Raw genomic sequence first — 57,671 nt, 5'->3', positions numbered from 1 at the left:
TGGTTATATGGGTCTTACCAAATAACGTCACGATGTCTGACTGCCAAGGTAGCTCATTTAGTAGAGTGTTATAAAGGGCAGTTGCATCGTCGATAATTATGCCTAGATCATTCACCTTACCATTATAGGGTAGTAAGTTATCCGTGGGTGCAGGGGCAAAGAGGTCAGTCATAATTCAGTCGTTGTAAATCCTTATTTACTGCTTTGGTAGTGCTCGTTGATGATTTGAGCGCATATTTCAGGCGCTTCCATTGGCAATAGATGACCATAATCTGACAGCGAAATAAGACTGCTATCTGGGACAAATTTTTTCCATTGCTTTCGTACTTTGTCATTGATGAACAGGGTAGGCTTGCCTGTAATCAAGGTGTATGGACAGCTTAGTTTTTTGAGCGCAGCATCGATATGAGGAGCGCCAAAATAATTGGCCAGCTCTTGTTCTGGTGCAAACATAAGCGTATAGCTACCATCTGCATTCTTGCTCAGGCTTTGTTCAGCAAACACTTGCAAATGCTCATCGCTGATACGCTTATAAGCACGCTGCGCACGTAGGCTCTCGTAATAACTATGAATACTTGGCCAAGTAGATTGCTTGGTTAACGTGCTTTTGAAAGGCTCGCGGCTCAGTAGGACAGAGCGTGGCAAAAGGTTATAAAAGGTGGCTTGGTGTTTGGTAAATGTGACAGGCTCAATCAGGTACAACTGCGAAAAAAGCTCTGGACGTTTGGCAGCTGCCATCGCTGTGGCCGTAGCCCCTTGCGAATGACCAATACCTATGACAGGCTTATCTTGGGTCTTTTCTAAAAACTCAATCAGCATATCAGCATCTTGCTCGCGCGTCAGACGACGGCTTTGCGGCTTATCATACCAGTAGCCACGTAGGGCAAGTGAGCTGATATCAAACTCAGTGGCTAGCTTGCTCAATAGTGGTGTGTAGGTACCGACGGTAAAACTATTACCACTATAAAAATGTGCTGGGGCGCGGGGAGTAGAGCTTGAATCTAGCGGCTGATTAAACTGGCTAAGGTCATAGTAACGTGCTTGTTTTCCGCCAAGAGTAATACGGTTTGTGAATGCTTCCATAAAATAAACACTTCCTTGTGACTTATTTTGAGTGATTTTTTTTGCAGTTTGTCTTCTTATGATTGAGCTGACTTAATGAATCTTAGTTATCTTCACCTAAGAAGCCACCGCTTTGACGTTGCCACAGTCGAGCGTAGACACCATTCAATGCCAACAGTTCATCATGACTACCTTGCTCAATAATACGGCCTTGATGCATAACGACCAGTCTATCCAGTGCGGCAATAGTAGACAAGCGATGGGCAATAGCAATAACGGTCTTGCCGGTCATGATGTCATTTAAGCTTTCGGTAATAGCATATTCAATCTCAGAATCTAACGCACTGGTGGCTTCATCTAAAAGTAAAATCGGCGCATTTTTTAGCATAACACGTGAGATAGCAATACGCTGACGTTGACCGCCAGATAGTTTGACTCCGCGTTCACCCACTTGGGTATCAAGTCCTGTATTGCCTTTATCATCATACAAATCTTTGATGAAATCCCATGCCTGAGCTTGTTTGGCAGCGATCATAATCTCTTCGTCAGTAGCATCCGGACGACCATAGGCGATGTTTTCACGCACAGTACGATGTAGCAGCGACGTATCTTGAGTCACCATACCAATTTGTTGACGCAATGATTCTTGCGTAACCGCATCAATAGCCTGACCATCAATCAGGATTTTACCGCTATCAACATCAAAGAAGCGCAATAGCAAATTAACTAAGGTCGATTTACCAGCACCTGAACGCCCAACCAAACCAATCTTTTCACCTGGCTTAATATCTAAGTGGAAGTTGTCTAATAATTTGATATATGAGTTAGGAGCGCGTTTAGCGATGTTGGTACCATCAATAGGCTCGCCAGCTTGGCCATTATCTTCTTCGTCATTCTCATAACTGAAGTCAACATGGTCGAACACGATACGCCCGTCCGTGACGGCTAGCGCTGGTGCGTCAGGTTTATCAATAATCGTCTGCGGTGCTGATAATGTACGCATACCGTCTTGAACTGTACCGATACTCTCAAACAAACTGGCTGTCTGCCACATAATCCAACGCGTCAAACCATTTAGACGCAACGCCATAGCAGTCGCAGCAGCAATGGCGCCAACACCAACTGCGCCTTGTTGCCACAAGTACAATCCAATACCCGCGGTACTACTGACCAAGATCACACTGATAAGATGGGTCGATACTTCTAAATAGCTGACCCAGCGCATCTGCGCATGTACCGTACCTAAGAATTGTCCCATGGCATTTTTGGCATAGCCTAGCTCACGACGAGAATGGCTAAATAGCTTAACGGTCATGATATTGGCATAAGCATCAGTGATTCGTCCTGTCATCAAGGCACGGGCATCCGCTTGCACAATCGCTGTTTGTTTAAGCTTAGGGATAAAGTACCAAATGGTAATGGCAACCAAGACCAGCCAAATGACAAATGGAATGAGTAGTAAGCTGTCTAAATTAAACAAAATCACCCCTGAGGTGATAAAGTAGACAGAGACATACATAAACATATCGGTGACGGTCATTACGGTATCGCGTACTGCTAGGGCTGTCTGCATTACCTTAGCTGAGACACGACCCGAAAACTCATCCTGATAAAACTGCATGGATTGCCCAAGCATTCGCTGATGAAACCGCCAGCGCATCTGCATAGGAAACACGCCTTGCAAGGTCTGAAAATGGATAAATGATGACAAGGCGATCCACAATGGGCTCACTATCATGACAGCGAGCATGATGAGTAGCATATCGCCTTTTTCTACCCATAAGTTTTGCGGCGTATAAACGCCCAACCAATCGACGATATTACCTATCCAAGCAAACAGCATGGCCTCGTAGATACCGATACCAGCGGACAAAATCATAAAGATTAGTAGCCAGCCGCGTAGGCCATTGGTACATGCCCACAAAAACTTCAGCATGCCATCGCGAGGTGATGGCAATGGCATAGGTGTATCTGGAAAGGCGGGTAGGCGGTTTTCGAAAAAGCGAAATAGAGCATTCATAGGCAGTAATAAAACATCAATAGCAGTACGTCAAGATGAACGAGAGGACTCGTTATCTAGAATCTTTACTTTTGTGATTGGGATTAGGTGCTATTTTAGCAAAATTACTAATCATACCTGCATGCTAATTGTAATTTGCTTAAGAATAGCTATGTTTTGAAAGCTTCAGTTATAACCATAATAAATAGATTGCTGTAGAAAACATATTTTGTTACATTCTACACCTAAATTTATTCATGGTTTAAATATTGCTTTTATAACTATGATTTTATTGCAAAAATCAGCTGATTAGCAGGGATTTTATGTAATGGTTTTTATAAATATACGAACAATAATAACTCAACATTGAAGTTCAAAAGGTAGCAGTGAATGATGTATTTAATAATAGCGGTGCTATGTAGCGTCGCCGTCTCAGTACTTTTGAAAATATTGCGCCAGAAAAATATAGATATTCGTCAGACCATCGTGGCAGGCTATCCTGTGGCTTTTTTACTGACTTGGGTATTACTAAAACCTGATGTAGGTGCCATACATGCGCTTGATAGCGCTTGGGCAATCATCATTGCGCTTGGAGTACTATTACCTGCTGTATTTATCATTCTGGGACGGGCTATTGAAGCGGTGGGAATGGTAGCAACCGACGCGTCTCAGCGCTTATCACTCATTATTCCTATCGTAGCGGCTTTTTTGCTATTCGGTGAGGTACTGACTGGTACACGTATACTTGGACTGGCGTTAGGCTTTTTGGCATTAGGTGCGCTTGTCTATCGACCACAGCATAACGATATTACTCGGCAAGCAAAGCATACGCCTCTATGGTTATTTGGGGTATGGGCAGGCTACGGCATTATTGATATTTTGTTCAAACAAGTTGCCAAACAAGGAGCAGCTTTTCCGTTGACTCTACTGGTAAGTTTTGGCGTAGCAGGTGTATTGCTTTTAATCTATTTACTTGCCACGCGAGTACGTTGGCAAAAACAAGCACTTATGACAGGACTGCTGCTTGGCGCATTAAACATGGGCAATATTTATGCTTATGTACGGGCACATCAAGTGCTGCATGATTCTCCTAGTATTGTTTTCACTGGTATGAATGTCGGCGTTATTGCCGTAGCGACATTGATTGGCGTAGGTGTATTTAAAGAGCAGTTGAACCGTATTAATATAATAGGATTAGTATTGGCAGTCTGCTGTGTAGGGGTACTGTTTTTGGCGTAATGCGCATTGTCTAAAAGTATTGGTTTCATGATTTTTTGGCTATATTGTCACGTATCCTATATAGGCATACAAATCATCCTATGATAAGGTTATCTACAAATAACACGGCTTGTATGGAATAAAAAAGCTTAGTTTATGATATTTAATTTAACCAATAAAAATAGGATGCAGGCTCAATGGAATACGATAAGCAATTACAGCGTATAAAAAATAGTTCAGGTTTTATTGCTGCTCTTGATCAAAGTGGTGGCAGCACACCAAAAGCGTTAGAGACTTATGGTGTCAGCAGCGACGACTATGATAACGATGAGGCCATGTTTGATTTGGTTCATGAAATGCGTGCTCGTATTATGACGTGTGACTGTTTTGATAGTGAGCGTGTACTTGGTGCAATTTTATTTGAAGACACCATGGAGCGCGAAGTCAATGACAAGTCGACGGCCAACTACCTATGGGAAGATAAAAATATCGTACCATTTTTAAAGGTAGATAAAGGTCTGGCTGAGCAGATGAGCGGTGTACAAGTCATGAAGCCGATTCCGAATCTAGATCTATTATTAGATAAAGCAAAAAACTATCCCGTATTCGGTACTAAAATGCGCTCAGTCATTTATGAGCCAAACGTCGATGGTATCGAGCTTGTGGTACAGCAGCAGTTTGATGTGGCTAAGCAGATTATTTCAAAAGGTCTGATGCCTATCGTCGAGCCAGAGGTCAATATTGATAGCACTCAAAAGCATGAGTGCGAGCTACTGTTAAAAGCAGATATTTTGCGCAATCTAGAACGCTTAAGTGACGAACATCAAGTGATGCTTAAGCTGACTTTACCTGAAGAGGCTGGGTTTTATCAGGAGCTGATTGACCATCCTAAAGTGCTCAAAGTAGTGGCGCTGTCTGGTGGTTATAGTCGTAGCGATGCTTGTGCCAAGCTTAAACAAAACCCAGGTATGATTGCGAGCTTCTCGCGTGCCTTTACTGAAGGCTTGAGTAAACAGCAAAGCGATGAGGCATTTGCGGCAATGATTGATAGCTCAATCGAAGAAATCTATGAGGCGTCGAAAGTTTAACAGTTGCATTTTAACAAATAGAGTTTAAAAGCTATAATTTGGTGCTCACCAAAATCTCAGCAGGCAAAATATCTGTTGGGATTTTTTGTTTATTTGTATTGATTTAGTATCTGTTTCAATCTATTATTAGCGAAATTAAGTTCACTTCTATGTTGATTGACCGTTAACCTAAATGGATATGTATTGATGAATAAACGTTATCTAAGTTTGGCTTTGGCTTCTATGTTGGCACTTTATGGCTGCGGTGGTGGTAGTGATGGCGGTAATAAAAATAGTAGTGTTACGCCAGAGACACCAGTCATACCAACTACTAAACCAGATAAGGTTGAACCACAGGTTCCAGATGTCACTTTTTCTAACGAAATGGCAGCTGAAGATGACGAGGACGTCGATCAGTACATTCGCGCACCTGCTAGGTTCGATAACGAAACTGGGAAAATGTATAAGGTTTTGCCAATTTCTGGAACACATCTTGGAAACTTATATAACGCTGACAGTATTGAAACCACTAGGGTTTTTTATCTTGAAAGCGATAGCTATGTAACGGTCAACAAAGGCAATCTTGCTACCATGGCATCTTTTGAAGATTTGCTACAAGATAAAAACCCAAGTCTACCTGATATTTTCAACATGTTATCTGGCAATCTTGTAGACACCAGTAGTAATAGCTACAAACTCTATAAAGGTAAACGTGAAGCTGAATTTCTTCGCTATACATGTTCTCGAGCGTTAACGCTTGGTGAGCAAGAGCTATCAATGCAGTCTCAGGATTTATCAAATTTTATCAATCATTTAAACAACAATCCTTTGTGTAAAGAGGATACAGTAGTACTGGCAGCTAACTTACCTGAGGATAAAAGCAAAGCTCTAAAAGCTCTGGGTGTAACTATTGAACCCTATCTCACTCAAGAAATAGCGTGGGGGAAGACAATGGCATGGATTGGCGTGGCCTATAGTGATGACGTCCTTGGTACTACTAACTCAGTACAGCAAATTATTGATGAGCTATCTCGCAAAGGTATTCATCATATTGGTTTGCTCAGTGCGATGGGAGGCACTAACGACAAAGTTATGCTGAACTCTCTGACAGAAGTAGATGTTGTTTTGGGTAATTTAGATACTTCAGCAAACGAGACAGATTTTTCAGAACTGAAGACCAATTTAAATCAAAAATTGGATAGCTATAAGTTTGAAACGATGAACAGGGGTGGACAGAAAGTCTGTATGAGTTATAACAGCAACAAAATATTGACGTCAAGCTCCTATGAGGCTGAGACAAATATCAAAGGTGAAGTAACACAGTGCGAAGGTTCGGTATACCTCTATATAGATAAACCTGATACTCGCTACAATGAGGAAGTTTATTCTTATTCAGAGTTTTATGAGTACATAAAAGGGCTTAACAATGCCTTAGATAATTTTGGCAGTGACAAAGAGTTTTATATTGTCTCCAAGCTAGAATCTACAGGTATTGAGGAAATTCGAAAAATCGAGAAAAAATATCCACTGAATTGAGTATTCAATTTTTAAAGATATTGAGAGTTATTTTAAAAAAAGCTCGAACCTGATTATCAGGTTCGAGCTTTTTTGACGCGCTGCTATATAGTTTGCCTACAGCTCTTTATGCCACTGACGTCCTTCGCTAGTATGTTTATCACTTCAATCAAATGATTCATATCCGTTAAGTCGTCTATTTATTTTATGATGCAGCTTTTTGGTTAGTGGCATCTTTATTCAGCCCCGCCGCATAATCCCGCACGTTTTGAGTGATCTTCATTGAGCAAAATTTAGGGCCACACATCGAGCAAAAATGAGCAACTTTGTGCGCATCTTTTGGCAATGTTTCATCATGGAACTCACGTGCCGTATCTGGATCGAGTGCTAGATTGAACTGATCATCCCAGCGGAACTCAAAACGTGCTTTAGATAGTGCATTGTCACGAGCCTGCGCACCGGGGTGACCTTTGGCAAGGTCAGCGGCGTGCGCGGCAATCTTGTAAGTGATGATGCCGTCTTTGACGTCTTTTTTGTTTGGTAGACCCAAGTGCTCTTTTGGTGTGACATAGCAAAGCATCGCGGTGCCAAACCATCCAATCATCGCAGCTCCGATGGCGCTAGTGATGTGGTCATAACCTGGGGCGATGTCTGTGGTTAATGGCCCTAAAGTATAGAAAGGCGCGTCAGCACATAGCTCAAGCTGCAAGTCCATGTTTTCTTTGATTCGGTTCATCGCGACGTGTCCAGGGCCTTCGATCATCACCTGTACATCATGCTCCCATGCGACTTTGGTCAATTCACCAAGCGTACGTAGCTCACCGAACTGCGCTTCATCATTGGCATCTTGTAAGCAACCAGGACGTAGGCCATCACCTAGACTAAATGCTACATCGTACTGTTTCATAATCTCGCAGATATCTTCGAAATGCGTGTATAAAAAGCTTTCTTTGTGATGGGCTAGACACCACTGCGCCATGATAGAGCCGCCGCGTGAGACGATACCTGTCAAACGTTTTGCGGTAAGTGGCACATAGCGTAATAGTACGCCAGCGTGAATAGTAAAGTAATCCACGCCTTGCTCTGCTTGCTCAATCAACGTATCACGGAATATCTCCCATGTAAGATCTTCAGCGACGCCATCGACTTTTTCTAGTGCTTGATAAATCGGTACCGTACCAATCGGCACAGGAGAGTTACGGATTAGCCATTCACGGGTTTCATGAATATGATTACCCGTTGATAGATCCATAATGGTATCCGCACCCCAACGTGTTGCCCACGTCATTTTGGACACTTCTTCATCGATAGACGAACCCAGCGCTGAGTTACCGATATTGGCATTGATTTTCACCAAGAAATTGCGCCCGATGATCATCGGCTCAGACTCAGGGTGGTTGATGTTGTTTGGGATAATTGCACGTCCAGCCGCCACTTCATCACGAACAAATTCAGGGGTGATGATTTGAGGCGTATTGGCACCGAAGCTCTCACCATCGTGTTGACGCATATCGGTCAGTTCATGCTGCTTTTGCGTTTCACGTATGGCGATATATTCCATCTCAGGGGTGATGATGCCACGACGTGCGTAGTACATTTGCGTGACATTCTGTCCTGCTTTGGCGCGACGCGGTTTATCAATATGAGCAAATCTAAGGTTGGCAGTGCTGATATCGCGAGCACGTGCTTGTCCATATGAGCTAGATAGGCCGCTTAACTGCTCAGTATCATCGCGTTCTGCGATCCAGCTTTCACGCAACTTTGGCAATCCACGTGTGAGATCGATATCGACATTAGGGTCGGTATATACACCTGAAGTGTCATACACATAAAAGGGCGGATTATGCTCACCGTCTTTATCTCCAGTACCGCCAACAGGCGTATCAGCCAAGCTGATTTCACGCATCGGTACTTGGATGTCAGGTCTTGATCCTTCGATATAGACTTTTCTTGAGGCAGGTAAAATACGGTGCAAGTCGCGCGCATCTTCTTCGAAACGGGCATCACTTGCGGCACGGTGAGCAGGGGTTTTTAGCGCATCTGCTTTCTTATCTGCTTTGACGTTGGTTGTGTCAGCAGCATTTGAAGCAAGCGTTGAGTTGTCGGCTGGGTTATGCGTTTGGGCTTTCGGTGCAATTGAGGTGGTGTCTGCAGTAGTCATATGCTGTCCTAGCGTGTTGGTTTTTGAATAAAATCAACACCGCCAGTATCTGCGGGGGTAGGCATCCATCATCTAGACAAGTTTATATCATGAACCCACAACTTCGACCAAAAAATATCGTCGCGTATGGTGCTCATCAAATATTGGACGCAGCTTGATATCCTCTCTTCTTATCTGGCTATGCATTACGCATACTAAGACAGTAGTGACGATAAAAATGTATTTCTACGCGCCCTTTGTCATAAATAACAAAGTGCTTAAGACTTCCCTGCGTCGGTACTAACCGCATCAGGTTCGGCGGGTGATCTCTCAGCGAATGTATCAAGGCGACTACTTTAATAAAGCAAGTTTAGTAAAGTGAGCCAAAAATACACCGCACCCCGAGTCTGTCAGTGTTGTAAATCAGCCTTCATACTAACAAAATTCTGTACCAACGGCTAATAGTATTTGGATACAAATATTCTGTGTCAAACACAAGGTTTCATATTTTCGTGAATAATTTTTTGAGTGTTAATAAATGAAGATGCTTAGTATTACTAGGTTGTAGACAAATTATTCAAATATTATGTAAAGCGAATGAAGGATTCTAGAAGTTGTCATTAAACTGTCATAAAGATTTGGCAAGATAACACGCATATCACAAGCAATGCTTTTTTATACCGTTGTTAAACTTCAGGAGTCCTACATGCGTTATTCGTTATTAGCAGTGGCCGTCAGTTGTACATTAATGCTTACGGCGTGTAATAAGTCAACAGATACGGCGGAGCCAACTGCTGATACTAGCAGTAGCGCTGTGACAACAGCTGAAACAACCTCTCAGACAGCATCTTCTGCTACGTCAGATTTTAAATCTGCTGAAAATATCGCTATGAATATTACAGGTGCAGGTGCGTCGTTCCCGCAGCCTATCTATGCGAAATGGTCATATGACTACAATGCTGCGACCGGCGGCCAAGTCAATTATCAGTCGATTGGCTCGTCTGGTGGTATCAAACAAATCCAGTCAAAAACAGTAGATTTTGGTGCTTCTGATGCCCCAATGACGCCTGAAGAATTAGATGAAGCGGGTTTGATTCAGTTCCCAACAGTTATCGGTGGTGTTGTACCAATCGTCAACATCGACGGTGTTGAGCCTGGTGCACTGAAGCTAGACGGCACAACGTTGGCTGATATCTATTTGGGTAAGATTAGTAACTGGAATGACCCTGCGATTAAGGCGATGAACCCAGATTTGACCTTGCCAGATGCCGCAATCACAACAGTATTCCGCTCAGATGGTTCAGGTACGACCTTCAACTTCACTGACTATCTTGCCAAGGTTTCACCAGACTGGAAAGACACTGTTGGTGTTGATAAAACCGTCAAATGGCCGACTTCTGCTACTGGTGCAGGCGGTAAAGGTAACGAAGGCGTCTCAAGCTACGTAAACCGCATGAAAAACTCTATCGGCTATGTTGAGTATGCTTACGCTAAGCAAAATAAGATGTCACATACTGCGCTGAAAAACGCAGCTGGTAACATCGTACAGCCATCTGCTGAGACGTTTGCTGCGGCAGGTGATATCGACTGGTCACAACAAGAAGGCTTTTATAAAGTCATCACCAACTCTGAAACTGACCAAGCATGGCCTATCGCTGCTGCGACCTTTATCTTGGTACATAAGCAACCAGAAAATCCTCAGCAAGTCGCTGGCGTATTGAACTTCTTTGACTGGGCTTATACCCAAGGTGATGACAGCGCCATGGAACTAGACTACGTACCATTCTCTGACACGGCAGTGGCCTTGTTCAAAGAGAAGTGGAACGAAGTGAAAGGTAGTGATGGACAGCCTGTCTACAAGCCAGCTCAGTAATTTGTTTCTGCTAAATACTATTTAGCAACCGACAAGTTATCCTCTCGAATAACTATTCTCCGGTAGTTGTTTGAGGGGTTTTAACACAGCAAATTTGATGAATACATCTCGATAGATATGTTTACTCATACCGTTTAAGTTTGTTGTGTTAAGACCTGAGATACATCTTTCTAATATTTCGATTCATCCCATTCAATGCTGAGACACTTATGACAGACTTAAGGTCCCAACTGGCTAAACAAAAACGTTACGACGCTTTATTTGTGAACTCTACTAAAGCGTTTGCCATACTCGTCCTCCTATCTTTAGGGGGCATTTTGATGTCTCTAATTGTTGGAGCATGGCCGAGTATTCAAGAGTTTGGTTTGGGATTTTATACCAGCAATAACTGGGATACAGTCGCCAATGAATACGGGGCATTAGCGCCTATTTACGGCACCTTAGTCACGTCATTTATCGCCATTGTTATCGCGGTTCCAGTCAGTTTCGGTATTGCGATATTTTTAACCGAAATGTGCCCTAAGTTCCTAAAAAAACCACTTGGCATCGCCATTGAGTTGTTGGCTGGTATCCCATCTATCATTTATGGTATGTGGGGATTGTTCGTATTTGCGCCATTCTTTGGTGATCACATTCAGCCATGGTTCATTGAGCACGTCGGTCCTTTGCCTATTGTCGGTAAGCTGTTTGCAGGTGCCCCTATGGGGCTAGGTATGTTTACCGCATCTCTAGTGCTTGCCATTATGATCATACCGTTCATCGCTGCCACCATGCGTGATGTTTTCTCTGTCGTACCCGATTTACTGAAAGAGTCAGCATATGGTATGGGCGCGACGACTTGGGAAGTCATGTTCAAGATTATCCTGCCTTATACCAAAGCTGGTGTCGTTGGTGGTGTGATTTTGGGTCTTGGTCGTGCATTGGGTGAGACGATGGCAGTTACTTTCTTGATTGGTAATGCGTTTAATATCAGTCCAAGCCTATTCACGTCTGGTGTGACGATTACATCGGCCTTGGCCAATGAGTTTGCTGAAGCGTCAAGTGAGCTACATCTAGCGTCTTTACTACATCTAGGCTTAATCTTATTTGTCATCACCTTCATTGTGCTGTCTTTAGCAAAACTGATGCTCATGCGCATGGATCACAAAGCAGGTAACCGATAAGTCTGTTACCGATTTATTGAACCTTGATAGATATTGATAAAAGATATGGGAAATAAATATTATGCCTGCTAACAATGCGATCAATGCACCACTACCTACTAAGCCAAACGGCGCTACCCGCTACAATCAAAGCCTGTATAACAAGCGTCGTTTGACCAACAAGTTAGGTCTAGGCTTTGCCATGTCAGCGATGGTTTTTGGCTTATTTTGGTTATCATGGATTTTGGTGACTTTGTTTGTCGAAGGTTTCCAAGGCATGGTGCAGTTGCCAATCTTTACCGCTGATACGCCGCCACCGATGAGTGCGGGCGGCTTACGCAATGCTATCGTTGGTTCGGTCATGTTGGCGTTTTCAGGCTTGTTTATCGGTGCACCTATTGGTCTTATGACAGGTATATATTTATCTGAGTTTTCTAAAGGCAGTATGCTTGGCAAGGTAACCCGTTTTTTAAACGATATTTTGTTGTCAGCGCCATCGATTGTGATTGGTCTATTTATCTATGCACTGATGGTAAAAGGTCAAAGCTTTTCTGGTTGGGCAGGCGCGTTGGCATTGGCATTGATTGTTATTCCAGTGGTCGTACGTACGACAGAAAACATGCTGAACTTGGTACCTAATAGTCTACGCGAAGCAGCCTATGCGCTAGGTACTCCTAAATGGAAACTGGTCACTCAGGTTACTGTGAAAGCTGCGCGAGCGGGACTGACCACAGGTGTGCTATTGGCTTTTGCTCGAATCACTGGTGAGACAGCACCATTACTATTTACCGCACTTAACAATCAATACTTCAGTACAGATATGGGTCAGCCTATTGCTAACTTACCCAATACCATTTACCAGTTTGCGATGAGTCCTTATGACAACTGGCATACATTGGCTTGGGCGGCAGCACTACTTATCACCGCGTCTGTCCTAGTGTTGAATATTTTGGCAAGATTTATCGGTGGTAGAGGTCAGCCCAAATAAGGGCTGAGAGCAGACCAGACTGTAGTACGCTACACGCTAAGCATTTACTTAAACTTATATGAAATTAATTGAGCTAGGTTGAAATATTATGAATGATGTCCTAAGCAACGTCCGTACGAACACGACTGCTGACAACTTTAATACGGCAACAGGCAGCCTATTAAATAGACCCATGTCTACTAGCGCCCAAGCTCAGCAACCAAACACTGCTGATTTTAATAAGCAAACGATTCAAGATATTCCTAAGAATATGCCTGCTGCAAAAATGGAAGTTCGAGATCTAAACTTCTATTACGATGATTTTCAGGCATTAAAAAACATCAATATCGATATCGCGGATAAAAAAGTGACCGCTTTTATTGGTCCTTCAGGTTGTGGCAAGTCTACGCTACTACGTACTTTTAACCGCATGTACGATCTATATCCAGGTATGCGTGCAGAGGGCAATATCAATCTAGATGGCAAAAACATCTTAGGTAAAGACATCGATGTGAATTTACTGCGTGCACAAGTTGGCATGGTTTTTCAGAAGCCAACGCCGTTCCCGATGTCAATCTATGACAATGTCGCCTTTGGCGTACGACTGTACGAAAAACTAAGCAAAGACGAGCTGGATCATCGCGTCGAGTGGGCACTGAAAAAATCAGCGCTATGGCCAGAAGTGAAAGACAAGCTAAAAGCATCAGGACTGTCGTTATCAGGCGGTCAGCAGCAGCGTCTGTGTATCGCACGTAGTGTAGCTACCAAGCCTGAAGTACTGTTGCTTGATGAGCCGACATCAGCCCTAGATCCTATCTCGACGGGTGCTATCGAAGATTTGATCGAAGATCTGAAAAACGACTACACCATCGCTATCGTCACTCACAATATGCAGCAAGCAGCACGCGTATCTGACTATACGGTCTATATGTATCTAGGCGATATGATTGAGATGGGTGAGACCGATCAGATATTTACCAAACCTACCCAAACCGCGACAGAAGACTATATTACAGGTCGTTATGGCTAACATTGATTGAGATTGAAATCGGTACAAGCAGACAAAGCTGATTAGTATGTCATAGGCTGACCTTCTAACTTCATAGGCACACTGCGCTATTAAAATATAGATTCTAGGGAATACCTCTCATGCAAAGTGATAAGCATATCTCCAAAAGTTTTGACCAAGATCTTGATGAAGCCATTCGTTTATTTTTATATATGGGTGATAGCGCGGCTAACCAAGTGGCCAAAGCTATTCATGCTCTTATCGATAAAGATGAAACACTAGCGCAAGAAGTCATCGATATGGATTTCGATATCAATCGAATGGAAGTTGAACTCGACGAGCATATTTTGTTATTGGTCGCCAAGCGCCAGCCAGCTGCCAGTGATTTGCGCTTAGTCATGTCAATCAGTAAAGGTGTGGTTGATTTGGAACGTATCGGCGATGAAGCGGTAAAAATTGCGCGAATGGCCAGTAAAATAGCGGCAGAAGGCAAATCAGCATACGGCTATGCTGAAGTTCAGCATCTGAGTAATCAAGTTCGTCTGATGCTAAACAACTCGCTAGAAGCTTTTAGTCAATCGAATGCGGAGCAAGCGTTTGAAGTGATGCGTAATGATAGCGTGGTCAATACCGAATATCAGTCAGCCATTCGTGCCTTAATGACCTATATTATGGAAGACTCGCGCCATGTATCAAAAGTCATCAATATCATGTGGATATTACGATCGCTTGAGCGTATCGGTGACCATGCACAAAATGTCGCAGAGCTAGTCATTAACTATATCAGTGGGCAGGACGTGCGTCATTCAGACTATGCGATGGTCGAAAAAGCGGTGCAGGAAGCCAATGATCGCTTAGCTGCTCGTCAAGTTAGTACATTGTCAGCCAATGAGCTCGAAACATCAGATAGTGATGAAGGCTGATAAGAAAGGCTATGGTTTTTACCATATAATAAAAAACGCGCTATAGTAAGCGCGTTTTTTTATGATTATTAGATATTGCTATTAGGAGGTAAGTACATCCTAGCTTTCAGGTGTCCAACCTTGTGCGCGCTCATAGTCTTCATTGTCTAAGAACTTATCACGCTGCTCTGTTAAGAACTTTTTAGCAGCAGGATCCATCATGCTTAGATGATTCTCATTAATAAGCATCGTTTGATGCTCAAGCCATTCTTTCCACGCTTTTTCAGATACGGTCTCTTGCAGCTCTTGGCCTTTCTTATTAGGGAAGGGTGGATGCGGCATCTTTGGTAAATCTTGCTTATATTTACGGCAAAACACAGTATTTGCTTGAGGGTTAAAAGTCTCAGTCATAAGGCATTCCTTATTCATTATATTAAGTGGTTAAATCAAATATCATATGAGTCTATGATAACGGTCTTGGTAGATTTAGCAAAGGGTACTAATGTATATCGTCAAGCCTCTATCCATTTTTTATACAGTCTTTGGTAGTTGGTGTATGACAAATACTATCTACGTTTAACCTTTTTATTTAGATTTTCAAAGCTAGTGATATTTTGAAAATGACATTGGCCAAACCAGTAGAGGTCATAGGACAAATAAAAACACCCACATGGATAGCGGGTGTTAAATTTATATTAGCAGGTTAGCTTTTATTCAAAAGTACTGGTTAGGCAAAGGCTTTTAGGCGAGCACGGCCATTGACCACCGCTTGCTTGACTTGGTTTGGCGCAGTGCCACCCAAATGGTCACGAGCTGCTAATGAGCCTTCTAGCGTTAGATAGTCGAAGACATCCTCACCGATGGCATCGCTAAATTGCTGTAGCTGTGCTAATGACAAATCACTTAGATCAACGCCCTCTTTGATGCCTAAAGCAACAGCGTTACCAACTACTTCATGCGCGTCACGGAATGCCACGCCTTGACGTACTAGGTAATCTGCCAAGTCAGTCGCAGTCGCATAGCCTTTCATCGTCGCAGCACGCATGGCATCGACGTTTGGCGTGATGTTTGGTAGCATATCAGCAAAGGCAAGCAGCGAACCTGTCAACGTATCAACGCAATCAAACAAAGGCTCTTTGTCTTCTTGGTTGTCTTTGTTGTAGGCAAGTGGCTGGCTCTTCATTAGGCTAAGCAAAGTCATCAACTGACCAAAGACACGTGCCGCTTTACCACGTACCAACTCCGGTACGTCAGGGTTCTTCTTTTGCGGCATAATCGATGAGCCAGTACAGAAGCGGTCTGGTATCTGCACAAAATTAAACTGCGCTGACATCCAAAGAATAATCTCTTCGCTCATGCGTGACATATGCATCATCAGGATAGAAGCCGCTGAAGTAAACTCAATCGCAAAGTCACGGTCCGAAACAGCATCGAGTGAGTTTTGACAGATACCTTCAAAACCTAGTAGTTCGGCAGTGATGGTACGATCGATTGGGAAAGTCGTACCAGCAAGCGCTGCGCTACCAAGTGGCATCTGATTGATACGGCGACGTGCATCAACAAGACGCTCGGTATCGCGATACAACATCTCAAACCATGCCATCACGTGATGGCCAAAGCTAACAGGCTGTGCCGTTTGCAAATGAGTAAAGCCTGGCATGATAGTATCAGTATGCTTCTCAGCTAAATCAAGCAAGCCGCTTTGTAAGCGTACTAATAACTCAATAATATTATCAGTCTCTTCGCGCAACCATAGGCGAATATCTGTGGCTACCTGATCGTTACGGCTACGACCAGTATGTAGCTTTTTACCAACGGCACCTATAATATCAGTCAAACGCGACTCTACATTCATATGCACGTCTTCGAGAGCGATCGACCAGTTAAACTCACCTGCTTCAATCTCGCGCAATACTTGCTGCAAGCCGTCAACAATGGTGGCAACTTCATCGGCAGTTAAAATATCACATTCTTTTAGCATCGTTGCATGCGCAATCGAGCCTTGAATATCGTGACGAGCAAAGCGCTGGTCGAAGCCAACAGAGGCAGTAAAGGCAGCAACGAAGCTATCTGTCGCTTCACTGAAGCGCCCGCCCCACATTTGTTGGCCTTGGCTACTAGCAGGCGTAGTCTGCGTTGTGGTACTTGTTATAGGAGCATCTGTGCTAAAATCAGAGCCAGATGAACTTTTACTTGATTCAGGATTACTAGGTTTTGAAGAATTGGCGTTCATATCGGTACAAGACAAGTCAGCAGAATAAGAACTCGAGTATAGCAAATGATGAGGTTGCCTTACTAGCTACACGCTTAGAGTTTTTTATTCCTAAACTCATGGAGATCATGAGGCCTTGGCAGTGGCTGACATATATCTTTTTTTGGTCATTGTTCCTAACGGTAATGGAGCGCCATAGTCTAGCCACTTGGTCAGATTTCATGATTCAGTTTGTACGTAGCTTCACTCAAAACGCTCTGACAGTTATCCCATCACTTTATCTAGTTGACTACCTACGTCCTGCATTTAAAAATACCAGTATTCTTAACGTAAGTATGCGGATTGTACTGTTACTGATGTTTGCTGCTGCAGTTTCGATGGCGTTAGTCACATTATCTATGATTAATTTCGGTTGGCTAACATATGATAGTCGCACGTTTGTATTAAATATCGTGCTCAATACAGTATTGGCGGGTGGTTTTACTACTGTATTTTTATTATATTTTTTGCGTAGCTATCGTGAGCTTAATGCGCTTAAGTTGTCCTTTGAATATAAATTAACCGCACAAAATGATCTCATAAAAGCCCGTACGGCCCCGCACTTTTTCTTTAATACTATCAATACACTCGTATCACTGATTGAATCGAACCCGCCCAAAGCCGCTGATTTATTACAGCACGTTTCTGCATTGTTCCGCGCTAGTTTTAGTGGTACACGTGAGATTAGCTTTGAAGAAGAGATTGATCTTTGTGAGCATTATTTGGCAATCGAATCTAGTCGTTTAGCAGACAAGCTCGAAGTCAATTGGAAGTTACCTGAAGAAGATATCATGTATGACATGGTTATCACTGCGCTAACGCTACAAAGCGTGCTAGAGAAAATACTCCTCAATGTGGTAGAGCTGACCACAGAAACTATCTGTATTAATATTGAAGTCACGTGGGAACAACACCGAGTTAAAATCATGATTGATGTTGCGCTTCCCAAAAAGACACTAATTATCAATCATGACTTGCGTCAGCATATGAATTTCTATATTCAAGCTGATCGTTTGCGCGCCCATTTTGGACAAAGTGCTGATATCCAAAGCTCGGTAGCCAGTACGCAGATTATCACCATCATCGACTATCCTCTACAAGACGTCGGTTTATAACTTACTGTTCTTTATTAGCTTTCTCCATTCTTTTACCTTTCAAAAGCCTATATGGCATACTTATTGCATCACTATGTATAGACGTCATAATTTATGCTTGATAAATAATGATTACGAATAAGTAATATCATAACTACCGTGAAACACAATTACACCATATAAAATCTACCGATAGCAGGAGTATATTGTCCGCTATAAAAACTGGTAGCTTTCGTCAGAATTTTATTAAATAATTTAGATTTTATATTCTAAGTGATTGATAATGAGTGCTAATATAGCCGTAATATTATTACATAAAATATTAAGTATGTCCTTGGATGGGAGTTTGCATGCGTATCGTAGTTTGTGATGATGAGCCCCTAGCGCGTGAGCGCTTGGTGAGAATTGTACAGGAGTCAGGCCATGAGGTAGTTGCTCAGGCCACAACAGGTGCAGAAGCCATCGTCGCTGTAAAAACCCAGCAGCCAGATATTATATTATTAGATATTCGAATGCCTGAAATGGACGGCGTGCGCTGTGCTCAAGAACTTGCCAAACTTGAGCATCCACCAGCGATTATATTTGTGACGGCATACGACCATTATGCGATCGCAGCGTTAAAAGCCAATGCAATTGGCTATTTGTTGAAACCTGCAAACAAAGATGAGCTACTAGAGGCATTAAACAAAGCGAAGAATCTAAATGCTGCTCAACTAAACGAAATTCGCAAGCTTGAAGACCCGACAGCACGTCCGATACGTGAACATATCGCTGCTCGTACGCATCGCGGTGTTGAATTGATTAAGCTAAAAGATATCTACTATTTTGCAGCAGATCAAAAATACGTCAAAGTACGTCACAAAGATGGCATGGTATTGATTGATGAAACGCTAAAAGAGTTAGAGCAAGAATTTGATGATCGTCTGTTCCGAGTACATCGCAATGCCATCATCAACCTTAGTTATTTGGACTTTTTAGAAACTCTAGATGCAGGCCAGTATCAGATACGTTTTAAAGGTATTGATGAGACGCTAGCGGTCAGTCGTCGTCACTTACCTGCCTTACGTGATAAAATCCAAAGCATGTGATAGGCTGTCCTGATAGCGACCAATCATTCCATATCATCAAACCCTTATTTATGCTTAAATAGGGGTATTTTTTTGCGTCAGCATCTACTATTAATCATTTGAGTCGCCTATGCTTTGGCAAATTTACCCTATCGAGTAATATCGATATTATTCAGTATAAATACGAATAGTACTGACATAGGGACTATAGCCACTATAGTATTAGTATCGAACTTATTGAGGCCCTTTATGAGCAATTCGCAGCAACCTGTTTTGACTACTCTAAATATCGCTACACGTCAAAGTCCTTTAGCCCTATGGCAGGCTGAGCATATTCGTGATCGTTTATTGGCGTTGTATCCTGATCTGACGATTAATTTACTAAAAATTGTCACTAAGGGTGACAAGATTTTGGATACACCTTTGGCCAAAATCGGTGGCAAAGGATTGTTTGTAAAAGAGCTTGAGCAAGCGCTGTATGACAAACAAGCAGATATAGCAGTGCACTCGCTAAAAGATGTACCGATGCAGCTTCCCGAAGGCCTCACATTAGGCGTCTACTGTAAACGCGCCTCACCAACAGATGCCTTTGTATCAAACACTTATAATAGTATTGATGAGCTACCACAAGGTGCAGTCGTTGGGACATCAAGTTTACGTCGTCAATGCCAAATCAAAGCCTATCGTCCTGACCTGCAAATCAAAACGTTGCGCGGCAATGTCGGCACTCGTTTGGGCAAGCTAGATGCTGGTGAATACGATGCCATTATTCTGGCAACGAGCGGCTTGCAGCGTATTGAGCTAGACGAGAGAATACGCGGTGAGCTTGATATCGCAGCTTGCTTGCCTGCAGTTGGGCAAGGTGCCTTAGCAATCGAATGCCGTGAAGGCGATGAAGAAGTCCTTAAATTACTTGCACCACTCAATGATGACAAAGCCCGTATTCGACTTATCGCTGAGCGTGCTCTGAACCGTCATTTAGAGGGCGGCTGCCAAGTACCGATCGCCGCTTATGCAGTTCTGCAGACAGCTGAAGAAACCAGCGTTAATAATGATAACAATGGTGATAACGGCAATAACGACAGCGGGAATGTGCTATGGCTACGCGGTCGAGTGGGTCAGGCCGATGGTAGCGAATTGTTGAAGGCAGACAAACGAGCTACGTTGGTTGGGACACAAGCTGAGCAAGAATCCCAAGCCAACCAACTGGGTATCGATGTCGCAGAAATGCTACTTGCCGATGGTGCAGGCGCTATTTTGTCAGCGATCTATCAGCCTGAGTAGTAAAAGTACAGTCGCTATAGGTTGGATTAACCGTAAGATAGGCTGATCTAAGCATCAGCCATTTTTATATACTTAAGCCTTTTTCATTCGTTTTTGTCATGGTATATCGATGTCATCAATGCCAACTCAGTCTACATACGTAACTTCTCATAAGAATTATGCTAATGATAAGTCAAAAGTAATGCCGCAAATTGTCATTAATACTCGCCCAGTAGAGCGAGCAGCACCGTTGACGCAGCATTTGCAAGCGGCAGGATTGACAGTGGTTGAGATGCCAATGTTGACGCTACGACCACGTCCAACAACTGATCTAGATATTGCATTAATGCATCGGTGGCTGGCGGGGAAGTACAAAGCGCTTGTTATCGTCAGTCCAACTGCGGCGGCTTCAGGGCTAGTCGCTTGGCAGTCACTTGAAAATGAATTTAAAGAGTGCGAATACAAAACGACAGACAGTTATGCGCAGAGATTGTCAGAAGGTTTATCATTACCTAGTCCTCTGGTTGCGGTTGGTGAAGCAACAGCGGCAGAGTTCAGTCAGGTGCGTATAGATACAACAAACTATCAAATACTTCAGCCTGAGACGGCCAATAACGAAGGTATGCTAGCAATGCCTGAAATCGATAGCTTACAAGCAGGCGATAAATTGCTGATATGGCGCGGGCTTGGTGGACGTCGATTATTGGTTGATACATTACAGGCGCGCGGTGTACATATCGATAGTATTGCTTGGTACGAGCGTACAATGCCTATCGATGCAATAGCTGAGTATCAGCAGTGGCAACAAGATTTTCTTACTCATAGTACTACGTCAGATATTGCCCTACCAAAGCAGCCAAAGCCAATTGTCGTAATCAGCAGTGCGGCGGCTTTTGAGCATTGGTCAAATATCGTAAATGATGGCCAATCAAAGATAATAAACAAAGAGCAAAATTCTGATGCAGTGACTGATACAACACAGCGTCTATCGCTTACTCTAAAAGATTTTTCTTACGTTGTATTAGGGGAGCGTCTTGCCAATATGGTTGTCGCACAGCAGTTGAGCTACTGGCGAGTAGAGGATTTATCGCCAGATACGATTCTCTCAGCTATTAATTCCAAAATATAATACCTAAAACTTCTCATTTGCTTTAAACATGTTTATCTATACCAATAACGGTACTGCCTTATGTCAATGAATTCTGAGTCCTTATCTAAGGATCCTTCTACTGTTCAGCAGCGCCGGCAAGCAAATATTTTGCTGCTACGGATGCAATGGCTGGTTATCTTATTACTGATCGCTGCATTATTGTGGCTATATATTAGTCAGCAGCGCTTTCAGCATAGTGTCAACGATCGTTTGCAGAGCAATGAGCAAGTAATCAGTCGATTAAACGAAATGGACGATCGTCTATTTGCTATGAGTCAGCAGACGCTGCCAGAACCTAGAGTGAAAGCGAGTAGCCAGGCGCAGAATCAGTTGGACCTGTTGCGTATCCAAATCAAAGCTGCTGATAGACTGTTGGCGGATAGTAATGACAGTGCCGCGATTGAGTTATTGCGAGGTCTACATTGGCAGTTATCGCAAAGCAGTAATGAAATTGCACCTGCGCTAACCATCGTTATAAAGCAAAGTTTGATTAAAGATATTGAGCGTCTCCAGGCGCAAAGCTCGCAGCCAAGCCCGTGGCAAATACAAAATCTGGCGATTCAAAACATTCAGGAGTTTTTGCATAGTCATGAGCGTCTTGGCAGTTATGAAGGTACGGATTTACAGCGTCGAGAGCTGGTAGATGCAGCTACTGAAAATAAACAGCAACTCAAAGCAACCAATGTTGCTGATAATTCAGCGGCTAGTGATACAAATTTAACGCGTCGTCAGCTCACTATCCATGAAGTCATCATGACGTTGAATTTAGCAAGCCAAGCCAGCAATATGCGTAAGCAGGATCAACTTGTCAGCTATTTGACGCAAGCACGCAAACAGTTAAAAACGTTGGTGCCTAAGGCTTCAACTAGCGATAATAAAAAGTCAGCACAAGCTGGTGCGATTGGCATTGTACAAGCAGATAAAAAACCAATCGATGGTCAAAGTAATCTTGAGACAATGAAAGCACCGAGTGACATACCAGAAGTAATTGTATGGCTAAATCAGTTGATTGCTCATGCACCCAAACCAACGCCATTATTGACGACAGAAATTTTAGACAAGCCGCAACGCTAAAGAGAGTTAGTCACAAGAGTTAATACAGAAAATATAAAACGTAAGGTAAGCAATGACCCATTCTAATGAAAGCTCAACATCTATATCTGATGCAGCAAACGAACACCGCCCTGAATTACTAGCTCATTATCCTGTTATTCATCATCAGCCGATACAGTGGGGAGAGATGGATGCCTTCAATCACCTGAACAATGTGGTTTACTATCGTTACGCTGAGTCAGCGCGTATTAGTTATTTGCATGCGCTAGGTATGTTTGATGGCAGTATGGTCACTGTTTTAGCCCAGTCTAGCTGCCAGTATTTACGCCCAGTCACTTATCCTGATACATTATTATTAGGAGTTCGTTGTAAGCGTTTAGGCAATACAAGTATGGCGATGGAATATAGTTACTATAGTATCGCACAAGAGATTATAGTTGCTACAGCAGAGGCTGTGGTAGTGCGTCTGGATAGTGAGGGAAAAGGTAAATTGCCATGGACGGCAGCAGAGCGTCAACAGCTGCTAGCACTGGAAGCCAAGTTTGGTCATACGCCTAAGCTTTAGGTTGGTTCCTATGTGAGTCGATTGTTCATTTCTTGAAAAAAGTTATCTTGAATTAAAAGCTAAAAACAAAAAAAGGCACGCTAACATAATGTCAGCGTGCCTTTTCTATAACTCATTCTTCAACTAATCTCTTAAACAGTTTTTAGTCTTGTTGCGGCGCATGAACAAAATCAACCACATTTAGATCAAAACCTGACAATGCAAAAAACTTCATTGGCGATGATAATAAGCGCATATCACGGACACCTAAATGACGTAATATCTGTGCACCAACACCGATGCTACGATATGGCTGTTGCGTGATGGTTGATTGCGACTCGTTGTCCGCGGCTTTATCCAACGCATCTCCCAAATCAACTGGCTGATTGCTACCAATCCATACCAGCACACCGCGATCTGAAGCACTGATTTCTTCTAGTGCTGACTGTACGCTCCAGCCACTACGGCCAGTCATATCATTTTTAGCTGCAAACAAATCGCGTAATGGGTGGAAACCGTGTACACGTACAGTGCTGACGCCTTCGCTGACATCACCTTTTACCAAGGCTAAATGTGTTTCTTCAGCGCCAAACTCACGGAAGCGATGTAGCGTAAAAGTACCGTGTTCAGTTTCAAACGGATGTGACTCAATCTCTTCTACCGTTTGCTCATTCGCGATACGATAATTGATAAGGTCAGCAATCGTGCCTATCTTGATGTCATGCTCTTTTGCAAATATTTCAAGGTCGTCACGGCGCGCCATCGTACCATCTGCATTGATAATCTCTACAATCACCGCTGCAGGCTCTAGACCTGCTAAACGTGCTAAATCACAACCCGCTTCTGTATGGCCTGCACGGTGAAGAACACCACCGTTTTGGGCCATAATTGGAAAAATATGTCCAGGCTGAACGATGTCTTCAGGCTTTGCTGATGAAGATACCGCTGCCTGAATAGTACGTGCACGATCACCAGCAGAAATACCCGTAGTGACGCCTTCAGCCGCTTCAATTGAAACAGTAAAGTTGGTGCTAAACTTTGCCTCGTTACGATCTGACATTAGTGGCAGTGCCAATTGCTGGCAACGTGCTTGTGATAAGGTCAAACAAACAAGACCACGCGCGTGAGTAATCATAAAGTTAATATCTTCAGGGCGCACATGCGTCGCTGCCATGATGATATCACCTTCATTTTCGCGGTCTTCATCATCCATCAAGATGACCATTTTTCCAGCACGAATGTCTTCGATAATCTCAGGGATTGCATTTAAACTCATAGTAAATCTCAATATTTTATTACTTATAAATAGGTGTCATTTGGAATATAGGGCTCTATCTGCTTATTGTAGCAGTAGGTAATACAAAGCGCTGTTACGGTCAAGCAAAGCGCTACTACGGTCAAGTAAAGCGCTACTACGGTCAAGTAAAGCGCTACTACGGTCAAGTAAATCGCGCTATAAGCAATATCATTTGATATAAAAGTAACTTGCTTAATTGCTTGTATATATCATTATGAGGTTATTTTAACGCTTTTCAGCGTCACGTGCTGCGCCATCTTCCCACTATATCGTTCAGTATGTCAAAAATAGTCATAAATATTATCAATGAACATTAAAACTGACTCATAAATCTGTGCGTTATATTTTTATTAATCTATATCGCAGTTAATCATTGCTCGCTGCTTGGTTTTTTAACCAATCCATAAATTGCTTACTGTGCTGCTCACGTTGATTATCTGCAAACTCGTAGAAACTGGTACCAACCAAATTATCTGGTAAGTAGCTTTGAGGATAGTAATGGTTAGGATAATCGTGCGGATAAGCATAACCTTGACCGTAGCCTTGACTACGCATCAATTTGGTCACGCCATTGCGCAAGTGTAGCGGTACAGGTGAGGCATCTTTTTCAGCCAACGCCATCGCAGCATTGATTGCTTTATAAGTGCTATTACTCTTGGCACTGGTCGCTAGATACACCACAACTTGACCTAAAATAATACGCGCTTCTGGCATACCGATAGATTGCACACTACGTAATGCCGCATCAGCTAGGAGTAAGGCATTAGGATTGGCATTACCGATATCTTCACTGGCCAAAATCACCAATCGCCGCGCAATAAAATCAGCAGGTTCGCCGCCTACGAGCATACGTGCCATCCAATACAATGCCGCATCTGGATCTGAGCCACGGACGGACTTTATCATCGCTGAAATAATATCGTAATGCTGCTCACCATCTTTGTCATATCTTACCAAAGCAGTTTGTGCCACTCGGCTGACCAATTCATCATCGATAATCACTAGCGACTGCTTGGCATCAGTTGTTTGAATGGCTAACTCTAATAAATTTAGCGCTTTTCGAGCATCACCATGGGCCAGCTGGCTGATGGTATCTTTTGCTTGTAAATCGACGGTCAACTTTTTGAGTATATTGTCTTCCGAGAGTGCTCGTTGCAGCACGGTACTTATCTGCTCAGGTGTTAACGGCTCTAAACGATAAACTTGGCAACGTGATAGTAGAGCGTTGTTGACACTAAATGATGGGTTTTCAGTGGTAGCGCCAATTAAAGTAATATCACCAGACTCTACTGCGCCCAATAGTGCATCTTGCTGTGCTTTATTAAAGCGATGAATCTCATCGATGAAGACTACAGGTGACTCAAATGCCAGTGAGTCTTTATTATCTAAAACTTCACGTAACTGTTTGACACCAGTATTTAATGCGGAGAGCGCATGAAAAGGTCGATTAACGGCATCAGCTAACAACATCGCAATGGTTGTTTTGCCAATACCTGCTTCACCGTGCAGGATAATAGATGGCAGATGCCCTTGCTCTACCAAGCGTCGTAGCGGTGCACCAGTTGCCAGCAAGTGCTCTTGACCAATAATATCGGTAAGAGAAGTAGGGCGCATACGCTGAGCAAGTGGGGTATCGGCATGGAAGTTAGGTGACATAAGACTCTCTATCGAAAAATGAAAAAGCTATTTACTAGCTGCAAAGGTAGTAACGGCAAGGTCTTTATAGTTAAATTTAAATAACAGCATACTAGGCTAACTCCACCATTCTCATTGGATTTTAACACTCGTATACGTTTGGCATGATTTTCGCAGCAATTTTATAATAGCAATGAGTATTAGACATTAGCAGTAGAAGTAGGCTAGTTTATAAGGAGGGTACTTGTTATAAGTCATACGCGCTAGATTAACGCAAAAATATGTTAATGAAAGCTAACTAAGCGTATAGCTTGTGTCCCGAGCACTTTAGTTTTCATCATTTACCTATATTAACGGCTCTACTATTAACAGTTTTACCGTATCGATGGCAAAGGCTGGTCAATCACGACTGTTAACTATTAAATATTAAACACTAAAAATGGCTTATCAAGTATGAGGTATTGCATTAACGATGTCTGAACTGACTCTTAAACGCTTATTCAATCGCTACTTGCGTAGTGATACAGGCAAGCAGCAGTCACGTTATCTGACAGCTGGCGAGATAGCGTTGGCGCATTCAGTATTTGGTAATAGTATCAAACTCGACGAAGTGCAGTTAAAGACAGCATGGTGGGTACTAAAACATTATGCCGTTAGTCCTAATGGCAATATTTACTTTAATTCAGTCGATTGGATTACGGATTTTAGCGAAACTCCATTGAGCAAACAAAGCTGGCTTATACATGAGCTAACGCACGTATGGCAGTTACAGCAAGGCTTAAAAGTGGTACGCGGAGCGATAATCAACCGAAAATACGACTACGTGTTAGAAACAGGCAAATCATTTTTTAAGTATGGTATTGAGCAGCAGGCACGCATGGTTCAAGACTATTTTGTACGTCGTCATCGTGGTCAGAACTGCCAAGAGTGGGAAGCTTGTATTCCATTTTTGACAGAGCAGCCTATTAAGGCAAAAAATACTGATAATCCATCAATCATCTAATTTTAAAGAATAAGATTAAGCTTGGCTGTGATAAGCATAACCGAACTATAGAACAATTAAACTATATAGCAATTGAGATACAGGTCAGTCGGATAAATATTGGATAAGTAAGTTGAACGATTTAACAGTCAACTGTGTCGCTAAAAATCAAAGAATAATGAACCGCAATTGTAACTTACCCTTTTATAATTTTGCTTTACCAAAGGATATATACTCTCATGTTTAAATTTTTGTCAGTAAAGCCTAATGTTGATACTCGATATCCACCGACCTTGCTTGTAGCCGCACTGTCAGGAGTATTGTTTTTGACAGGTTGTCAGCAGTCTGAAACATTGCCTGTAGCTGATGACAGTCAAACCAGTGAAAAAACAAGCGTAGAAGACAGTCAGCCTATGCCAAAAAGTGACTCAGCTGCTGCGCGCATAAAACAATTTCAGCCGATATATGTCGCACAGGCGCAGAGTTTACAGAGACGATTACAAGCGGAATATGAGTCATTGCAAGCGGCAGATGCGTCAGACAGTGAGGAGCTTTTATTACTGAATACTAATAATAATGAAAATACAGATAGTAATAACGAAGTAGCGACCGATGATACCGCTCCCATTGCGAATACTACTGCTACCAGTTCTGCAGAAGTGGCGTCATCGAATATCGATATTGACGCGATAGACAGTGATCCAAATGTAAATGCAGAGGTAGATGTCAATACTAGCACTGAAGTTGGTGAGCGTGATTTAAAAGTTTTGAAACGCATCAGTCTTGAGCCGCGTAAACCTGTTATGTTGACCGAGGATCAAATCATAGAGCGCTATCAGCAAACCATGGATGCCTTGTATCAACCGGTGACTACACCGCTGAGCGCAGAGGATTCTGATACATTAATCAATGTGGCGACCTTGGTTCCGCAGTTATTTGAGCATGCAGAGATTGCTGGTAGAGTAAGTGCAAAAAGTCCGGCACTTGCCCGTTTAATTATTCAGCATCAGGTATGGGAACAAATAGAAGCTCAGCAAGTGGTTGATATGCAGCAAATGAAACAGAAGCAGCAACAAGAGTTTGAAGCTTTGATGGCTAAGTTTAATGAAACCATCGAAGGATACGACGAGCAGATTGCCAAATATGAGCAAACGTTAAAAGAGTTTCAGTAACTGATTATAATTTCATAGACTTAGTTAGTTAGTCATTTCTCATGAAACAATCAATATCGAATAACGAGAGTTAAGACAATAAAAAATCCCGCACGATGGCGGGATTTTTTATTGGATAACGATTATTTTTGCTTACTTGCGATCTTCAACTTTTACAAAATCACGGCGCGTTTCACCAGTGTATAACTGACGTGGACGACCGATTTTGAACGGTGCACTGTGCATTTCTAACCAATGGCTGATCCAACCTGAAGTACGAGCCAATGCAAAGATTACGGTAAACATTGACGTTGGGATACCGATAGCTTTCAAAATGATACCAGAGTAGAAATCAACGTTTGGATATAGGTTACGCTCGATGAAGAACGGGTCTTCTAACGCAATTTTCTCTAGTGCCATTGCCAATTCAAGCTTAGGATCGTTGATACCTAGTGCTTCTAGTACTTCATCACAAGTCTCTTTCATTACTTGAGCGCGTGGATCGAAGTTTTTGTAAACACGGTGACCAAAGCCCATTAGCTTCACTTCACGGCTCTTCACTTTTTCCATAAATTCAGGCACGTTTTCAACAGTACCGATTTCGTCTAACATCTCAAGAACAGCTTCGTTCGCGCCGCCATGTGATGGTCCCCAAAGGGCTGCAATACCAGCAGCGATACATGCATAAGGGTTTGCACCAGTAGAACCAGCTAAACGTACCGTTGACGTAGAAGCATTTTGCTCATGGTCAGCGTGCAAGGTAAAGATTTTGTCCATTGCGCGAGTGATAACGTCGTTTTTCTCGTAGTCTACGTCAGCAGGTGTTGCAAACATCATGTACAGGAAGTTTTCTGCGTAGTTAAAGTCATTACGCGGATACATGAACGGTTCGCCTTGTGAGTATTTATAACTCATCGCAGCAAGCGTAGGCATCTTAGCAATCAGACGAATAGCTGTGATTTCGCGATGTTCTTCATTGCTCACGTCTAGGTCTTCATGATAGAACGCTGATAAGGCACCAACAACACCAACCATAATAGCCATTGGATGCGCGTCGCGGCGGAAGCCTTCAAAGAACTTACGCAATTGATCATGAACAGCAGTATGCTCGCGGATTTTTTCAAAAAAGTCTGCTTTTTGCTCAGCAGTAGGTAGGTCACCATGTAGAAGTGCATAAGCAACTTCTAGGTATTCAGCGTTGTTCGCTAGCTCGTCGATAGGGTAGCCGCGGTGTAATAACTCGCCTTTGCCACCATCAATATAAGTAATCTTTGATTCAACAGGAGCAGTTACTTTAAAACCAGGGTCATAAGACCAAAATCCTGATTCTTGTAAAGCAGCAATATCGATAACTGGGCGCCCTAAAGTACCTTTAATAATAGGAAGTTCGTATTCTTCACCATTCACGGTTAGTTTGGCATTAGTATCAGCCATAAATTGCTCTCCATTGGTTTGACTTGTTAGAATAAATTACTACAGACGCATACCCTCGCGTCATTGTCGGTTGAACGGTAAAAGTGCATTCAACTCATTTAGTACGCAGGGTATATTAGCAGCAATTCTTGATGATTTGAAAAAACTTTTATGGACCATGTGTCCAATTGGCGCGGTGTGGCGGTGGTTATTCGCTGTAATTTTTGTATCAAAATATGTCTGTCAGGTTATTTTGCTTAAAATTCATCTCTTTTTGAGCAAGTTTACAGCAGCATTATCAGAGCCATATTTTAGGTTTTTAAATATATTTTAGAGACAAAACTTATAAATAATGACACCAAAAACTGGCAGACTATGCCTAGTAAGCGGATTAAAGTTTGTCATAATAATTACTGTTAAAATCAGTATTATCCTTATTCATTCATTTATTGATTAAATATGTATATATTCTTACTGAATGGATAAATTTGTAATTATCGCTCAGGCATTTTATAATTGTAGGAATTAACTGGCACTAGCTTTGCGCGAATTAATAAATGACCATGTTATAGTGTCGTTCAGAGCGTCTTCTATTCATGCTTATTTACGATTGTCTGGTGTTACGATAGACCAAACCGCATTCTATGGTTTGAATTTTCTTCTTAACCAATATTTTTATTTGTTTGGCATAGGATTTCAAGTGCCTAATATAAGGTCTGCTCTGATATAGAAGACATAGTAACGTTGTCTTACTATTCATACGACCTCTAAAATAGACTGGTTAGTCGATGTTACTCATGTTTATTTTCTTTGTTGTATAATAGATAGGTTGTTTGATATGCCTGTCGATTCGACAAGCGACATTGAACAGTCTATCAATACCTTTATATACATGATCCTTTCTTCATATTTAGCGCAAACTAAACGAAGTCAGCTAGCTCTTCCTTACTTTATTCGTCTCGTGTGTTGCTCAATGCTCAATTGGCACTATTTATGTCAGGCGTTGATAGCAGATACAGGAGTATAACCGCAAAAGGATGCCCGCTGTGAAAAGCAACCGACCTATTGATCTGCCTTTAAGCCAAGTGATTAGCGTTAATCGCTCACCGATCGCGATCGCCTCTATCTTGCATCGTATCTCTGGCATTATTTTATTTTTATTGATTCCTGTCATGTTATGGATACTACAGAACTCATTGGCATCGCCTGAGAGTTTTGCGACCGTATTTGACAACGTACTTGTGCGCTTTTTGGCATGGATATTTGTTGCCGCCATTGCATATCATTTTGTAATGGGTATCAAACATTTATTTGCTGATATGGGCATGAACGAAGAGCTAAAATCTGGCCGCACTGCCTCTATGGTCAGTTTTGTGATTGCAGCGATTTTAGTTGTCGCGTCATTTGTATGGGTGATGTTCTAATGATAAAAAATGATTCAGGAATCAAAAGTGCTACTGGTCTGACAGGTTCAGGCTCACGTGATTGGATTATTCAGCGTATTAGTGCTGTTGTTTTAGCCGTTTATAGTGTGGTGTTGCTGGGCTTCTTTTTGACCCATGGCGATGTCACTTTTGTTGAATGGTCATCATTTATGACCAGCCTACCGATGCGTCTATTCAGCTTGGTTGCAGTACTTGCACTAGCTGGTCATGCTTGGGTTGGGATGTGGACAGTATTTACTGATTATATTACAACAGGCAAACTGGGCTCAAGCGCAGCAGGTTTACGTTTAGTACTACAGTCATTGATGATTATCGCTATTTTAGTATTTCTATTTTGGGGCATCATGATTTTTTGGGGTAACGGTTTCGGTATCGCTGCCGTTTAACCATCTCATAAAAAGCTCTGATATCTATATATAACGACGGATGCATCCAACTGATACATTAGTTGGCAAAGTATTTTAGAGTCATCCGTTGATAGCCAAGAATAGTCATAGCATTGGACTGGCATTACTGATCAGCTAATCTGATTATAGTTGAGTAGGCTTAGTTCAGTATAACGATAGATATGCAAATTAAGTGGTTAATGATTATTGAGAGTCTTTATTTTATAAGCGTAGAAATGGCCAAATAGTAAGCCTTTATAGCTGTAATAGAGATGTCTTAAACAGTCTTTGATTTACTTTTACGCATTAACAGGCATTAGGAAAACCGTAATGGCAACTAGACAAGACAATACCATTAGTAATATCAAGACCCTAAACTACGATGCAGTTATCGTTGGTGGCGGCGGCTCAGGTATGCGTGCTTCATTGCATTTAGCGGAAGCGGGCATGAAGGTTGCAGTCCTTACCAAAGTATTCCCAACGCGTTCGCACACGGTTGCCGCTCAGGGTGGTATCGGTGCAAGTTTGGGTAACATGAGCAATGACAACTGGCACTTTCACTTCTATGATACCGTTAAAGGTTCAGATTGGTTAGGTGACCAAGACGCTATCGAATATATGTGCCGTGAAGCGCCAAAAGTAGTCTATGAGCTTGAGCACATGGGCATGCCGTTTGACCGTAACGAAGACGGTACGATTTATCAGCGTCCGTTCGGTGGTCATACTTCTAACTATGGTGAAAAAGCGGTACAACGTGCTTGTGCCGCTGCTGACCGTACAGGTCATGCACTACTACATACGCTATATCAGAAAAACCTAGAGCAAGGTACTGAGTTCTTTATCGAGTGGATCGCGCTTGATTTGATCAAAGACGAAGCTGGTAACATCAACGGTGTCGTCGCGCTTGAGCAAGAGACGGGTACGATTGCAGTATTCCAATCACCAATTACTGTCCTAGCGACAGGTGGTGCTGGTCGTATCTTCGCAGCTTCTACTAATGCTTATATCAATACTGGTGACGGTATTGGCATGGCAGTACGTGCTGGTATTCCATTACAAGACATGGAGTTCTGGCAGTTCCACCCAACTGGTGTTCATGGTGCAGGTGTACTATTGACTGAAGGTTGCCGTGGTGAAGGTGCTATCTTGCGTAACAAAGATGGCGAAGCGTTCATGGAGCGTTATGCACCAACCGTAAAAGACTTGGCACCGCGTGATCTCGTATCGCGCTCAATGGATCAAGAAATCAAAGAAGGCCGTGGTTGTGGTCCTAATGCTGATCATATCGTTATGGATATGACGCATCTAGGTGTTGAAACCATCATGAAGCGTCTACCATCAGTATTTGAGATCGGTAAAAACTTCGCCAACGTTGACATCACTAAAGAGCCAATTCCAGTAATCCCAACCATTCACTACATGATGGGCGGTATTCCAACCACTATTCATGGTCAAGTGATTGTACCGGATCTAGAAGCAGGTACTGATGAAGACGGCCTATATGCTAAAGGCAATGTGGTTAAAGGTCTTTATGCAATCGGTGAATGTGCTTGCGTAAGTGTACATGGTGCTAACCGTCTAGGTACGAACTCTCTACTAGATCTATTGGTATTTGGCCGTGCAGCTGGTAAGCATATCGTTGATGAGTTCCATCATGCAGATCACAACTACAAGCCGCTTGATCCACGTGTACTTGATTTTACAGTGAAGCGTTTAGATAAGTTGCAACAGTCTACTGAAGGCTACAACGCTCAAGACGTGGCTGATGAGATTCGTGCTACGATGCAAAAACACGCTAGTGTATTCCGTACGCAAGCGATGATGGACGAAGGCGTTGAGAAAATTTTAGCGCTAGGTGAAAAAATCGACAAGATTCATCTTGGCGATAAATCACAAGTGTTCAACACAGCACGTATTGAAGCATTCGAAGTTGCTAACTTGTATGAAGTAGCAAAAGCGACAATGATATCTGCAGCTAAGCGTCATGAAAGCCGCGGCGCACACAGTGTATCTGACTATGATCGTCCAGAAGATGATGATTACGCACCTAACGGCCGTAATGACCACGATTGGATGAAGCATACTTTATGGTACTCTGAAGGCAATCGCATCATTTATAAGCCAGTACGTAAAGTGCCATTAACTGTTGATTATATCGAACCAAAAGTCCGCGTCTACTAATTCTAGACTGCATACTTTATATATAGTTGATAGATAACAGCAGTGTTAACGTTTTATCCCTTATTAATTTATTAAAAAGGTGACCGCCAGCTACATGCTCATGCCAGCGTTACTACGCTATTAATTGGTATCCGATACTGGTTATCAGTACTGATTAATAGCTAGCGCAAATATGTTGCAATCTTTGTATGCCCGCCATCACCTACGTGTGGAGTTTAGCATTATGAGCCGAGGTACTCGCACCATCGAAATCTATCGCTACGATCCTGATCTGGACGCAGCGCCACGCATGCAAACTTATACGATTGAGCTACTTGATTCAGATCGTATGTTGCTTGACGTACTATTACGCCTAAAGAAAGAAGATGAAACGCTTACTTTCCGTCGCTCTTGCCGTGAAGGTATTTGTGGCTCTGACGGCATGAACATTAATGGTAAAAACGGTTTGGCATGTCTAATCAACATGAACACGCTACCAGAAAAAGTAACGGTTCGTCCGCTACCTGGTTTGCCAGTGGTTCGTGACTTGGTTGTTGATATGAACCAGTTCTATGAGCAGTATGAAAAAGTGCATCCGTACTTAATCAATGATCAGCCAGCACCGCCAACTGAGCGTTTACAGTCACCTGAACAGCGTGAAAAACTGAACGGTTTATACGAATGTATCCTATGTGCTTGCTGTTCAACCAGCTGCCCATCATTCTGGTGGAACCCTGATAAGTTCTTAGGCCCATCAGCATTACTGCATGCTTATCGCTTCGTCGCTGATAGCCGTGACGGTGATACTCAAGCACGTTTAGCTCGCTTAGACGATCCATTTAGCTTGTTCCGTTGCCGCGGTATCATGAACTGTGTATCCGTTTGTCCAAAAGGCTTGAATCCAACCAAAGCGATCGGTCATTTACGTAATATGTTGATTGATCAAGCTGGTTAAGCATAAGTAATTGATCTTTATAGTTACTATACAAAAAACACCACCTATTCATTAGGTGGTGTTTTTGTTAGTTAAAAAGCTGATATATAGATTTACTACTTTTATAGCTAACTTGTCATTTAAAAATATGATGAATTTAGTCTATTGAAAAATAGGTATTAAATGATTTAAGAGTAAAACTGTATGGTCAATACGTTGGTCGTATGTAAGAAGAAATAATATATAGACAATCACCCTATATAATCGAATATAGACATAGTCGAATTTTGGTACAATTACATTTGGTATTTAATGAGATGGTTAAAGTGTCTTTTTTAGCGCTTAATATGTATCGTTTAAACACATTATGACATTATCAGGCTAAAATACTATGCGCACAATGATTATGCGTTTATAATTGATGATAGATATTCATTACATAAATACCTAGTATTGAACAAACAAACTATGTCGCAAAAAATGGGCATGATAATCTATACAGCAATGTATGTCTGTCTGAAAAGGCAGGATTTATCAGCAAATTTAGAGTAATTCAGCATCAATAACCAGTTTATAGGTTAGCTGAAAATATAATTGTCTATTAATAGCTTATCATTAATGGATTGGTTATGACTCAAAGAAGTATATATAAATTAATGTTGTGAAACGAGCTAGATGAGAAAACTGAGCGTTCACAAATAGTTTTATTTTTAGACGGGTATTGCAATAAGACTTGTTACCACTATTTAGCATCACTTGCTCTTGTAGACAATGACAGCAATATTCTATGGTGATGGCAATACTTAGGGATAAAAGTGTTTTATCGAATAGTATTTAACAGGATATGACACATTGTCTAACTACCTGAGCATACAACGACTGACACAATAATAAGCACGATTCCATTCATTTATCTATCAAATAGACGATTATTATGAATAGTATAACCAAAGAAAAATCTGGCCAAGTACATACCGAACTGGCTGCCGATAACGCCAACTATATAGAAGCTCTCTACGAGCAATACCTAACAGACCCTGATAGTGTTGATACCGACTGGCAAACGTACTTTGAACAGTATAAGTCGCAGAACGATGCTCAGCACAATGCTATCAAAGATCAGTTCTTACTACTTGCTCGTAATCAAACGGCAAATAAGAGTAGCAGTACTGATACCGGCTCTAGCAGCTCTGCCAACTGTGATCCTAAGCAGATGGGCGTGCAGCAACTAATCTCAGCATATCGTCGTCGCGGTCATCGCCGTGCCAAGCTTGATCCTTTAGATTTGCACCCACGTGCAGCAGTAGAAGATTTGACGCTTGCTTATCATAATTTGTCAGAAGCTGATCTCGATACCGTATTCCCGACCAATGATTTAGTCATCGGTAAAGATGAAGCGACACTGCGCGAAATCATCGAAATCATGGAACGTGTTTACTGTGGCCATATCGGTGTCGAGTACATGCATGTTACCACCAGTACCGAAAAACGCTGGATGGAAGAATACCTAGAGACCAATCTAGGCTATATCAAATTCGATAAAGAAAAACGTTTATCTATTCTTGAGCGCTTAACGGCTGCTGAAGGTCTAGAAAAATACCTTGCTCGTAAATACACGGGTGTTAAGCGTTTTGGTTTGGAAGGGGGCGAGAGCTTCATTCCTGCTATCAATGAAATCATTCAACGTGCTGGTGGTTATGGCACAAAAGAAATGGTCATTGGTATGGCTCACCGTGGCCGTCTAAACCTACTAGTCAACATCTTAGGTAAAAACCCTGCAGACTTGTTTGATGAGTTTGATGGTAAAGTACAGCCAGAAAAAGGCTCAGGTGACGTTAAATACCACAACGGTTTCTCATCTAATGTGATGACACCAGGTGGCGAAGCGCATTTGGCTTTAGCATTTAACCCATCGCATCTTGAAATTGTCGCGCCAGTACTACAAGGCTCAGTACGTGCCCGTCAAGTACGCCGTAACGATCAGCCACTACTAGATAATACTGGTGGTAATTCAGTATTACCTATCGTGATTCATGGTGATGCTGCTTTCGCTGGTCAAGGTGTGGTCCAAGAAACCTTCCAGATGTCACAGACCCGTGCTTATACCACTGGCGGTACTGTGCATATCGTGATCAATAACCAAGTTGGCTTTACTACTAGTCGTCAAGAAGATGTTCGTTCAACTGAATATTGTACTGACGTTGCCAAGATGGTTCATGCTCCTATCCTACATGTAAACGGTGATGATCCTGAAGCAGTCGTATTTGCCGCTCAGTTAGCATTAGATTATCGTCATAAGTTTGACAAAGACATCATCATTGATTTGTTCTGCTATCGCCGTAATGGTCATAATGAAGCAGATGAGCCATCTGCAACTCAGCCATTGATGTATGCTGTTATTAAGAAGCTTCCAACTACTCGTACTCTCTATGCACAAAAGCTTATCGCAGAAGGTATCTTGAATGCCGAAGAAGAAAAACAGTACGAAGATGATTATCGTGAGTCGTTAGACCGTGGTGATTATGTTGTTAGCTCATTGGTTCAAGAGCCTAACGAGCAGTTGTTTGTAGATTGGAAACCTTATCTAGGTCATGACTTGGTTGATGACTGGGATACCAGTGTTGATATCGAAAAGCTCAAAGGTTATGGACGCCGTATGGCCGAAATGCCAGAAGGCTACAAGTTACAACGTCAGGTTCAAAAAGTCGTTGAGCAGCGTTTAGCGATGCAAACGGGCGAAGAGCCTCTTAACTGGGGTGCAGCTGAGACATTGGCTTATGCATCATTGGTCGATAACGATGGCGTATTAGTACGTATTACTGGTGAAGATGTCGGCCGTGGTACTTTCTCACATCGTCATAGTGAAATATACAATGTCAATGATGGTAGCATGTATGTGCCGTTGTCTCATTTAAGTGAGAACCAAGCACGCTTTGCTACTTACAATTCATTGTTGTCAGAAGAAGCGGTACTAGCCTTTGAATATGGTTACGCGACCACTGTACCGAACGCATTGATCGTTTGGGAAGCACAGTTTGGTGATTTCGTTAACGGTGCTCAGGTTGTGATTGACCAGTTCATCTCAAGTGGTGAGACCAAATGGCAGCGTGTTTGTGGTTTAACTATGTTGTTACCACATGGTTTTGAAGGTCAAGGCCCTGAGCATTCATCTGCACGTTTAGAGCGTTTCTTACAGCTATGTGCTGAAGACAACATGCAGGTCATTACCCCAACGACTCCTGCGCAAATTTATCATGCATTACGTCGTCAGGCAGTACGTCCTATTCGTAAGCCATTGATCGTTATGTCACCAAAGAGCTTATTACGTCATAAGCTAGCGACTTCTAATCTAGAAGAGCTTGCGAATGGTAAGTTTGAGACGGTATTGCCAGAGATGGACGATCACAACGCAGATAAAGTGACTCGTATGGTTCTGTGTGGCGGTAAGGTTTATTATGATCTGTTAGAGCAGCGCCGCGCACTGGGTCTTGATCATGTGGCTATCGTTCGTATTGAGCAATTGTATCCATTGCCAGAGACTCGCTTGATCGCTGAAATCGAAAAATACAGCAACCTAACTGAAATCGTATGGACGCAAGAAGAGCCATTAAACCAAGGCGCTTGGTACTATTTAGCACCGCATATGTTCCGTATTGTCGTACCGCATCCAACCAAAGCAAAAGTCATGGAGCCAGTAGCGCGTCCTCCTAGTGCAGCTCCTGCAACAGGATCGCCAAAACTACACGCTCAACAACAGCAAGCACTCATTGCTGGTGGCCTTGGCATAAGTGTTGATGAATTAGCTCAGTAATACCTTGTCTAATCAAAAGATTATAGAAGATAAATGAATCAGGCGATGACAGTTAGTATTTTTTAATAAAATATAAGCAAAGTTATTAGAAAACTACTGACTGCCTATCACGACTTAATAATAAGTATGAATATCCAAATCTAAGGAGTATATCGATGGCTGACATCAAAGCCCCCGTTTTTCCAGAATCGGTTGCCGATGGCACAATCGTTGAGTGGCACGTCACTGAAGGTCAACAAGTTAATCGTGATGACCTATTGGCTGAAATTGAAACTGATAAAGTTGTATTAGAAGTTGTGGCACCTGATAATGGTGTATTGACCAAAATCGTAAAGCAAGTTGACGATACTGTATTGTCTGATGAGCTTATCGCTCAGTTTGAAGCCGGTGCAAGTGCTGGTGCTAGCGCAGAAGAAGCGCCAGCAGTAGATCCAGACCAACCAGCTGCGCCAGTTCAAGCAAAACAAGCTGCTGATGGTGGCGAGCCTGTTCAAGCAACAGATAAGAAAGGCGAAGCTGATCATAAAGATCAAAGCCCAGCAGTTCGTAAAGCAGCAAAAGAGTCAGGCGTAGATCCTAAAGAAATTGAAGGTAGTGGCCGCGGTGGTCGTGTAACCAAAACTGATATGGCTAACCCGACATTGAAATCAGACAGCAGCATCAAGTCTGATAGCGGCCGTCCTGTTGCTGAATCAATGGGTGAGCGTACTGAAAAACGTGTTCCAATGACTCGTCTTCGTAAGCGTGTTGCTGAGCGTCTATTATCAGCATCACAAGATACAGCCATGTTGACGACGTTTAACGAAGTGAACATGAAGCCATTGATGGACATGCGCGCTAAGTACAAAGAGAAGTTCGAAAAACGTCATGGTGTACGTTTAGGCTTTATGTCGTTATTCGTAAAAGCAGCGACAGAAGCGCTAAAACGCTTCCCAGCAGTAAACGCTTCACTAGATGGTGATGACATTGTTTATCATGGTTTCTATGATATCGGTGTAGCAGTATCTTCAGATCGTGGCTTGGTTGTTCCAGTACTACGTGATACTGATCGCATGAGCATGGCTGACGTTGAAAGCACAATCCGTGAGTTTGGCGGTAAAGCACAGCAAGGTAAGCTTGGTCTAGAAGACATGACTGGCGGTACGTTCACTATCTCTAACGGTGGTGTATTTGGTTCATTGATGTCAACACCAATCTTGAACCCACCACAAACTGCTATCCTAGGTATGCACGCTATCAATGACCGCCCAATGGCTGTCGACGGCAAAGTTGAAATTTTACCAATGATGTACTTAGCATTATCTTATGACCATCGTATGATCGATGGTAAAGAAGCCGTACAGTTCTTGGTAACTATCAAAGAGTTGGTCGAAGACCCTGCAATGCTACTACTAGACCTGTAAGCTTTTAAGCTTGTATTGGCAACCGCTGATACAAGCTTTTTAACTTTGGTATAGATAATGATTTTTATTAATCAGCGATCGCTTGATGCGCTGATAACTGTATTTAAATGAATTTAATAATGGTGATTTGCTATTGATAAGTGAATCTATCTCATTGACATAGTGTATTAACTATTCAGTGTAGATAACGCTGATCTATCAGCGAGATAACAACCAGTTTAAATGACACATACAATTAAAAATAGGAACGTACTATGAAAGACAATTATGATTTAGTCGTCATCGGCGGCGGTCCTGGTGGTTACGAAGCAGCTATTCGTGCAGGCCAGCTAGGTATGAGTGTTGCTTGTATTGAAAAGCGCGTTTATAAAGGCGAGCCAGCACTTGGCGGTACTTGCTTAAACGTTGGTTGTATCCCATCAAAAGCCCTACTTGACAGCTCACATCGTTACGAAGCTACTAAGCATGACCTTGACGAGCACGGTATCAGTACTGGTGACGTTGCTATCAATATCGAAAAAATGATAGAGCGTAAAGAAGGTATTGTTAAGCAGTTGACTGGTGGTGTTGCCGCGTTGCTAAAAGGCAATGGTGTTGACTGGCTACAAGGCTGGGGTACTTTAGTTGACGGTAAAGGCGCTGATAAAAAAGTTAAATTTACTGCTCTAGAAGACGAAAGCGAAACAACGATCACTGCTAAGAATGTCATTCTTGCGGCAGGTTCTGTGCCTATCGAGATTCCTGTTGCCAAAACTGACGGTGACCGCATTGTTGATTCAACTGGCGCACTTGATTTCACTGAAGTACCTAAGCGTCTAGGCGTTATCGGTGCTGGTGTTATCGGTCTTGAGCTTGGTTCAGTATGGCGTCGTCTAGGTGCAGAAGTAGTTGTGTATGAAGCACTTCCTAGTTTCTTAGCTGCTGCTGACAAAGACATCTCAAAAGAAGCTGGCAAAATTCTGAAAAAGCAAGGTCTTGATATCCGTGTCGATACCAAAGTAACCAATGCTGAAGTACAAGGTGACCAAGTTGTCGTCACTAGCGAAAGCAAAGGCGAATCGAGCGAGGAGAGCTTTGATAAGCTAATCGTTTGTGTTGGTCGTCGCGCTTATTCTGAAAAGCTACTTGGCGATGATAGCGGTATCACGTTGACTGAACGTGGCCTTATCGATGTCAATGATCAATGCAAAACCAATCTTGATGGCGTTTATGCTATCGGTGATTTGGTCCGTGGTCCTATGCTTGCGCACAAAGCAATGGAAGAGGGTATGATGGCTGTTGAGCGTATTCATGGCGAAAAACCTCAAGTTAACTATGACACCATTATCAATGTCATTTATACTCACCCAGAAATCGCATGGGTAGGTTTGACTGAGCAAGAAGCTGAAGAAGCTGGCTATGAAGTTAAAACAGGTTCTTTCAACTTGGCTGCTAACGGTCGTGCATTGGCTCAAAGCGAAGCAGAAGGTTCTATTAAAGTCGTTGCTGATGCGAAAACAGATCGTCTATTAGGTATGCATGCTATCGCTGCTGGTGCTGGTGATATCGTTCATCAAGGTATGATCGCAATGGAATTTGTCTCTAGTATTGAAGACTTGCAGTTGATGACATTTGCTCATCCAACGATTTCAGAAGCAGTACATGAAGCTGCGCTATCTGCAGATGGCCGTGCTATTCACGCTATCCAGCGTAAAAAGCGTAAGAAATAAGCAGTTGCTCGTTTAATTATTATCGATTTACAACCTGATTGGGGTATCGCTGTTTTGGTGATGCCACAATCATGAGTGCGTCAGACGTATGGTTCATATGTATATGTGCGCACTTGATTTCACTTTTTATTAATTGTAAAAAATAAAGGATACAATCAATGAATTTACATGAGTATCAAGCAAAAGAGCTATTAAAAAGCTACGGATTGCCAATTCAAGAAGGCATCATCGCTCATAACGGCGACGAAGCTGCTGCAGCTTTTGATAAGACCCCAACTGACATTGCGGTAATTAAAGCGCAAGTACATGCTGGTGGTCGCGGTAAAGCGGGTGGTGTAAAGCTGGTTAAAACTCGTGAAGAAGCTAAACAAGTTGCTGAAGAGCTGATCGGTACTAACCTAGTAACGTTCCAAACTGATGCTGATGGTCAGCCAGTCAACTTCGTATTGGTTGCAGAAGATATGTATCCAGTACAAACTGAGCTATATCTTGGCGCTGTTGTTGACCGTGCAACTCGTCGTGTAACTTTCATGGCATCTACCGAAGGCGGCGTAGATATCGAAGAAGTAGCACACAGCACACCAGAAAAAATATTCAAAGTACACGTTGATCCTTTAGTTGGTTTAATGCCTTTCCAAGCGCGCGACGTTGCGTTCAAACTTGGTCTAGAAGGCAAGCAAATCAACCAATTTGTTAAATTGATGACTGGTGCTTATAAAGCATTTGTTGAAAATGACTTTGCTCTAATGGAAATCAACCCATTAGCTGTTCGTGAAAATGGCGAAATCGTTTGTGTTGATGGCAAAATCGGTATCGATTCAAACGCACTATATCGTCTGCCAAAAATCGCAGCACTACAAGACAAGACTCAAGAAAATGAGCGTGAGCTTAAAGCTGCTGAATTCGACCTAAACTATGTTGCTCTAGAAGGTAACATCGGTTGTATGGTTAACGGTGCTGGTCTTGCAATGGCGACCATGGACATCATCAAGTTGTATGGCGGCAAGCCTGCTAACTTCTTGGACGTTGGCGGCGGCGCAACTAAAGATCGCGTTGTTGAAGCGTTCAAAATCATCCTAGAAGACAGCAGTGTTGAAGGCGTTCTAATCAACATCTTCGGCGGTATCGTACGTTGTGACATGATTGCAGAAGCTATTATCGCTGCTATCAAAGAAGTTGACGTACAAGTACCAGTTGTTGTTCGTTTAGAAGGTAACAACGCTGAGCTAGGCGCACAAATCCTAGAAGAGTCTGGTCTGAAATTGATTTCAGCTCAAGGTTTATCTGACGCGGCTCAAAAAATTGTCGATGCTGTTAAAGCGTAAGTCTTTAAACATAAGTGTTTAGAGATAAATGCTTAAGCATAGTAGTCAAATCGTAGCAGTGGTTTTATAGCAAAGATTGGTTATCAAAATTTGATAATGATAGTTATAAAGACCACTGTTACAAGACAACCGAATACAAGGAAAATATAATGAGTGTATTAATCGATAAAGATACCAAAGTATTGGTACAAGGTTTTACTGGTAAAAATGGTACGTTCCATTCTGAACAAGCCATCGAATATGGTACAAAAGTAGTTGGTGGTGTGACTCCAGGTAAGGGTGGTCAAACGCACCTAGGCCTACCAGTATTCAACACTATGGCGGAAGCCATGGAAGCGACTCAAGCTGACGCTTCTGTTATCTACGTACCAGCACCATTTGTACTAGATTCTATCGTTGAAGCAATCGATGCTGGCGTTAAGTTGATCGTTGTGATCACTGAAGGCGTACCGACTATCGATATGCTAAAAGCAAAACGCTATCTTGAAGAAGCTGGCGACGTACGTTTGGTTGGTCCTAACTGCCCAGGCGTTATCACTCCAGGTCAGTGCAAAATCGGTATCATGCCAGGCCATATTCATCAGCCAGGTAAAGTAGGCATCATCTCACGCTCTGGTACATTGACTTATGAAGCTGTAGCTCAAACTACTAAGCTTGGTTTTGGTCAGTCAACTTGTATCGGTATCGGTGGTGATCCTATCCCTGGTATGAACCAGATTGATGCATTGAAACTGTTCCAAGAAGATCCACAAACTGAAGCGATCATTCTAATCGGTGAGATCGGTGGTACTGCTGAAGAAGAAGCCGCTGCTTACATCAAAGACCATGTGACTAAGCCAGTGGTTGGTTATATCGCTGGTGTTACCGCTCCAGAAGGCAAGCGTATGGGTCATGCAGGCGCTATCATCTCTGGTGGTCAAGGTACTGCTGAAGAGAAATTTAAAGCGTTTGAAGATGCTGGTATCGCGTATACACGTGACCCATCTAAGCTTGGCGATAAGCTAAAAGAAGTTACTGGTTGGTAAGATAGGCATTAGTCTACAGTTAAACTACTAAATCTACATTGAAATATGATAAAGACACCCCTACAATGGGGTGTCTTTTTTATGCCTGAAAATTTTATGAAAAATAAGATATTAGTCACGGGTGGTGCAGGCTATATTGGCACACACACTTGTATTGCCCTGCATGAAGCAGGCTATGATATTGTTGTATACGACAACTTATCTAACAGTAGCCGTGAAGCGATCAATCGTGTCTCTACCCTGATTGCTCAGCCGATTGAGTTTATTGAAGGTGATATCCGCGATGCTGAGACACTCAGACAAATCTTTGCCGCGCATCCCTTCTTTGGCGTGATTCACTTCGCTGGGTTAAAAGCAGTAGGTGAATCCGTCGCTAAGCCCTTGTTATATTATAATAACAATGTCAGTGGCACCATCGTTTTGCTGGAAGTCATGGCAGAATATGACGTTAAAAACCTAGTCTTCTCATCATCTGCCACTGTCTACGGCGATCCTGAAACTCTACCTATCGATGAAACCTCGCAGCGCTCTTGTACCAATCCCTATGGACAAAGTAAACTTGCTGTCGAATACATATTAGAAGACCTAGCTGTATCTGATGACAGCTGGAACCTGATTGCTCTTAGATACTTTAATCCAGTAGGTGCGCATCCATCAGGACAGATTGGCGAAGACCCTAATGACCTTCCTAACAACTTGATGCCTTATATTTCTCAAGTAGCCGTCGGCAAACTTGAAAAGCTTAGCATTTTTGGTAATGACTATCCTACTATCGATGGAACAGGTGTCCGTGACTTTATTCATGTTACTGATTTGGCTCAAGGTCATGTGGCTGCACTAAATTATTTAGAGAAACAAATTAGACTAAACGAAAATGGTACGACACAACAATATTCAGTAGGCTTTTTACCTATTAACTTAGGTACTGGCAAAGGTGCGTCTGTATTAGAATTGGTATCTGTATTTTCTGACGTATCTGGCCAGACTATTCCTTATCAGTTTATAGATCGTCGAGCAGGTGATATCGCGAGTTGTTATGCCCGTGCCGATAAAGCGAAAACGTTGTTAGGGTGGCAAGCTGAATTATCGATTATCGATATGTGTCGAGATACATGGCATTGGCAGAGCATGAACCCGAATGGTTATGAGTAGATTTTTTCTATTTTTTGCAGTTGAGTGACATTTTTTTCTAGAGTAAAAATATAAAAATAAGGAGTTTTCCATAACTTTAGCTGAAAATTAAATTACGAGTCAGTTATAATATGAGAGTAAACAATTATTTAAAAGCACAATCACCTAATTAACATAGGTGATTTCCATTTAGACATATACAAATATCTGAGGTTAAGAAGAAATGTTAAGTAATTCAACGATTTTGGTGACAGGTGGTACAGGTTCGTTCGGACATAAATTTATACCTATGACCCTTGAAAAATATAATCCTAAAAAAATCATCATTTTTTCAAGGGATGAAATGAAACAATGGGAAATGGCTAAATTGTTTCAAGATGACCCACGTGTGCGCTTTTTTATTGGCGATGTAAGAGATAAAGAAAGGCTATATCGTGCTTTAGATGGAGTTGATTATGTCGTGCATGCTGCTGCTACTAAAATTGTTCCAACAGCAGAATACAATCCTTTTGAATGTGTAAAAACAAATGTACATGGGGCAATGAACCTAATTGACGCATGCATAGATAAAGGTGTTAAGGGTGTAGTTGCGTTATCAACCGATAAAGCAAGTAGTCCTATAAATCTATACGGTGCTACTAAACTCACTTCTGATAAATTATTTGTAGCAGGAAATGCTTATAGTGGACAGCATGTGACCAAATTTTCTGTCGTAAGATATGGTAATGTGATGGGATCACGTGGATCAGTAATCCCTTTCTTTTTATCAATTAAAGAAAGAGGTGAGCTACCTATTACTGATGATCGTATGACACGTTTTATGATTACCTTGGAAGAAGGCGTTGAGCTTGTATGGCATGCTTTTGAAGATATGGAAGGTGGTGAGATTTACGTTAAAAAAATTCCATCAATGAATATTATGGATGTAGCAAAAGCTGTGGCGCCAGAAGCTACCACTAAGGTAGTTGGTATTAGACCTGGTGAGAAACTACATGAGCAAATGATTGGTGCTGAAGATTCTTATTATACTTATGAGTACCCTGAACACTTCAAAATCTTACCTACTATTAACAACTGGGGTCATTCACCTGAAAGAGTGAAAGATGGTAAATTAGTTCCAGAAGGTTTTGTTTATTCAAGTGATAATAATACTGAATGGATGCCAAGAGAAGAGCTCGAATCTTGGATACAAGAAAACAAAGATAATATTGGTAAAATCTAATGAATTTTATTCCCTACGGTTGCCAAAATATTACAGAGGAGGACATTGACGCAGTCGTCAATGTCCTCAAGTCTGATTATTTAACGCAAGGCCCTAAAGTGCCAGAGTTCGAAGATACAATCAAAAAACATTGTAATGTTGAATATGCTCTGGCAATGAACAGTGCTACTTCAGCCCTCCACGTTGCGTGTTTGGCTTTGGATGTGGGCAAAGGTGACATTGTTTGGACGACACCTATTACATTTGTAGCATCTGCAAACTGTGCTTTGTATTGTGGTGCTACAGTTGATTTCGTAGATATTGATCCAAGGACCTATAATTTATCTACTCAGTCTCTAGAACATAAGCTTAAAGCTGCTAAAGAGCAAGGTAAATTACCGAAGGTAGTGATTCCTGTGCATTTATGTGGTCAACCTTGTGATATGGAGAGGATATATCAACTTTCTAAAAAGTATGGCTTTTATATTATCGAAGATGCTTCACATGCTATAGGTGGTAAGTATAAAAACCAGCCAATAGGTAACTGCCAATATTCGGATATTACAATTTTTAGCTTTCATCCAGTGAAAATAATTACGACTGCTGAAGGCGGCGTAGCGACCACGAAAAGCAAAAAGCTAGCACAAAAGATGGAGTTGTTACGTAGTCATGGTATTACTCGTGATTCTGATCTAATGACTCATGAGCCAGATGGCTCTTGGTACTATCAACAAATTACGCTTGGTTTTAATTATCGAATGACTGAAATGCAGGCTGCGTTAGGTGTTTCTCAAATTAAACGTCTTAATACTATTACTGATAGACGCCACCAACTTGCTAAAACATACGACAGCTTATTGGCTGATCTACCTGTAATAACTCCTTATCAACATTCAGATGGATATTCAGGACTACACCTTTACGTGATACGTATTGAAACTAAACAGGTGCAAAAAACCCAAAAAGAAATATTTGATGATTTACGGGCTGCGAATATTGGTGTCAATCTTCATTATATCCCTGTACACCTCCAACCTTACTATCAACAAAACTTAGGGTTTACGTTAGGGGACTTTCCTGAAGCAGAGTTATACTATGCACAGGCAATTAGCTTGCCTATGTATCCTGAACTTTCAGAACAAGAGCAGGAGTATGTAGTAAAAACGCTAAGGAGTATTCTAATATGAGTAGTGTAGCTTTGATTCCTGCTCGTGGTGGAAGTAAGCGTATTCCTAGAAAAAATATAAAGAACTTTTGTGGAAAGCCAATTATTGCCTATTCTATCGAATCAGCCCTAGAAAGTGGTTGCTTTGATAAGGTAGTTGTATCAACAGACGACCAAGAAATTGCAACTGTAGCTGAAAAATATGGTGCCGAAGTTCCTTTCTTGAGGCCTGAATACATCAGTAATGACTTTGCAACAACGAAGGATGTAATTAATCATTTTCTAGAGTATTTAAAAGAAACTGATGATGACTATGACTATCTTTGTACTATTTATGCTACAGCGCCACTTCTTCAAAAAAAATATCTTGTCGAAGGTCATAACAAGCTACAGAATTCTAATGTAGTAAATGTATTTAGCTGTACAACGATGCCATTTCCTATACAAAGAACTTTCAAGTTAGGGCATGATGATCGATGCGAAATGTTTTGGCCAGAAAACTTCAGTAGTCGTAGCCAAGATTTGGAAGAGGCTTATCAAGATGCAGGTCAGTTCTACTGGAGAAATCTAAAAACCACCTCTACAAAAAACATGTTTGGCTCTGATAGTGCCGGGATAGTTATACCAAGACATTTCGTACAAGATATTGATACATTAGAAGATTGGGAAAGAGCCGAATATATGTATCAGCTAATCAATAGATAGGATAAATAATGAATAATACAATATTAATTCTGGGTACAAACTCAGGGCAACTTGATTTAATCAAAACAATGAAAGAGTTGGGTTGGTATGTTATTGGTTGTTCAAATAGATCTGATGAAGTTGGCGTTAAATACACAGACAAATTCTATGAAGTTGACATTCGTGATATTGAAGCAGTATCAAAGATAGCAGTAGATAATGATGTTAACTTAGTATATTCAGTATCATCAGATACAGCGATTAAATCAGTAGTACAGGTCTCTAGCAAACTCAACTTGCCTACTTTTTATTCAGAAGAGCTAATCCGATTACTTGATAATAAGCAAGATTTAAGAAGTTTTTTGAATAACATTGATCTTAGTATTGTTAACTATGTAGAAGTTGATGCCATTGATGACAGTAACAAATGGAATACGTTCCCATGTATCGTAAAGCCATCTAATGCACAAGGTCAGCGAGGTGTAAAAAAAGTTGATAATGCTTATGAGCTAAAGAACTCAGTTATAAATGCTAAACAATTTTCGTCAAACAACACTGCAGTGATTGAAGACTTTCTAGATGGAGTGGAGATATCGTGTAATGTGCTAGTTTCAGAAGGCCAAATTGTATTTGACATACTATCTGAACGTTTAATTTATAACGATGAATATTTTGGTATACCAAAAGGACATCTAATTCCTTGTGTAAACATTGACGAAGATACTAAGAAAAAAGCTGTTGAGTTGGTTTCTAATGTAGTAAAAGCATTAGAAATTGAAAACGGACCTTTATATTTTCAAATGAAAGCGACTACGAACGGAGTCAAAATTATCGAAATCGCTCCGAGATTGGATGGCTGTCACATGTGGAGACTTATTCAGCATGCCACAAATAGAAGCTTTCTAGTTGAAACAATTGAGGTGTTATTAAATAAGCATCAAAGTATGCAGCGTGTGAAGCTGAAAGATAATAAATACTACGAATTGATTTTTCAACATTCACAACCGAGTCAAACATTTGAAGAAGAACGTTTCCCTATTCCAGTAGATGCTCTATATCATGAATATAGATACTCTAATGGAGAAGCGATTAATATCATCAATGGCAAAAAAGAAGTAGTAGGTTACTACGTTGCTGAATTTCCAAAAGATAAGTGGGAAGATGAATGAGACTCATAGTCACAGGTGCGACAGGTTTTATTGGTAGGCATTTAGTTGAGTCCGCTCAGCAGAATTTTGAAATTATCTGCTTAACGAGAAGTAACGAGAAAAATGGTGAGAATCAAAGCGTAAGTTTTGTTCAGACAGACTATGAGCTAAATAGTCTAGAAAATATTTTTCGAGAAGGTGATGTGTTGGTTCACTTAGCTGGTCAAAGATTAACTAGAAGTGAAGAAAAACCTAAGCTAAGTGGCTTTATTGATTCCAATATAAAGATGACCGAAAACTTGCTTTTAGCAGCATGTGAGGCAAAAATCAGGCAAGTTGTTCTGACTTCTACCATTGGAATATATTCCGAAATGGATAGAACGCCATATTTAGAAGATGCGGTTACACATCCCAATACTATATATGGATTGTCAAAGTTAATGGGGGAGCAGCTAGTCACCTATTACTGTCAAAAAAACAATGTCAAAAGTACTATTTTTAGACTGTCTCAGTGTTTTGGTGTAGGAGAAAAGGACTCTCCAGTCTTAATGAGGTTTGTAAAGTTAGCTAGAAACAAAGAAAAGCTTACCGCCCAAGATAACGAGTTTTATTTGGATGAGGTGTATGTTAAGGATGTTGTTGAAGCAATAATCTTATCCATTACTAAAGAAGTAGCAGGTACTTTTAATGTTGGCGGTGGTAAAGCATACTCTATTTTAGAAATGGCAGAAACAGTTAATGAAGTTTTTGATAATACTGATAACATTGAAATTATCTCAAATATAAAAATTAGAAACGTAGATAATTTTCTATCAACTCAGAAAATAGAGAATCAATTAAATTGGACACCTAAGTTTAATTTAAAAGAGGCTTTAGTTGATATGAGAAATACTTATAATGCAAATAAGGAGTTGAAATGAATACATTGAAGGAAGTTCTATATAAAGGTGATGCTAAAGCAAATGATCCAACTCCGTTTATCATTGCAGAAATGTCAGGGAACCACGGAGCCTCATTAGAACAAGCACTAAAGATTGTCGATCACGCTTCACAAACAGGTGTAGACGCTCTAAAGTTGCAGACCTTTACACCAGAATCGATGACCTTAAATTTAGATCACGACCATTTCAAAGTGACTAACAAAAAGTCATTATGGTATGGCAGAAGACTTTACGACTTATACGAAGAAGCCCAAACAAAGTATGAGTGGCACAAGGCTATATTTGATAGAGCACGTGAAAAAAATGTTTTATGTTTTAGCACTCCTTTCGATGAAGAGGCAGTAGACCTTCTAGAGTCGTTAGAGGTTCCAGCTTATAAAATTGCTTCTTTTGAATGTGTTGATATTCCTTTGATTAGATATGTTGCTCAAACAAAGAAACCAATGATTATCTCTACTGGAATGGCATCTATTTCTGAAATCGACCTGGCTGTGAATACAGCTCTAAAAAATGGCTGCTCTCAGCTGACGCTTTTACAGTGTACTAGTAGTTATCCAGCTCCTGCATCAGAAGCAAATTTAAGAACCATTCCTCATATGAGAGAGTTGTTTGGTTGTCAGGTGGGTTTGTCTGACCACACGCTAGGCATAGGTGCTGCAATAGCTGCTACAACGCTAGGTGCAACTGTTATTGAAAAACATTTTAAGCTAGAAGATGATGAGGGTAGCATCGATGCAGCATTCTCTTTGACACCGAGCCAGTTTAAACAGCTTGTGACTGAATGCAAAACTGCTGCTGAGGCTATGGGTTGTGTATCTTACGGAGTAAGTGATGCTGATACACTAGCAAGAAAAAATAGAAGATCTATTTATGTTGTTAGTGATATCAAAGCTGGTGAATTGATTACAAGTGAAAATATTAGAAGAATAAGACCGGGACATGGTTTAGCACCGAAATATTTTGATGAAGTAATTGGTAAAAGGGCTGCATCAGATATGAGTATAGGCACACCGTTAGATTGGAATAAATTAGAGAATTGATTATGACTCATTACTGGCTCAAAAAAGCAAAAAAAAGTCTTTTAAAATCTAAAGAGTTTTCTAAGGCGAAAGAAATCTTGGAGACGAATAATTTTTTAGAGAAGAAGGAGTTTGCAAAAGTAAAAGAACTCTTGGATTCTAAAGAGTTCTCGAAAGCAAAAGAGTTCTTAAAAGCTAAAGAATTGGAGTTTTTCAAGGCCAAAGATTTCTTAATCACTAAAGTGAATCAAAGTCCTAGTCATGATATAGAAGAAACATTGCAAGAGTTGGTAAGTAATGAGCAGCTACGGGTTACTTCTCAAAGAAAATATGGTTTGCATCTTGAAAAGCTATTGAACTCAGAAGAAGGCCTAAAAGACTTAGGCGCAGTTGCTGAAAGACTGATAGGCAATAACCCTGATAGTATTTTACTGATATATTTGTCAGTTATCTCTCTAGCTAAGCAAGAGAGGTTTGAAGAAGCATCTGATTTAATTTCAAGTAAAGTTGTAGAGCTCAAGTTAAATAAAGCTAAAAATATTAAGGTCAGAGATAAACAATTAGTGGCCTTGCTAAAGGTTTGGAGAGTTCTCGATCTTGTAGCAAGAGAAAATATGAAGTGGGCAGATGGTGATAATTTAAAGAACAAAAATTACGATGAGTTAGAGTTCTTGTTATCTGATCATGACTTAGAAGATCCTGAGTTGACCTCTGATCTTATTCTATTTTATGCTGAGCCATATTTGCAGGGTAAGCTTCATCATGATTATTTGAATATATGTCAATTAGCATTTGATAAAGCAAAGACTTTAGATAAAAAGCTCAAAGTTATTTATGCTTCTAGACGAGAAGGTATTAGGCGTCTTCCTAGCTATCATCAAAACTATGAGTTGGCGATAGCTTTATATGTTTCATTAGAGGATGAAATTAACGAGTTTGTTAATCAATCTTTGCTAGACAGAACCTTGAAAAATGTAAAAACTCTAAGAACAATAATGAATGTAGGAAGGTCTTTGGGGCAGGATGCTATATATAGACCGGCTAAAGAGGCAATTATTCAAATCGCAATGTCAGATGCAGGTCAGTCAACAGTATGGACTGCCGCCTTTGCACTTATGGAAGATGGTAAAGACAATTATGAAATATCTAAAAAAATACTGAATTTAAATGATAAAAAACCTCAGCATGCATCAGATATTCAGCATTTTCTGGATTGGGCTATATTAGCAGAAGAGTATCAATTAGCTTATGAATTCTTTTCAAAGCAGCCAAGAAAAGTACGGGAGTCAAAGAGTGCTCTTTCTTATGTAAAAATCCTTCATAGACTTAAAAAGTTTGAAGAAGCAGAAGAGATAACTAGAGGAGTTCACATTGCTCTCTTATCTCGGAGTCATAATTTATGTCCGTATACTAGTTGGTCGTTGGTCAAACGGTCAGGCGAGCTTAAATTTTTGAAGGATACGGCCGTACTGTATCAAAGTATTCCACAGCCCAAAAATCCACAGGGAGTAATTTTTATTACTCCAAGATCTATAGAGCAGTTGAGGAAAACGCCTATCGTTCTTCTCATGGAGCTTAAAAGATTGGGTTGGGCCGTCATACCTTTATCAGAAGGTCTTTTGCCGACAGAAAAAACGAACAATGTATACATCAATGAGTTCATCGATGTCATAACGATGAATCGAGAAATAAAGAGGGATTCTAAGCTTGAACTTGATGCAGAATTCGATATCAATTTGAGTCAAGGTAAAATGCAGTGGAAAGATATTGATCTATCTCATGTTTTGTGGGAAGAATCAGCTATTAACAAACGTATCTATGACGTAGATTACACTTGCCCAGCATTAAACAACTACTTAGAAAATATTTACACTATAACAAAGTCGGCAGCGACTGTTTTAGACAATATTCATAAGCTAAAAGACGATATTGGATTAAGAATCGGTTTTATCGTACAGTTTAATGCAAGATTACCAGATGCACTCTATCGTTTTTATTGCGAGGAATACGGAGATCCTAAAGATTTCTTTTGCATACATTCTGCAAATGGATATCAAAACTACTTTTCTAACTTCTCTACTAATATATCTTCTAAGTGTGTTGTTAGAAATATGACGAAGTACCCTCATACACGGTCTGCTAGCTTCCCATTACCAGAGGAGTTTGAAGTTTTCTACCAAGAAAACAAATATCGTGCTGAAGAGATTTTAGAAACGGTAAGTGGCGTTACAAATGTAAAGAGATCCGTCTCTTATGATGACGATTCTGTTGAGAAGAGAGCTGCTATTCAGTACATTAATAGTTGGAGAGCAGCTGGCAAAAAAGTAGTTTGTGCATTTGGCAAGGTTGTCTATGATTCAGGAGTTCCATTTGATGGAGGTGCTGCACATTCAGATATGAAGGACTGGATCAATCATTCTATTGAAACGGTTAATGGCACAGATACATTACTACTTATCAAGCCTCATCCACATGAATTAAATCAGCAAATTTCAACATTTGGGAATGCCGTATTTAGAGATATTATTCAGGAAGAAAACCAGAATGTAATATTTCTAGACCATAATTGGTTCAAAATGCATGACTTGAAAGATTTGATAGACTTTGCAATCGTTTATAACGGTACGTCTAGTATTGAGCTAGGTGTAATGGATATACCCGCTATTCTATGTGGACATTTCGGAACGGTCGACTACCCGGTCGGGCACCCTTCGCCAAACGATAGATTGCATTTCGAACAAATGTTAAAAGGTGAAGTCGGACTTGAATGTGACGATGAGTTGAGATACAAATCAGCATTATGGCTTTTTTATATGGGGAGTAGTTTGTTCACGACAGACTATAGATACCATTCAAGACCTGTCACTAATAAAGTACTATATCCCCCATATTGGTTTAATAAGGATGTAAATCGTTATTTGACTAAGGGTGATCAGAACGTGAGAAAGCTGGCATTAGAAATTATTGAATAGGATTATAAATTGGATATAGTCGTTATAAGGTGTTCAGCAAGTACTAACGTTGGATTTGGCCATTTGGTTAGATGTAGAGTGCTTGCTACGGAGCTATGTAAAAGAGGGTATGGCGTGATTATGATTGGCCCACCTCTTAGCTTAAAAGATAAAACTGACGAAACCAATTTTCTTGAATGGATTCCCAGAGAGAGTTGGTTAAGCTCTGAAAGTGAAGCTGACTTTCATCTTAGTGTTTTGAAAAAATACAATTCAAAGCATATTATTATTGATGATTATCGATCTGATGGAGAACATCAGAAAAGATTGCGCGAAGAAAATGTAAGGATCGTTCAGCAATATGATGCTAGTAAAAAGCAAAATTTTGCGGCTAATCTGGTAGTAAACGGTAGCCCACATGAAAGAGCGGAATTCTATAAAAAAGATGTTTTGTATAATGATGTAGAGTTTTTATTAGGTCCTAAATATTGCATACTGCGACCAATATTCTTTAATGATGAGCTCAAAGAATGCCATAAGCAAAAAAGAATCTTGATGACTTTTGGTGGCGGTAGCGATAGAGGTGCAATTCTCTACATTTTAAAAAACTTCTATCAAATTATTGCAGACAATAATTGGAAATTAACCATAGTAGTTAGTGATAAGAATGAAAATATTGGAGACATATCTAATTGGATAAACTCAAAGGGCTCTAAAGATATTGAGCTCATGATAAGTCCTGAAAATATGGCAGAAATAATGTCTACCTGTAGTTTTGCAATTTTAGGTGGTGGAACTACTATATTTGAAGCTGCCTATCTAGGTATTCCGGCACTATTGATACCTATTGCTGATAACCAAATAAATCAATGTATAGGTTGGGATGAGTTGGGCGGTATGACATATGTTTCAAACTTTAATGAACTTGATGATGCTAAGTTTGCAGAGAATCTAAGAAGTTTCTTGAGTGAGCCTAGCTTAATTGAATCAAATAGACAAAATCTAAAGACTATTATTGATGAGCATGGCTATGAAAGAATACTCGATAAGCTGTTGAACGATGAGTAACAGTGAATTTCCAACACCTTTGAAAGGTGATAATCATTCTATATTTGTCAGACCAAGTTCGTCAAAGTTAGTTATTTTCTTTGCTGCAATTAATATGAAAGAAAATCAATTTAATTTTTGGCAACTAGGCAGAGAAATTGATGAGAATGTCATTTTTGTAAACGATCCTTCTAATCAATGGTACTTAAATGGTATTCCAAGCTTAGGAGCAAGTTTGGATCAGACAATAATATGTCTCAAAAAATGGATAAATCATTTAGATGTCAAAGAGGTGTACACTGTTGGAACTAGCATGGGTGGTCATGCAGCCATTCACTATGGGATAGAATTAGGTGCCAATATACTATCATTTCCAGCTGAAATTATATTGGGAGAGCCGTATTCTAGAAGTATTCAAAATTTGGAACAGGGTATAGTAAAGAAAGATTTTCTATTAGAAAAAATAGCCAATTTTGATAGAACGATACATATGATAATAGGTGAATCTACACCTAAAGACCTGATCAATGCAGGTTATATAAAGGGTTTTGAAAACGTTAAAGTTTACTCATTATTAGGAACTGATCATTACGTACCTTCTGTGATTTCACGTTCTAGTAAGCTATATACATTGTTGATGAATTTTGTCTCTACGGGTATGGTTCAAAAGGAGCTGTTTTCGAACTTAGGAAATTTCAATCTATACGATGATGAGTTGTTTGCCGATCTTGCTGAAGCATATCAGAACTTCAGCGCTGCCAATTTCGAAAAGGCCATCTTTTATGCCAAAAGAATACTCACTAGGTTTTCCGCTTTCGAAAGTGCGTTGTATATAATTGGAGACAGTTATTTACAACGAAAAGAATATCAATTAGCAACGAATTATCTGGCGAGAGCAATCATATTAGCTCCTAATAATGCAGACTATTTATTTAAGTATTCACATGCTATTAGAATGCTAGGTGATAAGAAGAGTAGTCTACATATTTTAGATACTTTGATTCAAAAATTCCCAAACTATGCTAAAGCTTATTATGCTAGAGGTAATATGCAAATAGAAGAGGGTAATGAGTTGCAGGCTCTCGAATCGTTCAAGTTGGCATTTTCACTTAATAATAAAAACAAAAAGTTTGAAGATAAGTATTTCAAGCTATATAAAAAATAAAAGGTAATCATTGTCATGATAGTATTTCCAATGTCTGGTCTTAGTTCTAGGTTTTCTAAAGCAGGATATTTATCTAATAAATATAAACTTGACTTGTATGGAAACTCTGTTTTTCATCACATAGTTTCTCAATTTAAGAAAGCTGACCTGACTGATAGTTTTGTTTTTATTCATAATGGGAATGATTTTGATGAAAATTTTATTAGTCAAACTTGTAACAGTGTAGGACTAAAGACTGGTGAATACCATATAGTCAAATTAAATGGAGAAACAAGAGGGCAAGCAGAAACTGTTTTTAAGGGAATTGAAAATATAAATTTTGATAAAAATGAAAGGTTAATTATTTACAATATTGACTCTATAAGGTTGGATTTCAGTTTACCAAAAGAAATTGTAGAGTTAGATGTAGATGGTTATTTAGAAGTTTTTGAAGGTGAAGGCGATCATTGGTCGTTCGCACTACCTAAAGATAAAGACTCAAATGAATTATTTTTGGAGGTTGAAAAGGTAGCAGAGAAACAAAGGATCTCAAAGTATTGTTCTAATGGCCTATATCACTTTAAATCTTTTAATATATTTAAAGATGCTTATGAAAATGAGTTGGAAAAATTTGATGGGAAAGGTGAGTTGTTTGTAGCTCCACTTTACAACAACCTTATTAAGAATAAAAAAAATATATATATGAGAAGGATTCCAGCTGAAAATACAGTTTTCTGCGGTACACCTCAAGAGTATGAGAGTATCCTAAATTCTTCAATTTTACCTAAAATAATTCCTTCTGAAGAATATATAGCTAACAGAGTTCTGTCTTATACTACAGATGGTATATCTCAGAAAAACTACTTTAAAGTTATGGATATTGTAAAGTTTGCCAATCCGATTGTTAAAAATGATCGTATATTTAAAGCATTGACTGTCTTTTTTAACTATTATGGTTGTTATTCTAGAATTGTCGAATATAGCCATATGCATTTCACAAAGTTTGGAACGGATAAAGACTATCAAGATATGTATGTATATCTAAGAAAATTAATATTTGGCTTTGTGAAAAACAGCCTTAATGTACAACATGATAGTAGGAAAGCGGTTAACCTAATGTCAGTCTTGATTACTGTAAGTGGTCAAGAAGCATTAAAGAAACATCCAAAGGAATTTCGAGAAATTGCTCCTTATCTCTCTATTCCAGATCACTTGAAAATATTTAGAATATTACGACATAAAATAGAT

The 57,671-nt window shown here is 40.9% G+C and carries 45 protein-coding genes and 1 riboswitch (1 of these 46 running past the window's edge); of the genes, 36 read left to right on the top strand and 9 right to left on the bottom strand.

Features of this window, described 5'->3' with window-relative positions; all coding sequences use genetic code 11:
* From CXF69_RS07410 to CXF69_RS07400, 3 genes are all read right to left on the bottom strand, one after another.
* Positions 1 to 172, bottom strand: the 5' end (the start) of a protein-coding gene (locus CXF69_RS07410) for an alpha-ketoglutarate-dependent dioxygenase AlkB family protein (protein ID WP_102078257.1). Its footprint begins 446 nt before the window's first position; the window shows 172 of its 618 coding nt (coding positions 1–172); its start codon is at positions 170 to 172; the stop codon falls past the left edge of the window.
* A 20-nt stretch (positions 173 to 192) separates the two neighbouring features.
* Complete coding sequence (locus CXF69_RS07405; protein ID WP_102078258.1) at positions 193 to 1,083, bottom strand: alpha/beta fold hydrolase; 891 nt, start codon at positions 1,081 to 1,083, stop codon at positions 193 to 195.
* An 82-nt stretch (positions 1,084 to 1,165) separates the two neighbouring features.
* Positions 1,166 to 3,082, bottom strand: coding sequence for an ABC transporter ATP-binding protein (locus tag CXF69_RS07400; RefSeq protein ID WP_102078259.1), 1,917 nt, complete (start codon positions 3,080 to 3,082; stop codon positions 1,166 to 1,168).
* Between the two features lie 369 nt (positions 3,083 to 3,451).
* Between CXF69_RS07400 and CXF69_RS07395 the strand changes: the two genes are divergently transcribed.
* From CXF69_RS07395 to CXF69_RS07385, 3 genes are all read left to right on the top strand, one after another.
* Positions 3,452 to 4,300: a hypothetical protein gene (locus CXF69_RS07395; RefSeq protein ID WP_102078260.1), complete on the top strand. Its 849-nt coding sequence runs from the start codon at positions 3,452 to 3,454 to the stop codon at positions 4,298 to 4,300.
* A 176-nt stretch (positions 4,301 to 4,476) separates the two neighbouring features.
* Positions 4,477 to 5,367, top strand: a complete 891-nt coding sequence (locus tag CXF69_RS07390) for a fructose bisphosphate aldolase (RefSeq protein ID WP_102078261.1) — start codon at positions 4,477 to 4,479, stop codon at positions 5,365 to 5,367.
* A 186-nt stretch (positions 5,368 to 5,553) separates the two neighbouring features.
* Positions 5,554 to 6,882: a metallophosphoesterase family protein gene (locus CXF69_RS07385; protein ID WP_102078262.1), complete on the top strand. Its 1,329-nt coding sequence runs from the start codon at positions 5,554 to 5,556 to the stop codon at positions 6,880 to 6,882.
* A 184-nt stretch (positions 6,883 to 7,066) separates the two neighbouring features.
* On the opposite strand, the gene thiC is transcribed toward CXF69_RS07385, so the two are convergent.
* Entirely contained in the window at positions 7,067 to 9,022 is a 1,956-nt protein-coding gene (thiC, locus tag CXF69_RS07380) for a phosphomethylpyrimidine synthase ThiC (RefSeq protein WP_102078263.1), read from the bottom strand.
* A 248-nt stretch (positions 9,023 to 9,270) separates the two neighbouring features.
* A riboswitch (TPP riboswitch) is annotated at positions 9,271 to 9,415 on the bottom strand.
* A 292-nt stretch (positions 9,416 to 9,707) separates the two neighbouring features.
* Here thiC and pstS point away from each other — a divergent pair.
* The 5 genes from pstS (at position 9,708) to phoU (ending at position 14,915) form a co-directional block, all read left to right on the top strand.
* A complete protein-coding gene (gene pstS, locus CXF69_RS07375; protein WP_101211185.1) occupies positions 9,708 to 10,874 on the top strand; it encodes a phosphate ABC transporter substrate-binding protein PstS in 1,167 nt (388 codons plus the stop codon).
* Positions 10,875 to 11,083: 209 nt separating this feature from the next.
* Positions 11,084 to 12,037, top strand: a complete 954-nt coding sequence (gene pstC / locus CXF69_RS07370) for a phosphate ABC transporter permease subunit PstC (protein WP_102078264.1) — start codon at positions 11,084 to 11,086, stop codon at positions 12,035 to 12,037.
* Between the two features lie 61 nt (positions 12,038 to 12,098).
* Positions 12,099 to 13,004 carry a phosphate ABC transporter permease PstA gene (gene pstA / locus CXF69_RS07365; protein WP_102078265.1) on the top strand — a complete coding sequence of 302 codons (906 nt, stop codon included), beginning with the start codon at positions 12,099 to 12,101 and terminating at the stop codon, positions 13,002 to 13,004.
* A gap of 172 nt (positions 13,005 to 13,176) precedes the next feature.
* The gene (gene pstB, locus CXF69_RS07360; protein ID WP_101204716.1) at positions 13,177 to 14,013 is read left to right on the top strand and encodes a phosphate ABC transporter ATP-binding protein PstB; all 837 of its coding nucleotides are present in this window, start codon (positions 13,177 to 13,179) and stop codon (positions 14,011 to 14,013) included.
* 119 nt (positions 14,014 to 14,132) lie between these two features.
* Positions 14,133 to 14,915, top strand: coding sequence for a phosphate signaling complex protein PhoU (gene phoU, locus CXF69_RS07355; RefSeq protein ID WP_102078266.1), 783 nt, complete (start codon positions 14,133 to 14,135; stop codon positions 14,913 to 14,915).
* Between the two features lie 99 nt (positions 14,916 to 15,014).
* Here phoU and CXF69_RS07350 read toward each other — a convergent pair whose 3' ends face one another.
* Both CXF69_RS07350 and argH read right to left on the bottom strand, forming a co-directional pair.
* On the bottom strand, positions 15,015 to 15,305 hold the full coding sequence (locus tag CXF69_RS07350; protein ID WP_057757820.1) for an oxidative damage protection protein: 291 nt from the start codon (positions 15,303 to 15,305) through the stop codon (positions 15,015 to 15,017).
* 316 nt (positions 15,306 to 15,621) lie between these two features.
* Positions 15,622 to 16,995 (bottom strand): argininosuccinate lyase, encoded by a 1,374-nt coding sequence (argH, locus tag CXF69_RS07345; RefSeq protein WP_102078267.1) that lies wholly within the window; start codon positions 16,993 to 16,995, stop codon positions 15,622 to 15,624.
* 239 nt (positions 16,996 to 17,234) lie between these two features.
* Between argH and CXF69_RS07340 the strand changes: the two genes are divergently transcribed.
* The 6 genes from CXF69_RS07340 to CXF69_RS07315 all read left to right on the top strand — a co-directional run bounded on the left by CXF69_RS07340 (position 17,235) and on the right by CXF69_RS07315 (position 23,337).
* On the top strand, positions 17,235 to 18,260 hold the full coding sequence (locus tag CXF69_RS07340) for a histidine kinase (protein ID WP_228706752.1): 1,026 nt from the start codon (positions 17,235 to 17,237) through the stop codon (positions 18,258 to 18,260).
* 329 nt (positions 18,261 to 18,589) lie between these two features.
* Positions 18,590 to 19,327, top strand: a complete 738-nt coding sequence (locus CXF69_RS07335) for a LytR/AlgR family response regulator transcription factor (protein WP_102078269.1) — start codon at positions 18,590 to 18,592, stop codon at positions 19,325 to 19,327.
* 228 nt (positions 19,328 to 19,555) lie between these two features.
* Positions 19,556 to 20,590, top strand: a complete 1,035-nt coding sequence (hemC, locus tag CXF69_RS07330; protein WP_101204640.1) for a hydroxymethylbilane synthase — start codon at positions 19,556 to 19,558, stop codon at positions 20,588 to 20,590.
* A 118-nt stretch (positions 20,591 to 20,708) separates the two neighbouring features.
* Complete coding sequence (locus CXF69_RS07325) at positions 20,709 to 21,698, top strand: uroporphyrinogen-III synthase (protein ID WP_416374997.1); 990 nt, start codon at positions 20,709 to 20,711, stop codon at positions 21,696 to 21,698.
* 60 nt (positions 21,699 to 21,758) lie between these two features.
* Entirely contained in the window at positions 21,759 to 22,793 is a 1,035-nt protein-coding gene (locus tag CXF69_RS07320; RefSeq protein WP_102078271.1) for a hypothetical protein, read from the top strand.
* A gap of 52 nt (positions 22,794 to 22,845) precedes the next feature.
* On the top strand, positions 22,846 to 23,337 hold the full coding sequence (locus CXF69_RS07315) for an acyl-CoA thioesterase (protein WP_102078272.1): 492 nt from the start codon (positions 22,846 to 22,848) through the stop codon (positions 23,335 to 23,337).
* A gap of 142 nt (positions 23,338 to 23,479) precedes the next feature.
* Here the strand turns inward: CXF69_RS07315 and ribBA are convergent, their stop codons facing one another.
* Entirely contained in the window at positions 23,480 to 24,592 is a 1,113-nt protein-coding gene (gene ribBA / locus CXF69_RS07310) for a bifunctional 3,4-dihydroxy-2-butanone-4-phosphate synthase/GTP cyclohydrolase II (protein ID WP_057757842.1), read from the bottom strand.
* Between the two features lie 387 nt (positions 24,593 to 24,979).
* Positions 24,980 to 26,269 (bottom strand): replication-associated recombination protein A, encoded by a 1,290-nt coding sequence (locus CXF69_RS07305; protein ID WP_102078273.1) that lies wholly within the window; start codon positions 26,267 to 26,269, stop codon positions 24,980 to 24,982.
* 451 nt (positions 26,270 to 26,720) lie between these two features.
* Here CXF69_RS07305 and CXF69_RS07300 point away from each other — a divergent pair, with 451 nt between their 5' ends.
* Both CXF69_RS07300 and CXF69_RS07295 read left to right on the top strand, forming a co-directional pair.
* A complete protein-coding gene (locus CXF69_RS07300) occupies positions 26,721 to 27,251 on the top strand; it encodes a type IV secretion protein Rhs (protein ID WP_102078274.1) in 531 nt (176 codons plus the stop codon).
* Positions 27,252 to 27,469: 218 nt separating this feature from the next.
* The gene (locus CXF69_RS07295; RefSeq protein WP_228706751.1) at positions 27,470 to 28,402 is read left to right on the top strand and encodes a hypothetical protein; all 933 of its coding nucleotides are present in this window, start codon (positions 27,470 to 27,472) and stop codon (positions 28,400 to 28,402) included.
* 132 nt (positions 28,403 to 28,534) lie between these two features.
* On the opposite strand, the gene gltA is transcribed toward CXF69_RS07295, so the two are convergent.
* Positions 28,535 to 29,815, bottom strand: coding sequence for a citrate synthase (gene gltA / locus CXF69_RS07290; RefSeq protein WP_102078275.1), 1,281 nt, complete (start codon positions 29,813 to 29,815; stop codon positions 28,535 to 28,537).
* 1,016 nt (positions 29,816 to 30,831) lie between these two features.
* On the opposite strand from gltA, the gene sdhC reads away from it, so the two are divergent.
* The 20 genes from sdhC to CXF69_RS07190 all read left to right on the top strand — a co-directional run.
* The gene (sdhC, locus tag CXF69_RS07285) at positions 30,832 to 31,218 is read left to right on the top strand and encodes a succinate dehydrogenase, cytochrome b556 subunit (protein ID WP_082624524.1); all 387 of its coding nucleotides are present in this window, start codon (positions 30,832 to 30,834) and stop codon (positions 31,216 to 31,218) included.
* Positions 31,219 to 31,220: 2 nt separating this feature from the next.
* Positions 31,221 to 31,625, top strand: a complete 405-nt coding sequence (sdhD, locus tag CXF69_RS07280) for a succinate dehydrogenase, hydrophobic membrane anchor protein (RefSeq protein WP_057762261.1) — start codon at positions 31,221 to 31,223, stop codon at positions 31,623 to 31,625.
* Between the two features lie 330 nt (positions 31,626 to 31,955).
* Positions 31,956 to 33,806 (top strand): succinate dehydrogenase flavoprotein subunit, encoded by a 1,851-nt coding sequence (sdhA, locus tag CXF69_RS07275; protein WP_057757857.1) that lies wholly within the window; start codon positions 31,956 to 31,958, stop codon positions 33,804 to 33,806.
* Between the two features lie 223 nt (positions 33,807 to 34,029).
* Positions 34,030 to 34,740 carry a succinate dehydrogenase iron-sulfur subunit gene (locus tag CXF69_RS07270; RefSeq protein ID WP_055123743.1) on the top strand — a complete coding sequence of 237 codons (711 nt, stop codon included), beginning with the start codon at positions 34,030 to 34,032 and terminating at the stop codon, positions 34,738 to 34,740.
* Positions 34,741 to 35,653: 913 nt separating this feature from the next.
* Positions 35,654 to 38,530, top strand: a complete 2,877-nt coding sequence (locus CXF69_RS07265) for a 2-oxoglutarate dehydrogenase E1 component (protein WP_101204630.1) — start codon at positions 35,654 to 35,656, stop codon at positions 38,528 to 38,530.
* Positions 38,531 to 38,685: 155 nt separating this feature from the next.
* Positions 38,686 to 39,933, top strand: coding sequence for a 2-oxoglutarate dehydrogenase complex dihydrolipoyllysine-residue succinyltransferase (gene odhB, locus CXF69_RS07260; RefSeq protein WP_102078646.1), 1,248 nt, complete (start codon positions 38,686 to 38,688; stop codon positions 39,931 to 39,933).
* A gap of 254 nt (positions 39,934 to 40,187) precedes the next feature.
* On the top strand, positions 40,188 to 41,642 hold the full coding sequence (gene lpdA, locus CXF69_RS07255; protein WP_102078645.1) for a dihydrolipoyl dehydrogenase: 1,455 nt from the start codon (positions 40,188 to 40,190) through the stop codon (positions 41,640 to 41,642).
* Between the two features lie 158 nt (positions 41,643 to 41,800).
* Positions 41,801 to 42,967: an ADP-forming succinate--CoA ligase subunit beta gene (sucC, locus tag CXF69_RS07250; RefSeq protein WP_102078644.1), complete on the top strand. Its 1,167-nt coding sequence runs from the start codon at positions 41,801 to 41,803 to the stop codon at positions 42,965 to 42,967.
* A 149-nt stretch (positions 42,968 to 43,116) separates the two neighbouring features.
* A complete protein-coding gene (gene sucD, locus CXF69_RS07245; protein ID WP_102078643.1) occupies positions 43,117 to 43,992 on the top strand; it encodes a succinate--CoA ligase subunit alpha in 876 nt (291 codons plus the stop codon).
* Positions 43,993 to 44,073: 81 nt separating this feature from the next.
* Positions 44,074 to 45,144, top strand: a complete 1,071-nt coding sequence (gene galE, locus CXF69_RS07240) for a UDP-glucose 4-epimerase GalE (protein WP_228706750.1) — start codon at positions 44,074 to 44,076, stop codon at positions 45,142 to 45,144.
* 202 nt (positions 45,145 to 45,346) lie between these two features.
* Positions 45,347 to 46,345: a UDP-N-acetylglucosamine 4,6-dehydratase (inverting) gene (gene pseB / locus CXF69_RS07235; RefSeq protein WP_102078642.1), complete on the top strand. Its 999-nt coding sequence runs from the start codon at positions 45,347 to 45,349 to the stop codon at positions 46,343 to 46,345.
* Positions 46,345 to 47,511, top strand: coding sequence for a UDP-4-amino-4,6-dideoxy-N-acetyl-beta-L-altrosamine transaminase (gene pseC / locus CXF69_RS07230; protein ID WP_102078641.1), 1,167 nt, complete (start codon positions 46,345 to 46,347; stop codon positions 47,509 to 47,511). The genes pseB and pseC overlap by 1 nt, the downstream gene beginning before the upstream one ends.
* Entirely contained in the window at positions 47,508 to 48,194 is a 687-nt protein-coding gene (gene pseF / locus CXF69_RS07225; RefSeq protein ID WP_102078640.1) for a pseudaminic acid cytidylyltransferase, read from the top strand. Before pseC ends, pseF begins: the two co-directional genes overlap by 4 nt.
* Before the next feature lie 8 nt (positions 48,195 to 48,202).
* Positions 48,203 to 49,342: an ATP-grasp domain-containing protein gene (locus tag CXF69_RS07220; RefSeq protein ID WP_102078639.1), complete on the top strand. Its 1,140-nt coding sequence runs from the start codon at positions 48,203 to 48,205 to the stop codon at positions 49,340 to 49,342.
* The gene (locus CXF69_RS07215) at positions 49,339 to 50,241 is read left to right on the top strand and encodes an NAD-dependent epimerase/dehydratase family protein (protein ID WP_102078638.1); all 903 of its coding nucleotides are present in this window, start codon (positions 49,339 to 49,341) and stop codon (positions 50,239 to 50,241) included. The genes CXF69_RS07220 and CXF69_RS07215 overlap by 4 nt, the downstream gene beginning before the upstream one ends.
* Complete coding sequence (pseI, locus tag CXF69_RS07210) at positions 50,238 to 51,302, top strand: pseudaminic acid synthase (RefSeq protein WP_102078637.1); 1,065 nt, start codon at positions 50,238 to 50,240, stop codon at positions 51,300 to 51,302. Before CXF69_RS07215 ends, pseI begins: the two co-directional genes overlap by 4 nt.
* Positions 51,303 to 51,304: 2 nt before the next feature.
* Positions 51,305 to 54,253 (top strand): hypothetical protein, encoded by a 2,949-nt coding sequence (locus CXF69_RS07205; protein WP_102078636.1) that lies wholly within the window; start codon positions 51,305 to 51,307, stop codon positions 54,251 to 54,253.
* A gap of 120 nt (positions 54,254 to 54,373) precedes the next feature.
* A complete protein-coding gene (locus tag CXF69_RS07200; RefSeq protein WP_102078635.1) occupies positions 54,374 to 55,300 on the top strand; it encodes a hypothetical protein in 927 nt (308 codons plus the stop codon).
* Positions 55,293 to 56,444: a tetratricopeptide repeat protein gene (locus CXF69_RS07195; RefSeq protein ID WP_102078634.1), complete on the top strand. Its 1,152-nt coding sequence runs from the start codon at positions 55,293 to 55,295 to the stop codon at positions 56,442 to 56,444. Before CXF69_RS07200 ends, CXF69_RS07195 begins: the two co-directional genes overlap by 8 nt.
* Before the next feature lie 15 nt (positions 56,445 to 56,459).
* The coding region (locus CXF69_RS07190; RefSeq protein WP_102083168.1) for a glycosyltransferase family protein at positions 56,460 to 57,671 on the top strand (1,212 nt) is incomplete at its 3' end.

Source organism: Psychrobacter sp. Choline-02u-9 (assembly GCF_002836505.1).
In the GTDB taxonomy this organism is placed as follows: domain Bacteria; phylum Pseudomonadota; class Gammaproteobacteria; order Pseudomonadales; family Moraxellaceae; genus Psychrobacter.
This window is presented reverse-complemented; position numbering and strand designations above follow the sequence as displayed.

Coding starts and splice junctions, on each gene's coding strand:
- CXF69_RS07405 (WP_102078258.1), bottom strand. CDS start 1,083: ATGGAAGCATTCACAAACCGTATTACTCTTGGCGGAAAACAAGCACGT.
- CXF69_RS07400 (WP_102078259.1), bottom strand. CDS start 3,082: ATGAATGCTCTATTTCGCTTTTTCGAAAACCGCCTACCCGCCTTTCCA.
- CXF69_RS07395 (WP_102078260.1), top strand. CDS start 3,452: ATGATGTATTTAATAATAGCGGTGCTATGTAGCGTCGCCGTCTCAGTA.
- CXF69_RS07390 (WP_102078261.1), top strand. CDS start 4,477: ATGGAATACGATAAGCAATTACAGCGTATAAAAAATAGTTCAGGTTTT.
- CXF69_RS07385 (WP_102078262.1), top strand. CDS start 5,554: ATGAATAAACGTTATCTAAGTTTGGCTTTGGCTTCTATGTTGGCACTT.
- thiC (WP_102078263.1), bottom strand. CDS start 9,022: ATGACTACTGCAGACACCACCTCAATTGCACCGAAAGCCCAAACGCAT.
- pstS (WP_101211185.1), top strand. CDS start 9,708: ATGCGTTATTCGTTATTAGCAGTGGCCGTCAGTTGTACATTAATGCTT.
- pstC (WP_102078264.1), top strand. CDS start 11,084: ATGACAGACTTAAGGTCCCAACTGGCTAAACAAAAACGTTACGACGCT.
- pstA (WP_102078265.1), top strand. CDS start 12,099: ATGCCTGCTAACAATGCGATCAATGCACCACTACCTACTAAGCCAAAC.
- pstB (WP_101204716.1), top strand. CDS start 13,177: ATGTCTACTAGCGCCCAAGCTCAGCAACCAAACACTGCTGATTTTAAT.
- phoU (WP_102078266.1), top strand. CDS start 14,133: ATGCAAAGTGATAAGCATATCTCCAAAAGTTTTGACCAAGATCTTGAT.
- CXF69_RS07350 (WP_057757820.1), bottom strand. CDS start 15,305: ATGACTGAGACTTTTAACCCTCAAGCAAATACTGTGTTTTGCCGTAAA.
- argH (WP_102078267.1), bottom strand. CDS start 16,995: ATGTGGGGCGGGCGCTTCAGTGAAGCGACAGATAGCTTCGTTGCTGCC.
- CXF69_RS07340 (WP_228706752.1), top strand. CDS start 17,235: ATGAGGCCTTGGCAGTGGCTGACATATATCTTTTTTTGGTCATTGTTC.
- CXF69_RS07335 (WP_102078269.1), top strand. CDS start 18,590: ATGCGTATCGTAGTTTGTGATGATGAGCCCCTAGCGCGTGAGCGCTTG.
- hemC (WP_101204640.1), top strand. CDS start 19,556: ATGAGCAATTCGCAGCAACCTGTTTTGACTACTCTAAATATCGCTACA.
- CXF69_RS07325 (WP_416374997.1), top strand. CDS start 20,709: ATGCCAACTCAGTCTACATACGTAACTTCTCATAAGAATTATGCTAAT.
- CXF69_RS07320 (WP_102078271.1), top strand. CDS start 21,759: ATGTCAATGAATTCTGAGTCCTTATCTAAGGATCCTTCTACTGTTCAG.
- CXF69_RS07315 (WP_102078272.1), top strand. CDS start 22,846: ATGACCCATTCTAATGAAAGCTCAACATCTATATCTGATGCAGCAAAC.
- ribBA (WP_057757842.1), bottom strand. CDS start 24,592: ATGAGTTTAAATGCAATCCCTGAGATTATCGAAGACATTCGTGCTGGA.
- CXF69_RS07305 (WP_102078273.1), bottom strand. CDS start 26,269: ATGTCACCTAACTTCCATGCCGATACCCCACTTGCTCAGCGTATGCGC.
- CXF69_RS07300 (WP_102078274.1), top strand. CDS start 26,721: ATGTCTGAACTGACTCTTAAACGCTTATTCAATCGCTACTTGCGTAGT.
- CXF69_RS07295 (WP_228706751.1), top strand. CDS start 27,470: ATGTTTAAATTTTTGTCAGTAAAGCCTAATGTTGATACTCGATATCCA.
- gltA (WP_102078275.1), bottom strand. CDS start 29,815: ATGGCTGATACTAATGCCAAACTAACCGTGAATGGTGAAGAATACGAA.
- sdhC (WP_082624524.1), top strand. CDS start 30,832: ATGCCCGCTGTGAAAAGCAACCGACCTATTGATCTGCCTTTAAGCCAA.
- sdhA (WP_057757857.1), top strand. CDS start 31,956: ATGGCAACTAGACAAGACAATACCATTAGTAATATCAAGACCCTAAAC.
- CXF69_RS07270 (WP_055123743.1), top strand. CDS start 34,030: ATGAGCCGAGGTACTCGCACCATCGAAATCTATCGCTACGATCCTGAT.
- CXF69_RS07265 (WP_101204630.1), top strand. CDS start 35,654: ATGAATAGTATAACCAAAGAAAAATCTGGCCAAGTACATACCGAACTG.
- odhB (WP_102078646.1), top strand. CDS start 38,686: ATGGCTGACATCAAAGCCCCCGTTTTTCCAGAATCGGTTGCCGATGGC.
- lpdA (WP_102078645.1), top strand. CDS start 40,188: ATGAAAGACAATTATGATTTAGTCGTCATCGGCGGCGGTCCTGGTGGT.
- sucC (WP_102078644.1), top strand. CDS start 41,801: ATGAATTTACATGAGTATCAAGCAAAAGAGCTATTAAAAAGCTACGGA.
- sucD (WP_102078643.1), top strand. CDS start 43,117: ATGAGTGTATTAATCGATAAAGATACCAAAGTATTGGTACAAGGTTTT.
- galE (WP_228706750.1), top strand. CDS start 44,074: ATGCCTGAAAATTTTATGAAAAATAAGATATTAGTCACGGGTGGTGCA.
- pseB (WP_102078642.1), top strand. CDS start 45,347: ATGTTAAGTAATTCAACGATTTTGGTGACAGGTGGTACAGGTTCGTTC.
- pseC (WP_102078641.1), top strand. CDS start 46,345: ATGAATTTTATTCCCTACGGTTGCCAAAATATTACAGAGGAGGACATT.
- pseF (WP_102078640.1), top strand. CDS start 47,508: ATGAGTAGTGTAGCTTTGATTCCTGCTCGTGGTGGAAGTAAGCGTATT.
- CXF69_RS07220 (WP_102078639.1), top strand. CDS start 48,203: ATGAATAATACAATATTAATTCTGGGTACAAACTCAGGGCAACTTGAT.
- CXF69_RS07215 (WP_102078638.1), top strand. CDS start 49,339: ATGAGACTCATAGTCACAGGTGCGACAGGTTTTATTGGTAGGCATTTA.
- pseI (WP_102078637.1), top strand. CDS start 50,238: ATGAATACATTGAAGGAAGTTCTATATAAAGGTGATGCTAAAGCAAAT.
- CXF69_RS07205 (WP_102078636.1), top strand. CDS start 51,305: ATGACTCATTACTGGCTCAAAAAAGCAAAAAAAAGTCTTTTAAAATCT.
- CXF69_RS07200 (WP_102078635.1), top strand. CDS start 54,374: ATGATTGGCCCACCTCTTAGCTTAAAAGATAAAACTGACGAAACCAAT.
- CXF69_RS07195 (WP_102078634.1), top strand. CDS start 55,293: ATGAGTAACAGTGAATTTCCAACACCTTTGAAAGGTGATAATCATTCT.